The sequence below is a fragment of the Roseateles sp. P5_E4 genome, from assembly GCF_054049255.1.
The window spans coordinates 1-57,671 of the sequence record NZ_JBFUMS010000020.1 but is presented as its reverse complement, the minus strand read 5'-3'; the positions used below and the strand labels follow the sequence as shown (position 1 = coordinate 57,671).

The window sequence follows — 57,671 nt, the reverse complement described above, 5'->3', positions numbered from 1 at the left end:
ACGTCGCCAATGTCAGCACGCCTGGCTTCAAGCGCAGCAACCTGCGCTTTGGTGACCTTGTCAGCGCCGGCATGGACGGCCAGCGACCCAGCGAGGTGTCTGCGGTTTCGGCTGGCGTGAAGATCGGCGCCGTGCAGCGCTCCTTCGTGGCGGGCGAGTTGCGCCGCGTCGATGACACCATGTCTGTCGCCGTCCAGGGCGATGGATTCCTCGAGGTGCAACTGCCGGACGGCAGCCCTGCGTTCAGCCGCGGCGCGCGCCTGGAGGTCAACGCCGAGCGACTCCTGACGGTGTCCGATGGCTTCGTGCTGCGCCAGCACATTCACGTGCCCAATGACGTCCGCAGCCTGGGCATTGGCGAGGACGGGCAGGTCACCGGGCGTGACGATGCTGGCCGCACCACCACCCTGGGGCGCATCGATCTGGCCGTATTTGCCAATCCGGCCGCACTGACTTCGGCTGGCGAAGGTCTTTGGCGGGCCAGCACAGGCTCTGGGGAGGCCACGCTTGCGCCTCCCGGCGAGGCCGGCGCAGGACGTTTGAAGCAGGGCTATCAGGAGGCCTCCAACGTCCAGCTGGTCGAAGAGATGGTGCAGCTCATGGTGGCCCAGCGCGCCTACGAAATGAACGTCAAGGTCATGCAGGCTGCCGACGAGATTGCCGGCATGACCAACAACCTGCGCAAATGAAACGCGTCATCGTCTCAGCGTTCTGCGGCCTGACCGTCGCTGCCTGCGCCCAAGCCAACCCGCTGTGCGATGCGGCCGAGGCAGGGCTGGAGCGGCTTGCGCAGTCACGGGGGGTGACCGTCGAGGTGCGCTGCCGGGCTGCAGGCCCTTCATTGCCTGCTGGGGCCTCTTTGCTCGCCATGGAGGGGGCCAAGGGCCAGTTTCTGCGCAGCGGACCAATGACCTGGCCCGTACGCGTGCAGTTGGGCGGTGGGCGTGCGTATGTTCAGCAGGTACCGGTGACTGTGGCGTGGACGGCGCCGGCGTGGGTAAGCACGCATGACCTCGGGCCTGGGGCGGCGCTTCAGCCTGGCGATCTTGAGTTGCAGTCGCGCCGCTGGCCCGAGGGACTGGCCGTGCAGTCCGCGGATGCCCAGCCCCAACCTTCGGGACGGCTGCGCATGGCGTTGCGAGCCGGCGAGATCCTGAGCGCTGCCTCACTGTTGCCGTCGGGGGCATTGGTGCGCGGCGATCACGTCACCGCCGTCTTGGCGCAAGGGGCGATGGAGATTCGCATGCCCGCGCAACTGCTGGCGCCCACCCGTGTCGGCGAGATCGCTCGGGCGCAGGCGTCGGGGCGTGCGACGCCTCTTGAGGGGCGGATGGTCGACGCGCAAACACTGGTGGTGAACGAATGAGAGCCCTTGTCATCGCCCTGGCCATGAGCTCCGTTGGGGCATGGGCCGATGAGTTCGACAGCGTCGCACCAAAGGCCGAAGCCGTTGCGGCACCGCAGGCCGCTGCCTCCGCCAGCCCGGTTGCTCCGGCGGGCCCGGCGCCGCGCCCACGAGCACGGGGCAGCCTGTACTCCGATGCGCAGTTCCAGTCCCTGACCGCTGATCGTCGTCGTTTCGAGATCGGCGAAGTGCTGACGATCATGGTCTACGAGAGCACGACGGCCACGTCGTCGGCCGATACCGGCACGAACCGTGACTCCAGCGTTGGTTTGGGTATCAGCCTGCCCAACTGGAACAAGAGCGCGGGTGCCACGGCCAACAACGACTTCAACGGCACGGGTCGCACGCAACGCGCCGGCCGCGTGCTGGCGCAGATCACAGTCCTGGTTCGAGAAGTGCTGCCGAACGGTGATCTGCGCGTGGGTGGTGAGCAGCTGCTCGAGATCAACGGCGAGAAGCAGACCATCCGTGCTGAAGGGCGTGTGCGCCCGCGTGACATCAGCGAACAGAACGTCGTGCTGTCGAGCAGGCTGGCCGAAGCCAAGCTGGCTTTCGTGGGTGATGGCGTGCTTGGCGACATGCAGCGGCCGCGCTGGTGGCAGAAGCTGCTCAGCCTCTTCGGGATTTGATATGCGTGCGGCGATTCTTTTCTGCCTCGTCTTGAGCGCCTTGTTGCCGGCGCAGGCTCAGTCCGTGCGGCTCAAGGATCTGGCCCGCGTCGGCGCACAGCGCGAGAACGCTTTGGTGGGCTATGGGGTCGTGACGGGCTTGTCCGGCTCGGGCGACAGCTCGCGCAGCAAGGCAACCCGCGTCACGCTGTCCAACCTGCTGAATCGTTTCGATCTGAGCATCGCGTCGGATGACATTGCAAGCCGCAATGTTGCCGTGGTGATGGTCACTGCCAACCTGCCGGCCTATTCACGACCCGGCGACCATGTGGATGTCTCGGTGAGTTCGGTGGGCGACGCGCGCAGCCTTGAAGGTGGCACCTTGCTGATGGCGCCGCTCAAGGGGGCGGACGGTCGCGTCTACGTGTTGGCACAAGGAGCGTTGACTGTCGGCGGCTTCCGCCACGATGCGCAAGGCAACCAGGTGCAGAAGAACCATCCGACAGCGGGGCTCGTCAGCGGAGGCGGCACGGTCGAAGTGGCCTTGCAGGAGGAGCCCGACGCTCAGCCCTTGCTTTCGCTGGTGCTGAACCAGGCCGACTTCGGCACCGCCGGCCGCATGGCGGATCGCATCAATGAGAGCTTCGGTGCGGAACTCGCCGAGGTTCGCGATGCCGGCGCCGTCGAGGTGCAGGTGCCGCGTGCCTATCGCGCCAAGGTGCCCACCTTCGTGCGGCAAGTCGAAGCGTTGGCTGTCGAGCCGGACCACCATGCGCGCGTCGTCATCAACGAGCGCACCGGCACCCTCGTCGCTGGCGGCGATGTGCGCATTTCCCCGGTGGCCGTCGTCGTCGGCGAGACCAAGGTGACGGTCACTGCCGAGACTGCCGTGTCGCAGCCCATGTTCCTGCGCTCGCCGAGCTCCGGCGTCCGGACCGAAGTCTTCACGAACAGCCAGTTGCGTGTTCAGGAGCCGGCCACACCGAAGTTCGTGCCTGCGGGGCCGACGCGAGTGACCGATCTGGTGCAGTTACTGGCCAAGGCCAAGACGGCGCCGCGCGACATGATTTCCATTCTTCAAGCGATCAAGGCAGCGGGTGCTCTGCACGCCGAGCTGATCGTCCAGTAACTACGGGGAGCGCTCTTGAACTTCATTGACCCTGCCACTTTGCAATTGGTGAGTCGCGCCTTGGACGCAGGCGCGCTAAGGCATCAAGCCATTGCACAGAACATCGCCAACGCCAACGTTGCTGGCGCCAAAGCCTCACGAGTGCAGTTCGAGGAACTGCTCGGCAATATCCCGACGGACCTGGCGGCCGGTCGCGGCTTCAAGGCCGAGGACGTTCCCGCACCGCAGGTCGTGACGGCGGCCGGCCGCCCCATTGCGCTTGACGACGAGATGGCCGCGCTGTCCAGCAACAGCCTGCAGTACCAGGCACTGCTCAAGGCCATGAGCCGCCAGTTGAGCATCCTGTCCGTGGCCGTGCAGGAGGGCCGTCGCTGATGGACTACCGCGCCGTTTTTCAGATTGCCGCTGCCGGCATGGATTTCGAGAAGCGCCGTGTCGACGTCGCCGCGCTCAACCTCGCCAACATGCACAGCAGTGCGCCCGCCGGTCAGGTGCCGTATGCGGTTCAAAAGGTTGTTGCCCAGCCGTTGCAGGTGAATTTCAGTCGCGCGCTGGGGCTTGCGGAGCCTGCAATGTTGCCTCGCGAAGTCAAGCTCGTTGCGCCGGATCTCGCTCCTCGGCTCGTGCATGACCCGGGGCACCCGCATGCCAATGCCCAGGGTTTCGTGGCCTATGCCCCTGTGGACCAGGCCACGGAAATGATCAGCGTCAGCACGGCGCTGCGTGCCTACGAAGCGAACGTGGCCGTGGCGAGTACCGCCAGGGCCATGGCCGCCAAGGCCTTGGATCTCGGAGGTCAGGGATGAGTTGGCAAGCGATTGAAGCCATTGAGGCCATTCAACCTCAGACCTTGCAGGTGACACAGGCCAGCACGAATGCCGCAGCGCCCGGCTTTGCGAATTGGGTGGAGCACGAGCTGGGCAACCTGAACACGCAGCTGGTCGGTGCCGAGCAAGGCATCAACAAGCTGGCTTCGGGCACGGCCGAAAACCTGCATGAAGTGATGCTGCAACTGGAGCAGGCCCGATTGGCAATGCAGGTCGCCAGCCAGGTGCGATCCCGCGTATTGGAGGCGTATCAGGACGTGATGCGCATGCAGGTGTAATTGATGGCTACGGAATCTCGGACCGCTGTGTTGGGCGGTTTTTTAGACGGATGGTCGACGCGCAAGAAGCTCGGTTTCGGCCTGGGGCTTGCTGCCATCCTTGCTTTCGTTCTGGCGGTGGCATGGTGGGCCCAGCGCACGCCGAAGGCGGTGCTGTTTTCCGACCTAGCCGAGCGTGATGCAGCGGTGCTGACTGCTGAGCTGGACAAGCTCAAGCAACCCTACAGCCTCAGTGAGGATGGCCGCGCCATTCTGGTCGGCGCAGACAGCGTGCACCGCACGCGCCTGGCACTGATGGGCAAGCAATTGCCGCTGCACGGCGCGGTGGGTTTCGAGCTCTTCAACAACGCTGACTTCGGCGTCAGCGACTTCGTGCAGAAGGTCAACTACCAGCGTGCGCTGCAGGGCGAGTTGACGAGGACGATCCTCGCGATCGATCAGGTGCAGGATGCCCGCATCCACCTTGCGCTGCCAGACCAGACCCTGTTCCGCAAGGATGGCCCCAAGGCCAAGGCTTCCGTCAGCGTCTCGCTCAAAGGCGGCCAATCCCTGCGTGCTGACCAGGTCACGGGCATTCAGCGTCTGATCGCGGCTTCGGTGCCGGAAATCAAGCCGGACGACGTCACGGTGCTGGATCAGCACGGTGTTGTGCTGTCCCGAGCCGGTGGAGAGGACTCCGGGCTCGCCGCCGGTCAGCTTGACGCGCGTCAAGGCATGGAAACGCACCTGGCCAAGAAGGCCGCACGGCTGCTCGATCAGATGTTCCAGCCGGGCGAGTCGATGGTGGCCGTGGACGCGGTGCTCAACCATGAGCAGTCGCGTGTCACGACGGAAGAGGTCCTGGGCGCTGCGCAAGGCGAGCAGGGCGGCCACGCAGCGGGTGTCATCACGCGTGAACGGACGGTGACCAAGGAACCTGCAGGTGAGGCGAACGCGAACGGTGGAGGTGCGGCACAGGTGCAGACCCAGGAGACTGACTATCAGACCGGTAAGCGGGTGGCGCAGACGGTCTCGCAGGGCGGTCAGATCGCTCACTTGAACGTGGCAGTGGTCGTCAAGCGCAATCTGGGTGATTCCGAGCTCACGCGGGTGCGCCAGCTCGTTGCCACCGCGGTCGGGCTGCAACCGGCGCGCGGCGACGTGGTGACGGTGCATTCGATCTCGGACCTTGGCGTGGGCACGGTGCCTCCGGCACCGGCGGCCAGTCAAGCCTTGGCGCGTTCAGCCCAGCCTGAGGTCCTGCGGACGCAGCCCAGCGTCGTATCGGTCGAACGGGGTGCGAGCCCGGTCGCCACGGTGTTGACGGTCGTGCTTGCGATGACGCTGCTGATCGTCGGCGTGCTCTGGTGGACTCGGCGCCAGCCGCAGGCGCCGGAGCTTCCGGTGCTCAGTGACCGCGAACGTGAAGCCTTGCTCGGTTCGATCAAGCAATGGTTGGGGCCGCAGCAGTGAACCTGCAATCCGAAACCTCCGCCGGGCTGCGTCGCGCAGCCCTGGCCTTGCACTCGCTCAGGCCATCGGATCGTGACTGGCTGCTGCAGCAACTGCCGCGGGTGGAGCGGCAGGTGCTCGGTGAACTGCTGATCGAGCTGAATGGGCTGGGCATTCCACCGGATGCGGCGGTGATTCGCGCCGCGCTGAGCGAGGATTCCCACGGCGCGCTGATGTCTGCCGAGGAGGCGCGTGGGCTATGCCTCGTGCTGGCGAACGAGGCCCCGGCATTGCAGAGTCTGCTGCTTGCAGCGTTGCCGGAGTCGCAACGTGGCGCCGTGCTGCTGCATTGGCCTCATGAGCTGTTGGCTCGCCCCAGCGCCGTGGCTGGGCAGGCTTGGACGCCTGCCTTGCGCGACGCCGTGATGCAGAGCTGGCGCGAGCTTGCGCAGGCGCGCCAGGAGCAGCTGCCATGAGCGCGACGTCCGTGTTGAAGGCGGGCCAGGCCGCTGATGCGCCAGCTGCGCGAATTGTCTTGCGCAGCCAGGCTGAAGTCGCGACCGCTGCGGTGGCAGAGCCCGGCGTCTGGATCGGCCAGACCGACCTCGAAGCGCTGAAGGAACGCTGCATCAAGCAAGGCCGGGCCGAAGGCGAGGAGCAAGGCCGCCGGCTTGCGCAGCAGGCGGCCCAGCAGCAGGCCGATGAAGCAGCCAAGTCGCGACTCGAGCAGGAGCTCCAGGAGCGTCAGGACAGGTATGCCAAGGAGCAGGCCGAGAAATGGCGTGGCCTGGCCACCGCGCTGGCCAGTCAGGCCCAGGCGTTGCGCGAGCAACTGGAAACCGAGGTCACGGAGTGGACCTTCGTGGCCGTCGCGCGCTTGCTCGGACAGCAGCCTCCGGAGGCCGTCGCGACGGCGGTGCGCAAGGTGCTGGCAGAGGCGCGGCTTGACGGGCCTCTGACGGTGTTCCTGCATGCGCAGGATCTGGCAAGTCTTGTGGCTTGCGGTGCGACTGAAGCGAACACGTGGCCGGATGGCGTGAAGTTCGCGGCCGATGCGCGCGTCAGCATCGGCGGCTGCCTGATTCAGTCGGATGTTCAGACCCTGGATGCGCGGCTTGAGGTGCAACTCGCACTGCTGCGCGAGAGGCTGGACCAATTGCGGCGCGAACGCGCCGCTGTTGAGAGCTGAACCGTGTCTGCCTGGCCTCAAGCTCTTGCCCAGCTGCCTCTGTATCGGCGCGTGGGACGGGTCACGCGGGTGACCGATCTCGGGATCGAATCCTCTGGGCCCGCAGTTGCCCTGGGTGACATCTGTGAGCTGCGCACACCGGGCGGTGAGCACATCGAGGCCGAGGTGGTCGCCATCCACGACAAGCATGTCACGCTGATGCCCTACGGGCTGTGCAAGGGGCTGGTCGTTGGCACGGAAGTGGTGGCGCTGGATGCTCAGCCGAGCGTGCGGGTCGGGTCCAGCTTGCTGGGCAAGGTGGTTGACGCCTTTGCCAAGCCGATTGAAGGCGCCGTTGCCGGGCCTATGCGAGAGATGCCGCTGCACCCACTGCCTCTGAACCCGCTGTCTCGCGCGCCCATCAGCGAGTCGCTGGAGACGGGAGTCAGGGCCATCGACGCCATGCTGCCCCTGGGGCGAGGTCAGCGCATGGGCATCTTCGCGGGCAGCGGCGTCGGCAAGAGTTCGCTGTTGGGCATGTTGGCGCGCAATCTGACGGCGGACGTCGCGGTGATCGGTCTGATCGGGGAGCGTGGCCGCGAAGTCCAGGATTTCCTCGAAAAGCGCCTGACCCCGGAAGCCCGTTCGAGAACGGTGGTGGTGGTCGCGACGGCCGAGCAACCGGCCGTCGTGCGAGCTCGCGCCGCGTACACGGCCACCAGCATTGCCGAGTACTTTCGCGCCGAGGGGCGGCATGTGCTGCTGATGATGGATTCGATCACCCGTTTCGCGATGGCGCGTCGTGAGATCGATCTGGCGGCCGGCCAGCCGCCCACGGCGCGCGGCTACACGCCGTCGGTGTTCTCTGCGATCCCGGCGCTGTGCGAGCGGTGCGGCGGCCTGCAAGGTTCCGGCTCGATCACTGCGCTCTACACGGTCTTGGTCGATGGGGACGACCTGAACGAGCCCGTCTCGGACGCGCTGCGAGCCACCTTGGATGGGCACATCGTCCTGAGCCGCGAACTTGCCAACGGTGGCCACTATCCGGCCGTCGATGTGCTGAACAGCGTCAGCCGCCTCGACGGTGACTTGCTGAAGTCGGACGACCACGAGCTGGCCAAGGAGTTGCGCAGCCTGCTCGCCGTGCACAGGCGTCAGCATGACATGGTGGACATGGGCCTCTACAAGGCTGGAAGCAATCCCAAGATGGATCACGCGCTGCAGAACTGGGACCGCATCACTGAGTTCCTGCGGCAGTCGCCGGCCGAGCGTTCCAGCCTTGCACAGACACGCGCGGCACTGGCCAGCGCATTGGCCAGGCAGGCGGCATCATGAAGAAGCGCGGGACCTGGCTCCAAACCGCAGTTCGTGCTCGTCAAGCGCAGACCTTCGACCATATGCAACGCGCCCAGCAGGCACGGGACGAGTTGTACCAAGCCGAACAACTCGCGATCCGATCCGACCAGGCCCTCATCTCCCTGAGCGAATCATGGGCAGGCTGGCGTCGTGAAGTGGCCTCCAGCATGGAGCTTGATAGCGCCTATCGCCGCTTCCACGGGTTTCTCCATGACAAGGCCACGACGGCCGGCGAAGCCCAACAGGCCTGCCAAGGTCGCGTGGATGCCGTGGAGACAGACCTGCAACAGAGCCATGCCGTGCAGCGCACGCTGGAGAAGGTGTCTCGGCAAGCGGCCGAGCGGCGGTGGCGGGAGGCGAGAGACAAGGAAACGCAGGATGCCGCGGAGGCCTGGCTGTTGGGCCGGTTCGCGCGTCCGCTCGAGGTTGGGCATGCGCGAAGCAACGGCACGTTGACGGCAGGGCGAATTACACCGGCCTGGGCTGCGCCAAGGCCAGCGCTTCCCGTCGCGGCGCCAGGCTCGCCCATGGAGCGCCAAGTCGATATCGATGGCGACTCTGCGAAGACACATCCCCAGGGAGGAGGTTCCGATGACGTTGATACACGGCGGTAGTACGGCCCAGCGCGGGCGGCCTGAAGACAGCACAGCTTTGCAGAAGCGCTTGCTGCAGGACTTGGAGCGTCAGTGGCTGGACACGTGGGGTCGAGCAGATCAAGTCCAGGCGCAGGCTGCTCCCCCTGATGGCAAGGCGGCGCCTGCAGACGATCCGACCCTCTCGGCCGAGAAGGCAGGGATCGCCCAGGTCGAGCTCTCGTCGCTTCGCGCGAATTCAGTTGCGATGAGCGCGCCGCGGGAGCTCCCCGGCGTGGCCAACGCGCCGCAGGCGGCCAGCGCGAGAGCATCCGAGGTCGGCGGGGTGCTCGCGAATGGCGTTTCGGCCAACCTCGTTGGCGATCACCGCGTTGCAATGAGTGGTACCGCCCCTTCTCTGGGAACGGGCGACGCCCGCTTGGCATCGGACGTATCGGTCAGGAACGCTCCTGCCCCGTCCGGTGAGCGGCAGTGGCAGAGCGAAGGTTCCGGCAGCTCAGGCATCGGGCGATTTGTCGCGGTGCAGGCGCCGGACTTGCAACCCCCGCCGGCGCACGACAAAGGTGATCAGGAGCGCGCCGTGCACGCGGCGGCGGCCGGTTGGACTGCTTCCCCGGGCAACGCAGTCGACCATGAGGCCTCGACGGGAATTGCCGCGACCGCGCCTGTCTCCACGGCGATCAAACCGGCCACCACACCAGCCTTTACGGCCCGGCCATCGATGCCATCTGCGCAAGCCAAGGAGGACGACGCGGAAGCCGCCAAGGCTTCACCGCGGCGGATGTGGCCCACAGGCTCGGAGCAGAAGGCAACGCAGCAGCACCTGATGCTTCGCGAGATCAGCGAGCAAGAGGTGCTTGCCTCGATGCGAGACGCGCAATTGGGCTCGCATGAATCGCAATTGGCTGCGCAAGGGCTCGCCAGGGCCCTGATGCAGGCTGGATATGCGCGCGTGCAGGTTGTCGTCAACGGACACCAGCAGCTGCAAGACGCGCCGAAGGAGCAGGACGACATGGCGCAGGGCGCCACCCGCCGTTCAGAGTCCACGGCATCCGAAACATCAAACAGTCAATCCGTTCGCCATGGCAACCAGCACTGAAGCAATCTCCCAGATCGGCATCCAGGACTTCCTCAAGATCCTGGTGGCCCAGCTGGGCAACCAGGATCCGCTCAAGCCCATGGACAACACGGAATTCGTGACCCAGCTTGCGCAGTTCACGTCACTGCAGCAGACGCAGGAGATGAACGACAAGCTGGGCTCCCTGCTCACGGCTCAGGCGTCGATGCAATCGGTCGGCTTGCTCGGAAAGATCGTGGATGTCACAACGGAAAGCGGGACCACCGCGACCGGGACGGTGTCCGGGCTGTCATTCACTTCTGGCTCACCGCGTCTGACCATCAAGACGCCGACCAACACCACCGTGACCGACATCAACCTGGCCAATGTGACGGCCATTCGAACGGTTCCGTGATCGGTGCCACTGTGGCCGGCTCGACGGCCAATCACTAAACGACTTCAGGGGATCAACATGCTCGACTCCATCTTCATTGGTACCAGCGGCCTTCAAACTTTCTCTGCCGACCTCAAGGTCATCAGCAACAACGTCGCAAACCTGAACACGCCGGGCTTCAAGGCGAGCGATTCGCTGTTTTCCAGCCTCTATTACGCAAGCCCAAGCGACGGTTCCGGTCAAGCCCCGGACGGCTCGACGCGCTTTGGCAGCGGCGTCGCCTTTGACCAGACGGTCGTCAACTTCCGCAGCGGGGAGCTGCGCCAGACTGGCAATCCCCTGGATCTGAACGTGAACGGGGAGGGGCTCTTCATCACCCGCGACAAAGGCACGGGCAACGCGACCTACACGCGTGCCGGCCAGTTCGAATTCAATCGCGACGGCGTGCTTGTCGTTCGCGGCACAGAACGGCAGGTCATCGGCCTGACAGCCGCCAGCGCGCAGACTGCGATCACGCTGGACGGCTTGCGGATCTCCCCGCCCAAGGCGACGACGGCGGTGAAGATGAGCGGCAATCTTTCGAGCAGTGCCACCGATTTCAACCTGTCCAACCTCAAGGTCATTGATGCGGTTGGCGGCGAACACACGCTGAACGCGAACTTCAAACCGAAGACCGGCGCGGCTGGAACGTGGGTGGTCAAGATCACCGATGGCGCCACCGAAGTCATGACTGGCGAAATCCAGTTCAACAGCGGCGTGCCGTCGCCGATCGCCAACACGCTGAACTTCACCTTCACCCCTGCAGGCGTGGCTGGCACGAACGTCACGCTGGATTTCTCGGGCAACGTCACCAGCTTCGACACCGGCTCGGTTTCATCCCTGGCGATCGGCAGCAGCGATGGCTACGGCGTCGGCACGCTGAGCCAGATCGGCTTCGACGCCGATGGCACGATGAACCTGACCTACTCCAACGGACAGAAGGCCCAGGGCGCCAAGATTGCACTGGCCAAGTTCGACGCCAATTCCGAACTCAAGCCGCAAGGAGGAAGTGACTTCGCCTATGAGTCCCGCCAGGGCGTGCACATTGGCAAAGCCAACCAAAGCGGGTACGGCAGCATCGGATCCAATCAGATCGAAGGGTCCAACGTCGATCTGGCGAGTGAGTTTTCGGACCTCATCGTCGCCCAGCGCGGCTATCAAGCATCCTCCCGGATCGTCTCGACGGCCAACGAGCTGCTGCAGGATCTCTTCGATATGAAGGGTCACCGTTGAGCACCCTTCGAGTCCTCGCCTGGCTGCCTGCGTCGGTCTGCCCCCAGATCGCCAGCGAGGTGGACGGCTTGCTGTCGGGTTGGGCCGCGACGTGGGGCTTGCCAGCGCCGGGCCCAAGCAAGTGCGAGCCCATTGCCGCTGAGGCAGCCAAGCCCAATGACTTCATCGATCTGCTCAAGGCACCGCCTGCGGACATGAAGAAGTCGATTGCCCAGGCGCTCTTCAAGTTCGACTTGCTCGGATCGTCCATCGCCGCCGAAGTCATTCGCAGAGTGACAGAGCCCTTGACGGCCCGGCTCGTTGGGCATTTCGTGCCTGAGCGGATGGGCGGCGAGGAAAGCGGGCCGCTGGGCGATTGGGGCGCCCACGTCACAGTTGAACTGCTCGGGCATCGCTGTGGCTTTGTGCTGACATGCGCGCAGCTGCGGGCGAGCGGCAGGCTCGGGGTGCCTGCAAACCCGCCGTTGCCTGGCGTGCACTTGGAGCACGCACTTGCACAAGTTCAGGTACCGCTGGTTGCCCAGCTGGGCAGGGCAGACATCAACCTGGACGAGTTGATGCAGCTCGCGCCGGGTGACGTGCTGCTACTCAAAGAGACGCTGGACGAGCCGCTGCGCGTCATCGCGCCCGGCAGCTCGCTGGAGTTGTCTGCGCATCTCGGCACCTTCGCCAATCCGCCGCAGCGCGCCGTGCGCTGGCTGGCTTCCTGATCCATCTGAACAAACCATGACTATCCAATCTGTCGAGCTTCCCGCACTCGCCGAGCAGGCCGGTGAGAAATCGGCCGCCCCGAGCCAGCGCCTGGCCGCGTTGGCTGCCGTCAAGACCGAGCTGACCGTTGTCGCCGGGCATGCCAGCAGCAAGGTGGGAGACATCCTTTCACTCAAGGAGGGCGCGGTGCTGACGCTCGACCGTGCGCTCAATGCGCCCTTTGATGTGATGCTGGGCGACAACCTGATCGCCCGAGGCGAATTGGTTGCCGTGGGCGAGCAGTTCGGCATCCGCATCGTCCAGGTGGCGCCCCACGAATCGCAGCCATGAACCCGCCGGGCACTTCGGCCAGCGCGGCCATCCCTTATCGACCCGCCGACGAGGCGGCGCTGCCCAGCGGCTCGCAGTGGGGGCTGGCCATCGTCCTTTGCCTTGCGGCGCTTGCGGTGATGCTCTGGATGGCGCGCCGCCGCGGTGTCGTGCGAGGTGCCTGGCCGCCGCGAGGCCGGGAGCCTCTGGTGGACGTGCTGGAGACCAGAAGCCTGGGAGCCCAGACCCAGCTGGTCGTCACACGCTATGGTGGCCGACGGCTGCTGCTCAGCGTTGGCCCCGCGGGCACGCAATGTCTTCGAGACGACCCCGACGCTGAGGTGCCAACGGCATGAGGTTGACTCGCTTGCTTGCAGCCGCCGTGCTGCTCAGTGTTGGCACCGCCTGGGCTGCCGGCGCGCCGCCCTCGCCCTGGAGCCTCGCCGAGCAGGGAGCCCAGTCGCCCGAGATGGCCTCGGCCCTGCGCATCTTCCTGGGTCTCACCGCCCTCAGTTTTATTCCGGCCGCATTGGTCTGCATGACTTGCTTCGTGCGCATCGTTGTCGTGCTGTCCATGCTGCGCCACGCGATCGGTCTGATGGAGTCGCCGCCGAACGTCGTCATCATCACGCTGGCGCTGTTCCTGACACTGTTCTCGATGCAACCGGTACTGCAGCGACTCAATGACGACGCCGTTCAGCCCTACCTCGCTGGCAAGGTCAAGATGGCTGTCGCGGCCGATCGTGGCGTGGAGCCGCTGAAGGAGTTCATGGTCCGGCAGACGCGCGAGCAGGACCTGGGCTTGATGATCGAGCTCGCACACGCCGAGCGGCCGCAGAGCCTGGCTGACGTCAGCATGCTGCACCTGATCCCCGCCTTCATGCTGTCAGAGCTGCGTACGGCTTTTCAGATTGGCTTCATCATCTTTTTGCCCTTCCTGCTCATCGACCTCATCGTCGCCAGCGTGTTGATGGCCCTGGGCATGATGATGGTGCCGCCGAGTACCGTGTCCGTGCCGCTCAAGCTGCTGCTTTTCGTGTTGATCGATGGCTGGAACATCGTCACCCGATCACTCCTCGGCACCATCCACTGACATCGGCGTCAGCTGGGTCAGTCGACAGTCGCCTGCCGAACGCGCGAGACTGGTGGATGCCTACACCCCACTCGTGCGGCGTATCGCTGCTCGGGTTTACTCGCGCAGAGTCGGCAGCGAACTCGAATTTGCTGACCTGGTGCAACTCGGCACCGTCGGCTTGCTGGAAGCCATCGACCGGTATTCGCCAGCGCGTGGCGTGCGCTTTGGAACCTACGCCGAGTATCGGATTGAGGGGGCCATTCTCAATGGCCTGCCAAGCTATAGCGAGCTGCAGCGCCAGCTCGCCGTTCGCCGCCAGCTGACGCGCGAGCGGGCCGAGTCTGTACGGCGTGGAACGGGCGGGCAGGCCGGCTCAGCATTGGAGCGCCTGGCTGACCTGGCGGTTGGACTTGCCCTGGGCTTCGCGCTCGATGCTGGCGTTGATGAATCGGAAGGGCCGAGCACTCCGGACAATGCGTACGTACGTGTTGAACTGATGCAACTGCGCCGGCGAATTGCTGAACTGACAGAGCGCCTGCCCGAAAGTGAGAGGCGAGTGATTGTTAGGCACTACTTTCAGCAGTTGCCATTTGATGAGATCGCACTTGGCCTGGGTCTGACCAAGGGGCGCGTTTCACAACTCCACCACGCGGGTCTGCGGCGATTGCGCGAGCGACTGCGCGAGCTCAACGGTGCAGACGTTCTGGGCGCGGGCTGACGCGTTGGGATTCGCAAGCTCACCTACCGGGCTTGTTGCGCCAGGGCTGGGCCTGGCGGCGCCCCGAAGGGCTGTTTGACAGGCCGCGACGCAGCGCGGCTGTTGAGCATCGCCCCGAAGGGCTCAGCGTGGGGGCTGAGTCACCACGGCCCGGGGGGCACGGTGGTCAGGTTGCTGCTTGACGGCAGCTCGTTGTCTTTGCCAAGCCAGTTTGCCACAGCGGTGAACGGCTCGAAGGCCGGTCACGCTGCGGCAGCGGGCATTGGGGGAGAATTTGCAAGGGCGGTTGACCACAGGTGTGGTCGGAGACGTGCTCCACGCCTTGCAGTTGCTTCTATCGAGCCCGGGGCACCCCCGACCGACGATCCTCATGTGACTCGCCAAGAAGGATGAGATCGAAGGTCATGTAGAGCGCGGAGGCCATCTGTCCAACACGCGCGTTGTCTTTCGAGTATGGCGCCTCGTTCTCAAGAATCTTGGCTGTGAGATAGAGGTCGTTCACGATCTGTCGGGGCAGTTGATCTGCCCCTTTTAACAGTCGAGCCAGCTCTCTGGACGCCTGGTCAAGGCGTTCAAAGGCCTGCTGTTTAATTTCCCTCGTGGTCTGCAGTGCCGTAACCAACTCCGCCCCGCTGCTCCGCAGCTCTGCGGCTACATCTTCAATACTGCTCATCAGTTGCCATCTCCAAATCTAAACGTACCAACCCCGCCTGTCAGCAAGCTGCGAGCCACGATAGGGGACAGCTGCACTTGGCTCAATGGCGCAAGTGGGCTGTAGATGGCCTGCGCAGGAATCGACTGGTACACGGACACTTCCTGAGCCCAGATGGCGCGGTGGTAGGCCATTGACTCGCCGTACATATTCGACCGGGCCAAGCCTTGCCAAACCTCAACTTGGCTAGCTGCCGGTACGCGACTGAGATTCACCGCAACCAAGCCATTGCCGCTGTTATACCCCTCAGCTGCAACACTGAGGTCTCGCGTGGTCGAGATCCACGGGCTATTCATCTGCGCGCCTCCGCGACGCGGGCCTGCGTTCAGCACATGTTCGACGGCAGTCCAGTTGCCATTGGGCGCTTTCCCGGAGAGCCCCATACCGCCTTCCAGAGCTTGTGCATCGGCAACGTTCAGAGCGCGATACGAGGTGTTGCTTAGGACGCGATTTTCTGCCAAGCGCAGCCCTTGGCCTAACGAGGCAACGCCACCCAAGAACGGAATGCCTTGATCGACGCCCTGAGCAATCGCGCGCGAGCCCGTGAGGTCATATGTGCCCTGGTACGTCAACGTGGTGCCGTTCCCGCTACCAAAGATGCGGCGCAAGCCCGTCCCAATGTTGTCGCCACCATGGAAGGCCAGCGGCACGGCCACCGCGGTGCCCACACCTGTCGAGGTAAGCCCAACAGCCCCTACTACCTCCATCCCCCCGCCGACAACCTGCACCGTGCCTTGTGCCGTATCGGATCCACGGAAGGCGTACTTGGTCATTCCCCAACCCATGCTCAACTTGGCACCCACCGAGATGTCGCTCGTGAAGATGTTGCGCATATTGGCCAAATAACCCGGGTCCGCCCCAATCTTGCCAAGTGTCGATTGGCCTGTGATCACGACGGGTTCTTGCGGCATGGGGTGCCCGGAGCCGTCGCGTGCCAAGTAAGCGTCGGGAATGACTACGCCTGAGGATGGCGAATCGGCCGGTAGAGCACGCCGCCCAGATCGCGCAACCGCCGCGTCGTAATCATCGTCCAACTGATCAAGGGCTCGCTGCCCAAGTCTGGACGTGAACGACCCGATCCCCGAACCCGTCGCGTCGATAGAGCCGGCAGCCTGATCCGAGGTACCGCCGTTGGCACCCATACGCGCCCCAGCGAACCAGTTTCGCGAAGTTTCCGGCGCCGCCAGGCTCTCCCCAATTGCATTGCCAAACGCGTCAGCCGCAATGGACGCATAGTCCATCCGCCCCTGTCTCGTCACCAGCATCCGTACGCTTTGGCCCACAACGCCACGCACGATGCCGTCAGCCGCCTTTTGCAACAACGCACTGCCGTCGAAAGTGCTGTTGATGGTGCTGCCGAGCGCATTGCTGGCTGCTGCCGCAGCCGGCGCCGCAATGGCCGACGCGGCCACGCTCCGCCAGTTGAACTTGTCTTGCAAGCCAGTCGCGACCGCCACGCCTTGCGTGATGGCGTTGCCAGCAGCAGCGTTGATGGCCGCATTCAAGTAGAGCGAAGTCTTCGCTGAAACCTCGAACGCCTTGGTTGCGATGCCTCCGGTGCCGGCCGCAGAAGCCACGCCCGCAGTCACCATGGAACCCACTGCACTCAACCCCACTTGCTTCCAGCTGAACTTGTCTTGTGCACCGATGGCAATGCCAACGCCCTGGCTGACGATGGATCCCACCGCACCGCCGATACCTGCTGCGGCGACTGCCAGTCCCCCCGCCAGCGTGGATGTCCCCCCCATCACGGCCAGTCCGGCGCTGAATGCTCCCGCAAGACCAGTGCCCCCAGCCGCGCCCATCATCATGGCGGCAGCGCCTGCCGTCACGATGGTTGCCACCACGGCGACGACGACCATGATGATCATGCCCATGGCGCCACAACCGGCCTTGGCCGGCGGTGGCGGCACCACCGCCTCCGGGCTGGTGTTGCCAATGGTCTTGGCCGGCTCGTACACCGCGAAGCTGGTGGCGGTGTTGGTGTTGCGCACGACGCTCGGCACCTTCAGCGTGCTGCCCGGGCTGAGCGCGGCATCGGGCCCCTGTGCGAGGCCGTTGGTGTCAGCCAGCACGTACCACAGCGCGGAGTCTCCCCAGTTGCGCTGCGCGATAGCCTGTAGCGTGTCGCCGTCTTGCACCGTGTACAACTGAACCGAGTTGTCCTGGCTGGAGAAGCTCTGGCGCGCGCCCAGGTCGATGTTGCCGAAGGCGTAGATATTGTTCGGGTACGCGGTGTGGGTGTAGTTGCCCACACTCTGGTCGTTGATGAAGAAGTTGCTCTGGCGGTTCCAGGTGCCGGCATCCCGCTGGGCCGGCTGAGTGGGCAGCGCGTTGGTGCCGCCGATGATGCCGCCCACGGGCGCGGGCGGGTTCTGCGGCGCCGGGTTGGTGGTGTCGGCCGGTGCCCAGCGCTTGAGGATGAAGTCCTGGTTGGCCTGCGAGGAGGTCACCACGTTGCCGTTGTAGTAGCCGGTGCCGCTGTAGCCCCAGGTGACAGCCTGCGTGTCCTCGCGCCGCTGCACGATGTGGCCGGCGGTATCGGTGATGAGCCAGGTGCTTTGCTGGGTGCTGTTGGACAGCGTGCGCGTGATCTGCGCGAGCTGGCCGTTCGCGTCATAGCCCATGCGGGACTCGCTGGGCGTGAGGCTGGTCGCACCGGAGTTGATGCTGTTGCCTTCGGTCCAGGTGCTGCCGGTGAGCGCCTGGCCGCGCTCGCGGTAGCCGTCCATCAGGTAGTAGCTGGTGCGGTAGGTGCTCTGGCTGGACCAGCGCTGGCGCTTGCTCTGGTCGGGGTTGCCGAGGTTCGCATCGGCATTGATGGGGCTGTAGCCATCGACGGTGAGCTTGGCGACGTTGCCCGCACGGTCGTACTCGTAGACCTGCAACCCGGTGGTCTGCAGGGCGACGGCCGTGGTGGTGGCATTGCGCGGCACATCCTCCCAAAGGTTTTCGATCTTGACGCGGGCCATGTAGGTGTAGGAGGCGGCCAGACCTTCCTCCTGGGTCTTGACTTGCTGGGTCAGGCCATTGGCGAGGAAGTTGGTACCGGTGTACTGGATGCGAGTCACCGTCTGGCGGTCACGCGCGTAGAGGTAGCGGGTCTCCTTCTGGTTGGCATCGAGGTAGTCGATGTGCCGATCCAGGCGCTTGACATAGGTCGTCTTGGCGCCGGTGCTGGCGGTGTACTCGTTGACGATGCGGTTGGCGAAGTCGTACTCGTAGCTGGTGGTGTAGGTCAGCTCGACGTTGCTCTTGGCGCGCCCCGCCGCATCGAAGACGGTGTACTTGCTCTCCTGGATGGCGCCGCTGACAAGGCTGCCCTGGCCACGCCACCGGTTCATGGTGTCGTAGGTGTACCAGGCCAGGGTGTTGTTCCAGGCGGTTGCGCCATTGCTGCCCAGGCCGAGGCTGGAGGTGCTTACGCGGCGGCGGTTGCCGGCGGCGTCGTAGCCAACATCGATCTCCAGGATCTTGCCGTTGGCACCGGCCGGCATGATGCCCGGCGCGGTGTCTTCGGTGTGGGTGAGGCGTCCCTGCTTGTCGTACACGCTGGTGACATCGCGGAAGACGATGCCGCTTTGCGTGAAGGTCTCTCGCGTTCGGTTGCCGTCGATGTCGTAGTCGTACAGCGTGTTGGAGCCGCGGTAGTTGTCGCTGAGCTGCTTGAGCGTGCCGTCCTCGAAGTAGCTGTAGACGAGGTTCTGGCTGCGCGTGTTGGTCTGTTGCTTGAGCTGGCCGAGCTGGTTGTAGAGGTAGGTGTAGGTGGCGCCACCCATATCGGCATGGGCGTTCAATAGGCCTGTGGACTGGTTGTAGCCCCAGGTGGTGACGAGCCCGTTGGCATCCGTCTCCTTGACCTTGCGGCCGCCCAGGTCGTACTCGCTGAGGACGGTGTTGCTCAGCGCGTCGATGGAGCGCCACATCAGGCCACGGGCGTCGTAGTCGTAGCTGCGGGTCTTGCCCCAGCTGGCAGCGTCCTCGCCGGTGGTGTCGCTTTTCTTGCGGCCAAGTTCGTCGTAGGTACTGCTGCCCAGGCTGTGGCCGTTGACGTTGCTGCCTGCCTGCACTTCCTCTTTGGTCCTGACGCTGCGGCCGGTTTCGTGGTCAGCTTGGTCGTAGGTGTAGCGGTAGGTGCGCTCGAGTTCGTCGAACTTGGTGACCAGGCGCCCCAGCCCGTCGTAGGTGTAGGTGACGGTGCCACCGTCGGCGTGGTACTCGTACTGGAGCTGGCCGAGCTTGTTGTACTGGGCTGCGTTGGCGTTGCCCAGGGCGTCGACGTTGCCGATGTTGTGGCCCCAGGCGTCGTAGAAGATGCGCTTCTCGACGTCGGTGACGGTGGCCACGTCGCTGAGGTTGTAGACGGCGTTGGCGATCTGCGTCTCGCTGATGACACGGTTGCCGGCGTCGTAGCGGTAGCGCAGCCGTTCGCTGCCGTTCCTGGTAATCGACAGGGCATTGCCCCAGCGGTCCAGCGTCTGGCTGGAACTGGTCGTGACAACGGCGCCGCTGTGCGTCGAACCGCTGCCGGTCTGGCCGGTGGCGCGGCCGGCGCGGTCATAGGTGGTGGTGGTGCGGCTCACGCCCTGGGACAGGCCGTAGGAGGCGATATCCTGAGGCGCGCCAAAGGTCGCCAGGTCGCGGCCGGTAGTGTCTGCGGTGCTTGTGAAGGCAGCCGTGATGTGATCCTGCAGGTCATACCAGTAGAGCTTCGCGGTGCCCCCCGAAATGCTCTTCCACATGCGCCCGCCGGCGTCGTACCAATTCTTCTGTGTGGTGTAGACCGTGCCAAGAGCGCCGTTTGCATCCCGCTCCTGCAGCGTCTTGTCGGTGATCTCGCCGTAGGCGTTGTAGACAGCGCCCTCGATGCTGTACGTCAGTTTGTCGCTGCGCCTGCGCTGGGTGAGCGTTGTGGTGCTGGTCTGCTGGCCGGCCTTGTCGTAACTGAAGAAGCTGACCGCGTTGCGCTGGCCTTCACTGTCCTGGTAAGCCTGCCATTGCTTGGCCACGTGCCCTGCGGCGTCGTAGCTCATGTAGCGGTCGGCGGTGGTCTTGCCTTTGTTGAGTGGATCGCGCACCTGGATGGCACGGCCCAGTGCGTCATAACGTGTGGTTGTGATCTGGTCGTCGCTATGTGTCGCGGGCGGCGACGTGTAGTAGTCCAGGTAACGCATGCCAGCCTGCTGGCTGTAGTTGTATGCAACCACGGCGCTGGCGTTGGCGTGGCGAGTGGTTTGCACGACGTTGCCCAACGCGTCGTAGAAGATGCTGGTGCCGTAGTTGTCGGCATCGCGGGTGGCGACGAGGCGGCCAAGGCCGTCATAGAAATTGGTGCTGCCGCCGTTGGTAGCCAAGATCACGGGGGTACTTTTGATGCTGACCGTGAGCGGCGTATTGCAGGAGTAGAAGGCGCCGTTCTTGCCCACCACGAAGTCCAGCGTTTCCCCACTGGCCATCTGCAGTGGTGCGATCGCGAACACCGACGGGTCGGACGTGTGGGCGAAGAACTGCAGCGGCTGCTGGAAGTTGCCGTTGCGCACGATATAGCCGTTCGTGTCACCTGTGTCGCCTGCGAAGAACTGACCGCTCACGTTGTACAGCCCGTCGGCTGGTGCGGTGAAGCGCATGATCGCGTAGTCGCCGTCGGCCGCCGCGCCAGGATGCAGGGCCACCTGACCCGCGGCGACACCGGCTTGGGTGTAGGTCAGGGCGTTCTTCCACGCGGCGGGCACGCCCGAGGTTGTGTGGCCAGACTTGTTCCAGCCCCACCCCACGAAATCGTCGAAGAGCGTCATGGCATAGGCAGCCCCGCCCTGCAGCGAGTAGCCATAGCTCCACGCGCCCGCGGGGTTGCTCGATGTATTGAAGTCTGCAGTAGCGTCGTAAGTGACGATGTCGAGGCCACTGTTGGCGTCGAGGACCTCCTGGGAGGTACGAGCGAGGTTACCGGCGGCGTCGTATTCGTTGACCGTTCGCAGGTGGACGATGCGGTCGTCCAGCGCGCCGGTGGTGATGTCGCGCTTGCCGGTGACGGTGTTCAGCAGAGTGCTGGTGGCGACCTGACCGCGGCGGTCGTACGTGATCTGCGTGACGCGGTCGAAGCCGATTGCGCTGCTGACTCCGGCACGGGCACGCAGGCTGGTCACGGCTGCCGCGGGATTGTTGGGGTCGATCCTGGTGGCGTATTCAACGGATTCACTCACTTCGCCAAAGGCGTTGCGGCTGTAGCCGGTGACGCCACCTTCTGAGTCGACGCTGCGTTCCAGGGCGCCCTTGAGGTCGTAGAGATAGCTCTCGCGCGTGGGTCGAGTCTGGCCATTCCCGTCCAGCTGAACCGACTTCGCCGTGAGGTCGCCAAAGGCGTTGTAGGTGTAGACGCTCACCCGGTTCCAGACGCCTGACTGGCCGCTGGCTGCGTCATAGCTGAAGGCACCTTCCACGAGATCCTTGGTCTCGCTGACGCGGCCCAGCAGGTCCAGATAGGAATAGACGCTGCGCTGGCTGCCGGCGGTTTGTGCAGTCGTTGCGGCGGCCGCGAGGGCGCTGGCGCTGATGCTGAAGCTGTCGGTGAAGGTGGCTGCGGCGCCAATGCGTTGCAATGCGCTGAATTGCCCCACCAGATCAGAGTACAAGTGCTTGGAGACGTTGTGGTTCGCGTCGATCTCCAGCACGACGCGACCCAGCAAGTCGTAGGTTTTGTAGCTGTAGTTGCCCGAGACGTCGCGATTGGCCACCGCCTGGCCAAAGGCGTCGTAGATCGTCGTCGAGGTCAGTGCGCGGTTTGCTTCCGTGCGGCTGACTGCGCCGCCCACGCCATTGGCATCGACTGCGCCATTGGTGCTGAGGTTGTCCAGAGTGGCGTCGTATACGCCGACGGGGGCGAAGCGGGTCTGCGTCTGCCGCCCCAAGGCGTCATAGGCGTAGTAGGTTGTGCGCTGCTGGCTTGCAACATTTGCTGCCTCCGTCCGGCTGGCCATGTTGCCGAAGGCGTCATAGGTGAAGCGAGTGAGGATGCGTGAGGTGGTATTGCCGACGAGGTTGACGTTGAGGCCGCTGTCAACGCCGTACGCCGATACGCTCGGGCTCCATTCCTCAATGAGTTGTCCGCCAGCGTTGTAGACATAGTTGGTCGTGCCCAACTGGTTGGCGTATTCGGTCTTGCGGCCAAAGGCGTCGTACTTGAACGACTCCTTGTACCCTTCAGCATCCGTCGCTTCCTTCAGGTTGCCGACTTCGTCGTACACGTTGTAGGAACGCGTCCGGTCCTTTGCCGCATTGGCGCTGACCTTGCCGGCGACCAGCGCCGTGGTCGGGAGCCGGCCGCCTGCCAACAGGTCGCTGGTCAACAACTCATTGACATAGGCAGTCTGCTTTTGGAGCCGGCCCTGCGCGTTATAGCTGTGCCGAGTGACGCTGAAGAACTTGTCCGTGCCCACGACGCGGTGCGATTGCGCGGTGAACTCGAGACGGCCGAATCCGTCATAGGTAAAGAACGATTCGCGTGCATTCAGGGTGCTGACGGGCAAGAGCGTGCGAACGGATGCTTCGGTGGCCGTATCGGTCACGGCGGCGTACGCAATGGAGTCGGCGTACTGGATGGTGCGCGCAACCCTGCCTGCCCTGTCGAAAACGGTTTCGGTGACGACAGCCTGTGTCGTATCGGCCTGGGCGACCGTGTACCGGACACGGCCTGCGGCGTCGTAGACAAAGCGGGTACGGTGGTCCCCTGCGTTCGATCTGACGGCGGCGTCAAAGGCGGCAAGTGTTGCTGGCAGCCCGGTCGAGACGCGGTTGGCGTAGTCGATTCGTTCAATGACGTTGCCAGCCTTGTCAAAGCGGTTCTTCACCACGCCACCCAAGGCATCCTGGGTATAGGTCAGACGACCGGCGGCGTCGTAGACGTAGGTGGTCGCGCGGGCGCTCGGCGCGGTTTCTTCAAGGTTGTCGACGTAGGCCGTCGTCACGCCCGGCAGCGACGCGGATGTGTTGGTGGCGAATCCCAGCACGACCTTTGTCCAATCAAAGTCGCGTGTGCTGGTGTATGTCATGCCAGCGGAGCGATCACTACCCTTTTTGTATACGCAGACACTGGCACCTCGGGCATTGGTCAGAAACTCGACCGTGTACGTCGTGCCAGCCGTATATTTGCCGAGGAGGGTTGTTTTCCAGTTGTTCGCTGCTGGCTCGAAGATTTGCGCGTACGCATTTCCATCATTACTCCAGATCACAGCCAAGCGGTTCGAGCTTTCGCCGGTTGTGCTCACAACCATCGTATGAAGCGATTGTTGCAGTTGCGTTGGCGTCAGATCGAATTTGAACGCCGCACCAGGATTCTGGCTGCGCGGGCTGTACACGCTTACCCAACCGCCCGATTGGGGCTGGCTTATCAACTTGAGTTGCCCGCCCTCCCAGGTCGAATTACTACCTGTAAAACCCTCGGTTCCAGAATCAAAGCGGGCCACGGCGGGCGCCAACAACGCCACCATCTGGGCTTCGGTTGGCAGGCCGGCCACGCTTATCAAGCGTTCGTGCTGGAGCGTCTGCGTCACACGGCCGACGGCGTCATATCTTGATTCCGTGACGGCACCCAGCGGGTCGATTTCAAAACGCTTGCGGCCAGCCGCGTCATAAACGCTTCGGAACTCACGTACTGGAATCTGCTCCTCGATATTGTCGATGTACGCCGTCGTCACACCGGGCAGCGTTGATGCGGTATTGGTGGCGAATGCAAGTCTGACTTGCTGCCAGTCAATGACACCAGTGGAGGCATAGGTCATGCCTGTCACGCGAGAACTGCCTTTCTCGTAGGCATAAACCGTTGCACCGAAAGGAGTCGTCAGAAATTCGACGGTGTAAGAAGTGCCGGCACTGTAGGTGCCAATCTTCACTTCCTTCCAGCTGTTCGAAGGAACATCAAAAGTCTGGGCCCACGCGGTCCCGTCGTTTTTCCAAATCAACGCCAGGCGGTTGCTATTATTGGTATTGCTGACAACCATCGTATGCAGCGACTGCTGCATCTGGGTCGGCGTGACATCAAGCTTGAATGATGCACCCGTGTTGAAGAGTCGAGCGCTGTTGACTTGCGCCCACCCAACAGACTGCGGTTGGCTGATCAGCTTGAGTTGCCCGTTCTCCCACACGGAATTGCTGCCGCCAAAACCCTCTGCAGTCGTATCGAATCGAGTCGTGACCGGACTGAGAAGCGTGGCCATTTGCGCTTCTGTCGGATTGCCGGAAATGGCTGACGTGCGGTCGTACTGCAGCGTTTGTATCTGTTGGCCCGACGCGTCAAAACGATACTCGGTGACAGCATTCAATGCGTCAATTTCAAAACGCTTGTGACCCGCTGTGTCATACACATAGCGCGTCACTAGGTCCTTGGCCGCATCTGGCGTGATGGAGGTAAAGCTGTTTTTGTATTGGCCGCCGGCTACTTGCACGGAACTGAAGCCGGTTGCCTTGTTGGCATAAACCGTCTTCTTTATGCAATTTCCTTGCGCGTCATACTGGAATTCGGTGGCCGCGAAGGACGCATCGAGTTCATAGCGGAGCCGGCCATTTTGGTCATATATGTAATACGTCGGCTGTCCATTGGTCCACAAGGATGCTAAATTGCCTTGTGCGTCATACAGGTAGCTGAGATTTGCCCCGCCCGCAACATTCGCGGTTTGCTCAAGCTTGCGTCCAAGCGCGTCATATTTTGTGGACGTGGTTACGCCGCCGGAATCCATGCTGCTTATCAGCTTTCCTTGCGCGTCGTAAGTTGCACTTGTGCGGAGGTTCAGGCCGATGGCATCATGAATCGTGGCGGTGACTCGCCCTTTGGCGTCCAGTTGGCTGACACTGGTAATCCCATTCGGATCAGTCACATAAAGCTGATTATTCCCGTCGTCATAGGTGCTGGTGGTTATCAAATCCAGCCCTTCTGGATCAACGCGCTGCTTGAGCACACGATTGATCAAGTCATATTCGTAGGCCGTCTTCCCTTTGAGGCCACCCGCAGCGGCTCGAATGCTGGATAGCAGGCTCGTCGTGTTGAACCCAACCGCCTTGAGCCCATAGCTGAGCGTCTGGCTGACATTGCCGGCGGCGTCGTAAACGGTTTCGGTAAAACCACCTTCTCCATCGAGCTGCCCGACCAGCAGACCCCGGGCGTCGAAGAAGTTCAGCGTCTTGCGGTCGTTGCCGGAGTCACCCGGGCGGACTTGCGCCAGCGCCGTCGCGGCATTGGTGGCCAAGCTGACCTGGCTCGCAGTCGCGAACTGAGTGCGCTCAACCTTGGCGACAAGTCGGCCGGCGGCGTCATATTGGTGCTCGCTCAGGCTGCCCGTCGCATCAAGGGTTCCAACCAGCAGTCCGTCGTTGTCGTAGAAGCTGCGTTGAATTTGATCGCGGCCGGTCGCGACGGGCGCGATCGCGCTTGCAACCGGCGCGCTGGCAAGGCCAGCGGTGGCAATGGTGTTGGCGTAGCGCCGGGTCAGGAAAAGGCGCCCAGCAGCGTCGTAGATGAACTCGGTCACCTCGCCCAGGGGGCTGACAGTCTTGGCGAGTCGCCCCGTGCTGTCATAGGCACTCCAGCGCTTGGTGTCGTCGGCGCTGTCGGTGGGCTGGATGCTGGCCAACGTGACGTTCGTGGGGCGACCGTTGCTGTCGATTAGGCTCGTGAGGTTGACCAGGTTGGCATAGGCAATCGTCTGTGTCGCCTGACCGGCCTTGTTGTAGGCAGTCTTGGTGAGCTGGCCGAGCGCATTGACCTGGCCGATCAGCCGGTCGGCATCGTCGTAGAAGAACCATTGGCGCGAGCCGCCGGCATCTTGCGTCATGCGCAGCCGGCTGTCGGCGTCGTAGAAGCTCTTTACGCCTCCGAGAGCGACGCTGCCAGTGAAGACGAGGTCGGTGATCTGGCCGCCAGTGTGGAAGAAGGACGAGTCCGCATACAGCGGCTGTGTGATGGCGGTCGTCGTCGAATAGAAGACGACGCCGTTCTTCATGTACCTGACGGCGGTCCCGTCGTAACTGACGCTGAGTTCATCCCCGGCTTGGTAGTCCCATCCTCCTGGAGCAGCGCGGCCGCTTTCGTAGATGCTGAGACTTGAGGTCCCGACGTAAATGCCCCAGTGGACCGAATTGAAGTCACCACCAGCAGCGCCGTTGGTGGTCAGTCCGACGAGCATGTGCTTGTCTTTGCTGGTCGCCCGGAAGCTCACGCTCGCGCTGCCGGTGTAACCCACCTTCGAGCGGAAGCCAGAAGTCCAGGAGTCCGCCACACCGCCTGTCTTGGTCGCCGCCGTGCCGTCAATGGTCAAGCCGCCTGTGGTGACGAAAGCTCCATTGGTGAACGTATAGGGTTGGAAATGCAGATCGCTTACCTGGCCACCCACGTCGTAGAACGATGAATCGGCGTACAGCGGCTGACTGATGAGGGCGTCAATGGATTGCAGCAACTGACCATTTCGCGAGAAGCGAACGGCGCCGCCGTTGTAGCTGACCTCCAGCAGATCACCTGCGACATACGAGCCTATATCGCCGAGCTGGCTACCATCGCGATAAGCGTAGATTCGACCATTTGCCGCCGCATAGATCGACCAGTCCATGCTGGCATAGCCGTTGTCGCTGGCTGGGTCGGTGTTGAGCCCAATCATCAGCGCCTTGTTGTTCTGCGCCGGTCTGAAGCGCACACTCGCGCCGCCCGCGATGCCTTGCTTGCTGTTGGCGCCTCCGTCCCAGGCGTTGCTGCCGCTGGTCTTGGTCAAGGCGCTGCCTGTCAGCGTCATGTTGGCGGCCGTGACATAGGTCGGGCTGCCGGCTGTAGCGACCGGACTGCCGGCTGTAGCGACGGTGGCTGCGACGAGCACGGGCATGCCGGCCATGCCACCCGTCGAGCTGAACACGATGTTCGTCAGCGTTTGCGTCTGGAATTCGCTGGGCAGCACGAAATCCTGCATGTCGAGGTGGGCGCGGCCCGCGCCTTCGACGCCCCAAACCGTCGGCGTCACATAGCTGGCGGACAGGGTGTTGGTGTAACTGCCGTAATAGTGGTCGCGCACGTTCTCGCCTTCGATAAGCGAGACGGTGTGCCTGGCACCGGCGCTGCCGATGAAGGTGATGGAGCCAACGTTGGCGCCCGTCGTACCCCGGGACGTACTGATCAGTGTGTATACGTGGGTAGCTCCGAACGCATTCACGCCAATGTCGTAATCGCCGGAGGCGACAGAATTGTTGGTGGAGGGCGTGCCCTGGAACGCAAACTGCACTCCAGCCAGCGTCTTCGTGCTCGGGAACAGCGGTCCGTAGGTGCCGCCGTCTGACCAGCTGGCGATATTCGTGTTGAGCGACGGCAAGGTGACCGCGGTGTAGCTGACTGCCGGCGCCGCATTGGCGCTCTCAACAACACTGACGGTCCGTCCGAGCTTGTCGAAGGTGGTGGTAGTGACCAACCCATTGAAGGCCGTTGTTCGCACGACGCCGCCAACGTCGTCATAGCTATTGACGCTGATCTGGTTGAGCGCGTTGGTAACGGTGAGCACGCGCCCCAAACCGTCGTAAGTCAATTGCGTGACGCCGTTGCGAGCGTCGATCGTCTTGAGAAGCTGGCCAGCAGCGTCGTAGACGTACTGTGTGCTCGTCGCGCCCTGGCCGCTACCGGCCGCATCTACGCTGTCGTAGCTGGTGCTCTTGCTGAGCTGGCCGCGCCAGTCGTAGGCGTAGTCGGTGCGCTGGGTCTTCGTGCGATCTTGGGCGGCAACCCAGCTGGCCATGTCGGCTTCACTGGGGCAGTTGTCCCAGGGCCAGTTCGACGTGGCGTAGGTGGCTCCGGCGTATTGGTGGGCGCTGGTGCGCTGGCCTTGCGCGTTGTAGCGGTACTCGCTGACGCGGCCATCCGGACTGACGGTGAAACGCAGTCTTGTGCCGCTTGTGTCGTAGACGTATCGGGTAGAGGACGTCAGGGGGCCAGGCTCGCCAGCTGTCGCGATGGTTTCCGCCTTGAGCTGGTTTTGCGCGTTGTAGTTGCGACGCACGACGTTGCCGGCGTCGTCCGCCTGACGGATGAGGTTTCCCCAAGCGTCGTGGGCCATCGTCACGGCGCGGTTTTCGGCGTCGACGACGGCGATGACGTCACCCTTGCCGTTGTAGTCGTAGCGGGTGGTGCTGCTGACGCCGTTGACGGCGGCACTGGTGACGTGGGTCAGGCGGTTGGCGCTGTCGTAGCGATACGTGGTGGCCTGGCTAAGAGCATCGGTGACGGTGGTCGTGCGATCGACGGTGTTGTAGGCGAAGATAGTCACGCCGTTCAATGCGTCAGTGACGGTCTCGATGCGCAAGCCTGCGTCGTACGTGAAACTGAGCTTGGCACCGTCGCTTTGCGTGATGCTCGCAATCCGTTTGCTGCTGCCGTCGTAGGTGTAGGCGGTGGTGAAGACGCGGCCATCGGTGACGCTGTTGTCTTCGGGGCTCAGGTCGACGGTGACGGTTTTTAGCCGGTTGCTTTCGTCGTAGCTGTAGCGCACGCGGGTGAAGGTGCGGTCCAAGCTACCGCCTTCGATGCTCTTGGAGACGGTCCGCAGTTGAGTGAGCTGCGTACCGCTGTAGTCGTAATAGGTTATTTCGCCCGCGGCGGTGGTGACGCTGGAGAGGAGACCGGCACCGTCATAGGCGAAGCTGAGTGCCTGTCCGTTGGCATCCGTGACACTGAGCAGACGGCCGGTACTGCCGGCGTAGCCCTCCACCGTGCAGCTGGTGCCGTCGGTGAAGATCCAGTTGCCACTACCTGCGTCGAAGCTGAGAGTGTCATAGGCGCCAGCGCCGTCGTAGTTGACGTAGCAATTGAGACCGCTGTCCCAGTTGAATAGAGCCTCGGAGCCGTCTTCATCGCGGCGCAGGGCGGTCGAGTTGGAGGCGTTGGCGGTGCCGCTGCCGAGCCAGACCTTGCGGACCAGGCCAGGCAGCCAGTTGTCGCCGTTGTCGTCGACGAAGGAGCCCAAGCTGTTGTAAGTGCGCAGACCTGCGGCGTCCGGGCCGCGGCCGCCGAGCAGTTCGTCTCGGGACTGCACGATCAGGTTGCCGGTGGCGGCATTGACGTAAACCCGCTCACCCTGGCGGCCTAGGGTTGCCGAGCCGCCAAAGCCCGCGGCACCTAGCACCAAACCCGAGCCCAGGTTCAGACCCAAGCCGCCGCCCGTCACCACTGCCACCATGTCAAATCTCCCTCGAAGTTCATTCCGCCACCAGGGCGGCGATGGGCGGTAGCCCTCAGATAAGCTCTCTTATCCAGAGAAGGTGACTTCGGTTTAGATTTGGTTGCAATTTGTTGCAGTTGGCCCTTATGCCGATGCCGCGAACGTTCCGGCAGTTCGCCTCGCGGGTAGCTCTTTGTCGGTCTGGTCTACTTGGTAGACGGGCCGCGGGACCTCGCTCTGAGCGAAGTTTCAGGGGGAGTTGGGTGTATCCCGAGCAATGCAGGGAGGCGATTGCATACCTGTACTCTCTGGGCTTAGGCGCCCAGGCAAGCCTCTCTCATTGGCATCGCAGGCGCAGCGGGACGCCTCCTTGGTTGTGCTGGCCGGTGCGGTTCAGGTGCCGCAGAAGGTGCGGAATCGCGCGGTCACCTCGGTGGGCGCCGGCACCGCATAGCGTGTCAGGAGCGCCGCCTCATCCCAGGGGTTGAGCAGCGCGGCCAGTAGCGCGTTGAAGGGCTGCAGATCGCCCTCGGTCGCGGCGGCCAGGGCTTCTTCGACGAGGTGGTTGCGCGGAATGACTGCGGGGCTGGCGCGGCGCATGCGCGCGACGCGCGCCGTGCCGTCGACCGCGCCATCACGGGCGCAACGCTCGCGCCAGCGGGACAGCCACACGTCCAGCGTCGCGCGGTCGGCGAAGAGGTCGCGCAGCGGCTCGGGGCGGCCTTCGGCTGCCGAGGCCAGATGGCGCCAGGCGAGCGTGAAGTCGACCGCTTGCATGTGCAGCAACTTCAGCCAGTCGTTCGCCAGCGCGGCGTCGGCCTCGTCGTCCGCTGGCGTGGCAGCGAGCAAGCCCAGTTTTTGCCGCTGGCCACGCAGCAGTTCGCCGGCCAGCACCGCGGGAAATTCGTCGATGACGGCCGTCGCTTCGGCCACGGCGCGCTCAATGGCCGGCTCGTCGTCGGTGTCTGCCATCAACGGCAGCAAGGTTTCCGCGAAGCGCGCCAGGTTCCAGCGGGCGATGCCGGGCTGATTGCCATAGGCGTAGCGGCCGGCATGGTCAATGCTGCTGAAGACGGCTTGCGGGTCATAGGCCTCCATGAAGGCGCAAGGGCCGTAGTCGATGGTCTCGCCGGACAGCGCCATGTTGTCGGTGTTCATCACGCCGTGGATGAAGCCCACGTTCATCCACTGCGCCACCAGCCTGGCCTGGCGCTCCGCGACGGCGCGCAGCAGCCCGAGGTGGCGGTCGGGCGCTCCGGTGAGCGCCGGGTCATGGCGGGCGATGGTGTAGTCGGCCAGACGGCGCAAGGTGTCCAGATCGCCACGCGACGCGAAGAACTGAAAGGTGCCCACGCGCAGATGGCTGGCGGCCACGCGGGTCAGCACCGCGCCGGGCAACGGCGTCTCGCGGTACACCGGCTCGCCGGTCGCCACCACGGCAAGGGCCCGCGTGGTGGGGATCCCCAATGCATGCATGGCCTCGCCGATCAGCACCTCGCGCAGCATCGGGCCGACGGCCGCCTTGCCGTCGCCGCCGCGCGAAAACGGTGTGCGGCCCGAGCCTTTGAAGGCGATGTCGCGGCGCCGGCCCGACGTGTCGACCACCTCGCCGAGCAGCAAGGCGCGGCCGTCGCCCAACTGCGGCGAGAACCCGCCGAACTGATGGCCCGCATAGGCCTGCGCGATGGGCTCTGCATCGTCTGGCAGGAGGTTGCCGGAGAAGAGTGCTGCAGCGTCCGGGCCGCTCAGCACGTCGGCCGGCAGGCCGAGCTCTTCGGCCAACTCAGCGTTGGCGAACAGCAGGCGCGGCTCTGGCACCACGGCAGGCTTCCAGGCCACGGCGGCGCCAGGCAGTTCGCGGGCGTAGGTGTTGGTGAAACCGAAACGATGCATCTGGATTCCGATATGTCGGACGCCAGTGTGCCGGCAAACGGTGGGCCTTGCGGCGCAGGCTTGAGCAGGGGCGCACCACCCGGCTACCCCCGCATTCGATAAAGGCTTTGTCCTCCGGGAAATTCAGGACCGCCGCGGCCGGCCCTGGTCGCAGAGTCGTGCCGGATCTGCGCGCGTGAACTCGGCGGTCCAGTTGGTCTCCCAGGTCTTGTCGTCGTAGGAGAAAGCCTGCGCCCAGCGGGCATGGTCGCGGTCCAGGTTCTCCCAGATGAAGCGCACCTTGACCGGTTTGTCGCCGTCCTTGTCTTCGCCATAGAACTCACCGCGGCCGCCCTGAAAGCCGCCGACGACGGGGATGGGATCGAGCCGACCCGACGGGCTGCTGACCCAGTAGATGGACCACTGGCGCTTTTGCGTGTCAAAGGCCCGCAGCGTCAGGCCACGGCGGCCCAGCGTGGGCATGTGGAGTTCGTCGACGTTGGCGATGCCGTCCAGATAGTGCGTCAGGCACAGATTGGCCGGGAACTCCTCCCAGTCGCGGCTGCCGGTGTTGCGCGCCTTCAGGCGGCGCTGCACCGTGGTCCAGGCGCCGCCTAGGAAGTCGAAGTCGTGCATGTCGCCCTGGCGCGCCAGCGTGTAGCCGGGCGGTTCGGCGGCGGCTGCAGGAGTGCATGCCAGCGCGGTGAGCATCGCAAAGGCGGCGAGGTTTTGAGTCGATGATGTGGGCATGTGGCGGTCTCTTGCTGGTTGGAAACCCAGTCTAGGAATCTCTCCGGTGCCGCTCAAAACGATGAATCCTGCGCTTGATGTGAAGCCGCTCTTCAAATGGCCATGAACTCGCCCGCGCTGCCGCTTGAGTCGCTGCGCGTGCTTGCGGCCTGCGTGCGACATGGCAATTTCTCGCGCGCGGCCGACGAACTGGCGATCACGCCGACCGCGGTCAGCCAGCGCATGCGCGCGCTCGAAGCTCAGCTCGGCGTCAAGCTCTTCGGCCGCCACGGCCCCAGGCTCATCGTGACGGGGCGCGCCGCGGCGTTGGCGGCCGGTGTGGAGCAGGCGCTGGCGCTGATGCGCACGGCGGTCGACGCCTGCCGCCGCGCGCGGCCGCCGCTGCGCGTGACTTGCGCGCCCACCTTCGCTGCCTGCTGGCTGGTGCCGCGCCTGGCCAGCTACCAGGTGCTCGCCGGAGCAGACGCGATCGAGCTGGACGCCGGCCAGGGCCTGTCACCAGCCGGCAGCTTTGACGTCGCCATCCGCAGCGGCAGCGGACCCTGGCCCGGCTACCGTGCGACCCAGCTGCTGCCCGAGCAAGGCACGCCCATGCTCAGCCCGCGGCTGGCAGGGCAGAACAAGAGCTGGACGGTGGACGACATGCTCGGCCTGCCGCTGATCCCCGACCCGCGCTGGCCCGCCTGGTTCCAGGCGGCAGGCCGGCCTGGCGCGCGACCGAACTTTGTCGCGACGCGCTTTCCGAACTACGAGCTGGAGGCGCGAGCCGCCGTGCAGGGCCTGGGCGTGGCCCTGCTGTCGCCCGTGCTGTTCGGCGATCTGTGTGAGCGCGGCGAGCTGCTCGCGCCCTTTGCCACGGTGGTTCAGGGCCCCGACAGCTATTGGCTGCTGGCGCCCGCCGAGGCGCCGCCGTCGCATTTCGAGCAGTGGCTGGCGACCCAGCTCGCCGCCGCCGCGCCGCCGCCGGGCGCAAGCAAAACTATCGTTTGAAGATGCCGGACAGCAGGTTTGGTTTGGGTTCTGTTCGACCACACTGCCGGCCATGTTCAGCCCACCTTCCGCCGCCTCCTCGCGCGGCTTTCGCAGCAAGCTCTTTGTGCCCGGTGCGCGCCCGGAGCTGTTCGACAAGGCCTTGAGTGGCGCGGCCGATGCACTGTCCTTCGACCTGGAAGATGCCGTCCTGCCTGAGGCCAAGCAGCGGGCGCGCGCCGACGTTGCCGGGGCCCTGGCGCGCGCGGCGGCCCTGCGGCACCGGCCCCTCGTCATCGTGCGCGTCAATGCGCCGGGCACGCCCTGGTTCGAGGACGACCTGCGCGCGCTGATGCAACCGGGCCTGGACTGGATCAACCTGCCCAAGGCCGAGTCGGCGGCCGACGTGCTGCATGCCGCCAGGCTGCTGGGTGACCTGGAGGCCGCCGCTGGGCGCGCCACGCCGGTCGGCCTGCTCGTCAACATCGAAAGCGCCGCCGCGCTCGGCCGTGCCGCCGACATCGGCGCCGCCCATCCGCGCGTCATCGGGTTGCAACTTGGCCTGGCCGACCTCTACGAGCCCCTGGGCATCGCCCGTCACGACAGCGCCAATGTGCATGCAACGCTGCACGCGCTGCGCATGGCGGCGGCCGCTGCCGGCGTGCCGGCCTATGACGGTGCCTACCCGGACATCGCCAACCTCGACGGCTTTCGCGCCGAGGCGCAGATGGCGCGGCGCCTGGGCTTTGCCGGCAAGAGCTGCATCCACCCGCGCCAGGTCGAACCGGCCAACGAGGTTTTCGGCCCGAGTGCGGACGAGCTCGCCTGGGCCCGGCGCGTCGACGCCGCAGCCGGCCAGGCCGAGGCTCAAGGCAACGCCGTCGTCGTGCTGGACGGCCGCATGATCGACGCCCCTTTCGTCCAACGTGCGCGCCATCTGCTGCAAGCTTCCCGCGGAGTGACTTCTTGACCGAGCGAATCCTGGCCTGGGGCCGGCCGTTCTTCGTGCTGCTGCTGTTCGCCCTGCTGGCTTGCGGAGCGCGCGCTGACAGTCTCGTCAACCTGCGCCGTGCGGCGCTGCCGGCCCTGCCTGCGCCCGCCCTGGCGCTGGCCGCCGTCGATGGCCGTGCCGTGGCCTTCGGTACTGACGGAGCCTGGCTGCTCGACGCGGACGCGGCGCGCTGGCAGCGACAGGCCTGGACGCAAGCGGTGCTGGGGTCCGCGACGGCGGCCGGGCAGTCCGTGCTGTTGCTGGGGGCCGAGGGCGAGACCCGGGCCGTCGCCCGACTGACCCTGCAGCAAGGCCGCCTTGCCCTGCAAACTCTGCCAGCACTGCCTGCACCTTTGCGCGAGGCCCGCGCGGCGCTGTCAGGCGAGCAGCTCTGGATTGCCGGCCTGGACGGCCAGGGCCGCGCTGTGCTGCTGGAGCTGCCGCTGCAGACGGCGGACGCGAGTTGGCTCGTCCACGCCGGCCGGCCCGGTGCCACCAAGCCGCGTGCGGTGTTTGCGCAGACTCGCGCCGTCTTTATCGTGGAAGAGGGCGCACCTGATCAGCTGTGGCGCTGGACGCTTGAGGCCGGCTGGGAGGCGCGCGGCTTGCTGCCCGGGCGCCTGGCTGGCCCCTGGGTGCGCGCAACCGGCCAGGCGCACAGCCTCTTCGTCATCCAGCCCCTGGCCGGTGGCGCGCCGCGGCTGATGAGCTGGCAGACCATCACCCAGTCCTGGGCCGAACTGCCGGACAGCTCCTTGAGCGGCATCACCCAGGCGTTGCCCTGGCAAGACGGCTGGCTGTGGCTGGACGGCACCGGCAAGGCAGCGACGCTGGAGGTCGAGTCCGGCAAGCTGCTGCTCAAGCCGCTGGACTGGATCGTCATCGTCGTCTACCTCGCCGCCATGCTCGGCATGGGCCTGTACTTCTATCTGCGCGAGAAACGCCAGTCGACCACCGAGTTCTTCGTCGGTGGCCGCAAGATCCCGTTCTGGGCCGCGGGCGTCAGCCTCTACGCGGCCAACACGAGCTCCATCAGCTACATCGCCATCCCCGCCAAGGCCTTCGAGACCAACTGGCAGTACATGACGAACAACCTCATCGCCGTGCTCGGCCTGATGTTCGTCGCGGTGTGGATCGTGCCGCTGCTGCGCCGGCTGGACCTGATGAGCGTGTTTTCCTACCTGGAGACGCGCTTCCACCCCGCCATCCGCATGCTGGCCAGCGGCCTGTTCATGCTGACCCAGCTCGGCAGCCGCATGAGCGTCATCCTCTACCTGCCGTCGCTGGCCATCGCCACCATCACCGGCGTCCCGGTGACGTGGAGCATCCTGATGATGGGCCTGTTCACCATCTGCTACACGGCGCTGGGCGGCATGAAGGCGGTGGTGTGGACCGACGTCGTGCAGCTCGTCGTCAAGATGGGCGGCGCCCTGTTCGCCATCGCCTTCATCGTCTGGTCGCTGGACGGCGGCATGGCCGAGTTCATGCGCACGGCAGCGGCCGAGAACAAGACCCGCGTCTTCGACTTCAGCTTCGACCTCAGCAAGGCCACCGTCTGGGGCTTCCTCTTCTTGGTGCTGTTCGACGTCGTGCTGACCTTTCCCAAGGACCAGGTGCTGATGCAGCGCACGCTGTCCACGGCCAACGCCAAGGAAGCCGGCCGCTCGATCTGGGCCTTCGCGGCCATCATGATCCCCGGCGGCATCGTCTTCTACACCATCGGCACGGCGCTGTTCGTCTTCTACAAGGCCCACCCCGAGCGCATGAACCCGCTGCTCAGCATCGACGCGACCTTCCCCCTCTTCATCGCGGCTGAGCTGCCCACGGGCCTGACCGGCCTCATCATTGCCGGCATCTTTGCCGCGGCGATGGCGACGCTGTCCAGCATCATCAACAGCGTGTCGACGCTGGCCTCGGTGGACTTCTACGAGAAGCTCGTGAAGAACCCCGACCCGGCCCGCAGCGTGCGCTTCGCGGAGTGGATGACGGTGGCCGCCGGCCTGCTGGGCATCGCCTTCGCGCTGCTGCTGTCGCGCTATGACATCCACTCGCTGTTCGACGTTTCCATCGAGCTGGCCGGCCTGCTCGGTGGTGGCTTCGCGGGCGCCTACACGCTGGGCATGCTCACGCGCCGCGCCAACTCGCCCGGCGTGGCCATCGGCGTCGCTGCGGCCATCCTGCTGACGACGGTGGCCTGGTACTTCAAGCTGCTGCACCCCTACCTGTATCTCGGCATGTCCATCATGCTGTGCATCGTCGTGGGCTATCTGGCCAGCCTGTTCTTCCCGGTGCCGACGCGCTCGCTGCGCGGGCTGACGATCTACAGGCAGGACGCCGTGGAGTAACCTCGCCGGCCACAGCCCCTGAGCCAGGACACGCAGCTTGGAGACACAGTTCCTGCACACCTTTGTCGCGGTCGTCGATCATGGCTCGATGGCCGCCGCGGCGCGCGTGCTCAACATCACGCCGGCGGCGGTGGCCCAGCAGATCCGCACGCTGGAGCGCGAGATCGGCGCGCCGCTGATCGCCCGCGCCGGCCGCTCGGTGCATGTCACCGAGCCGGGTTCGCGCATCCTCGAGCGCACACGCGAGCTGCTGCGCGGCGTGGCCGACCTGAGCACCATCGCCACCGATGAGACGCCGGCCGGCGAGCTGCGCCTGGGCGCCGGCACCAATGCGCTGACCGGCCTGGTGCCCGACATCCTGGCCCGCCTCGTCGAGTTGCATCCCAGGCTCAAGGTCTTCATCCGGCCCGGCTATTCACCCGAGCTATACCGCGCCGTCGAGGCCGGCGACCTGGACGCCGCCGTCGTGCTGGAGGCGCCCTTCCCGCTGCCCAAGACCTGTGGCTGGGAGCTGCTGCGCGAGGAGCAGCTCGTTGTGCTGGCGCCCCGCAAGTGGGCCGGCCGCGACCCGCACGAGCTGCTGGCGAGCGAGCCCTTGGTGCGCTACGACCGCACGCAATGGGGCGGCCGCGTCGCCGACCAATACCTGCAGCGCGCCGGCATCGTGCCGCAGGAGCGCTTCGAGCTGAATGCGCTCAACGCCATCGCCGTTATGGTGGACCGGGGCCTGGGTGTGTCGCTGGTGCCGGACTGGTTGCGCCCCTGGCCGGAAGGGCTGGATGTCGTCTGCCTGCCCCTGCCCCTGCCCAGCGAGCCACGCCGCATCGGCGTCGTGTGGTCGCGCGCCACGGTGCGGCACCGCCTCGTGACGGCCTTTCTGCGCGAGGCACGTGCGGTGTCCGGCCTGGTCTGAGCCGGCTGCATCGGCACACAACAAATTCTTGGGCTTGAACATAGGTGGCGAGGGTGTGAGCTTGTCACGCACTGGCTGAGACTGCGGCCACAGCGCCCGCCACGCCACGCCCACCGGCGTCAGTGCAGAAGGCGCGCCCACAGATCGATGGAAAGCACAAAGATGACGAGACAAGCACCGGCCGGCCAGGGCCACACCACCCGTTTCCCCCGCCGCGCCATCGCGTTGGCCGCTGTTGCCGCGCTGGCTGCGGCTGGCGCCCAGGCCCAGCAGGCCGCGACCGATGCCGACACCAACGCGGACGGCAGCGAGCTCCAGCGCGTCATCGTCACCGGCACGCGCGTGCCCAAGGCCGTCGACAAGATCCCGGGTGCCGTCACGCTGATCACCAAGGAAGAGATCGCCCACACGCTGAACATGACCGACGACATGACGGCCGTGCTGTCGCGCACGGTGCCGGGCTATGCGGAGTCATCTCAGGCCATGAGCAACACCGGCGAGAACCTGCGCGGCCGCATCGCGCTGCGCCTGTTCGACGGCGTGCCCCAGGGCTCGCCGCTGCGCGAGGGCACGCGCAACGCCAGCTTCACCGACATGGGCCTGGTCGGCCGCATCGAGGTCATCAACGGCCCGTCGGCGTCCGAAGGCATCGGCGCGGCAGGCGGCATCATCAACTACCTGTCCAAGACGCCCACCAAGATGGGCAGCGAGGTCACGCTGACGGCGCGCTACACGACGGCCTTCGAGGATGACAGTGCCGGCTGGAAGCTCGGTGCCAACTACGCCTTCAAGGCCGACGACTGGGACTTCATCGGCGGCGTCTCGCGCATCGACCGCGGCATGACCTACGACGGCCACGGCCGCCGCATCGGCCTGAACACCAGCGGCTCGGTCGCCGACTCGACGGCCAACAATGTCTACGCCAAGGCCGGCTACAACTTCGGCGCCAACCGCGAGCAGCGCATCCAGGCCTCGCTGTCCAAGTTCAAGATCGAGGGCAAGGGCAACTACCACCTCGTCGACGGCGATCGCACGGCCGGCTCCACCAACACCTCCGAGCGGCCTGGCCTGTTCGGCACCCTCAGCGAGATCAACGACTTCTCGCAGAGCACGCTGTCCTACAAGCACAACGACCTGTGGGGCGGCTCGCTGTCGCTGGACGCCTACTACGCCGACCAGAAGATGCGCTACCCGGCCGAGAACGGCGCCGACCGCCAGGACCCGCTGATCGCGCCGCTGGGCACGCTGGTGGACCAGTCCGAGGTGCGCACACGCAAATACGGCCTGCGCAATGCCTACAGCCATGGCGACGTCTTCGGCGTCGAAGGGCTGGAGGTGCGCGGGGGCGTCGACCTGACGCACGATACCGCCAGGCAGTGGCTGGCGCTGACCGATCGCCTGTGGGTGCCGCCGATGAACTACAGCAGCGTCGCGCCGTGGTTCCAGGCCTCCTACGACATCGGGCCAGTGACGATCTCTGGCGGTTTCCGCCGCGAGGATGGCGAGCTGGAGGTGGCCGACTACAAGACGACCTATTTCCGCAACCGCGTGGACGTCAAGGGCGGCAAGCTGAACTACAAGGCCAACCTGCCCAATATCGGCGCGGTCTGGAAGATCGGCGGCGGCTGGTCGGCCTTCGTCTCCAGCGGCAAGGGCTTCACGCTGCCCAATGTCGGCATCCCGCTGCGCAACATCAGCTACCCAGGCCAGTCCGTCGCAGGCATCCTGGACCTGCAAGCCGTCATCGTGAAGAACAACGAGGTCGGCTTCAACTGGCGCGGCGCCATGGGTTCCTTCGGGGGCTCCTACTACAAGAGCAAGTCCGACTTCGGCCAGTCCCTGTCCATCGACCCGGTCACCAACGACTTCCTGCTGTCGCGTCAGCCCGTCAACATCAGCGGCTACGAGCTGACCGGCGAGCTGCGCGCCACGCGCGACCTCAAGTTCACGGCGCTGTACTCGCACACCTCCGGCAAGACCTGGTTCACCAGCGGCGGCCCGCTGACCAAGCAGATGGGCGTGCTCGACATCAACCCCGACAAGCTCGGCGCTTCGGCCACCTGGCGCTTCCTGCCCCAGGCCGACGTGACGTTGGGCGCGACCAAGCTGAGCTCGCGCGACCTCAACGTTGGCACCAGCGCCGAGGAACACACCAAGGGCTACACGCTGTTCGACTTCAGCGCCAACTGGGACTGGGGCCATGGCGGCAAGAGTTCGCTGGGCATCGAGAACCTGACCAACAAGTTCTATGTGCTGAGCTGGTCACAGGTGGTGGGCTTCCGCAACTACACCTCGGGCCGCGGCCGCGTCGTGTCGTTGACGCACACGGTGACCTTCTGACCCCTGCCTTTCGACCCGAACCGACACGGCGCCTGCTGCTGGCCGCTGCGGCCGTGGCCGCCTGGCCGGTGCGGGCCGAGCCGGCGCTGCCGGCCTGCACGCCGGCCTCGGCCGGCTTCTCGGCCGAGCGCCTGCAGCGCTTGAATGCTTTCCTTGAAGCCGACACGCGTGCCAGTGCACGCGGCCCCGGCCACCTCGGTGCCGTCGTGCTGCTGGCGCGTGACGGCTGCGTGCTGCACCACCAGGCCCACGGCCACCGCGACCTCGCACGCCGCGAGGCCATGCCGCTGGACGCGATCTTCCGCATCTACTCGATGACCAAGCCGATCGCGTCGGTGGCCGTGCTGATGCTGATGGAGGAGGGCGGGCTGACGCTGGACGACCCCGTCGAGCGCCACCTGCCCGAGTTCGCGGGCCAGCGCCTGCGCGAAGGCAGCAGGCCGCGCAAGCCGGTCACGCTGCGTCATCTGCTGACGCACACCTCGGGCTTGGACACCGACGGCGCGCCGGTCGACCCGCAGGCCGCGCCCGACCTGGCGACGTTCGCGCGCCGCGTCGCCGCCGTGCCGCTCGCGCTCGAGCCCGGCAGCCGCTTCCGCTACGACGGCACCAACACCGACGTGCTGTGCCGCGTTGTCGAAGTCGTGTCGGGTCGGCCCTTTGCGCAATTCCTGCGTGAACGCCTGTTCGAACCCCTGGGCATGGGCGATACCGGCTTTACGGTGCCCGCCGCGCAGCGCTACCGCGTCGCCGACATCACGAGCGTCACCGACGACGGCCGCCTCGTGCTCGCCAAGGCCCGCTCGGCCGACGCGCCGGGCGTGGCGCTGCGCGACTACGACGGCGGTGCCGGCGGCCTCTATTCAACGGCGAATGACTATCTGCGCTTCGCCCAGATGCTGCTCGACGAGGGCTGGTGGCGCGGCCGCCAGCTGCTGTCGCCCAGGACCGTGGCGCTGATGCGCATGAACCAGGTCGGCCACCTGGACGTCGGCAACGACCTCGGCCCCGGCGAGGGCTTTGGCCTGGGCGTGTCCATGGTGCTGGACGTCGCCCGCCGCGGCCGGCTGGGTTCCGAGGGCGCCTTCGGCTGGCCGGGTGCGGCCACCACCTATTTCACCGTCGACCCGCGCGAGCGCCTCGTTGCCCTCCTGCTGATGCAGCATGTGCCGCGCGGCGTCGCCACCGACCCGCCGCGGCCGACGGCCGCTTTCCACAACCTCGTCTACCAGGCCCTCGAGCGATGAAGCCTCCCGCCATCCTGGTCGCCGGCTCGGCCAATCTCGATTTCGTCGTGCGCGCGCCGCGCATCCCGGTGCCCGGCGAAACCATGCTGGGCCGCGGCTTCCAGACCTTTCCCGGCGGCAAGGGCGCCAACCAGGCCGTGGCCTGCGCGCGCGCTGGCGGCGTGGCGACGGACATGCTCGTCGCTCTCGGCCAGGACGCCTATGCCGCAGAGCTCGAAGCTTCGCTGCGCGCCGCTGGCGTGACGCCCCACATCGTCCGCCCCGAGGGCCTGGCCACGGGCACCGCCTTCATCTGCGTGTCCGACGACGCCGAGAACGCCATCACCGTCGCGCCCGGCGCCAATGCCGGCCTGGCGCCCGAACACCTGCCACCGCTGAGCCACTACAGCCACCTGCTGCTGCAACTGGAGACGCCACTGGCCACCGTCACGGCCTGCGCACGCGTCGCCCATGCCGCCGGGCTCAACGTGACGCTGAATGGCGCGCCTGCTCAACCCCTGCCGCGCGCGCTGCTGGGTGCGCTGGACCTGCTCGTCGTCAATGAGGGCGAGCTGGCCGCCATCAGCGGCATCCAGCATGACATCGACGCGGCCATCGCCTCGCTGGACGTGCCCTGCGTCGTCGTCACGCTGGGCGCACGCGGCGTGCGGGCACGCTGCGGCGCGGCCTGGTTCGAGCAACCCGGCTTTGCCGTCGAGGTTGTCGACACGACCGCGGCCGGTGACACTTTCTGCGGCGCCCTGGTGGCCGAGCTGGCGAATGGCGCCCGCTGGCCCGAGGCGCTGCGCTTGGCCTGCGCCGCTGCGGCCCTGGCCTGCACGCGGCCAGGCGCGCAGAGCAGCATCCCCGCGCGTGCCGAGGTCGAGTCCTTTCTGCAGTCCCGATAAATCCATGGCCGAGTACAAGTTCTCCCACGTCACGACACAGCGCTACCTGCCCACGCCGGGCAAGGCACCGGGCTGGCCGTTCGCCGAGATCGGCCACTGGCAGATGGACGTCAACGGCACCGCCGACGACTGGCTGCGCGACCTGCGCGACTGGCGGCGCGAGCACCTGGTGCGCATCGGCTATGACGACGCCAACTACCGCCGCCCCGAGCTGCAATGGGCGCAGCGCAATTTCGTGCACGCGCAGATGATGGTCGAGGACCGCTTCTTCTTCGACGCGGCCACCGGCGAGTACACGGTGGACCGCTACCTCGACGACCTCGAGCAGCGCTTCGGCGGCCTGGACAGCGTGCTGATCTGGTACGTCTATCCCAACATCGGCATCGACGACCGCAACCAGACCGACCTGGCCCACGACCTGCCCGGCGGCCTGAATGGGCTCAAGCGCGCAGTGGACGCCTTCCACCGCCGCGGCGTGCGCGTCTTCCTGCCCACCAAGCCCTGGGACCACGGCACTCGCGAGCACGCCGAGAGCGACTGGGAGGCCATCGCCGGCATCGTGCAGGCCGTCGGTGCCGACGGCATCAACGGCGACACCTACAACGGCGTGCCGCGGGCCTTCTTCGATGCCTGCGAGCGGCGCGGGCGCTATGTCGTGCTGCAGCCGGAGTCGACGATCTCCTGCGAGGAGCAGCTGATCTGGAATGTGCAGAGCTGGGGCAAGAAGGTGCCGCAGGACGTCGTGCCCGTCGTCGCCAAGTTCAAGTGGCTGGAACCCCGCCACATGATCAACCTCGAGAACCGCTGGAGCCGCGACCGCAACAACGATTTCCAGTACTGCTTCTTCAACGGCGTGGGCTACAACGCCTGGGAAAACGTCTGGGGCATCTGGAACGGCTTCACCGGCCGGGATGCCGCCACGCTCAAGCGCATCGCGACGCTGTACCGCGCGCTGGCACCGCTGCTGGTCAGCCGCGACTGGCGGCCCTATGCGCCGACGCTGCAGGCGGGTGTGTTCGCCAGCAGCTTTCCGCTCGATGGGCGGCGGCTGTGGACGATCGTGAACCGCAACGAGTATGTGGTCGATGGCGAGCAGCTCGCCGTTGAACACGAGACCGGCACGCGCTACTTTGATGTGTGGAACGGCGCGGAGGTGCAGCCGCGCGTGGACGGTGCCCAGGCGATCTTCTCGGTGGCGCTGGAGGCGCGGGGCTTTGGCGCGCTGCTGGCCGTTGCGGCTGGTGAGTCGGTGGACGGGTCTTTGCTGGCTCGCATGGCCGAGCTGGCGCGCACGCCGCTGCAGTCGCTGGACAAGACCTGGCGGCCGCTGACGCAGCAGCTCGTCGCCATTGCACCCACACCGCGCGTCGAAAAGGCACCTGAGGGCATGGTCGAGATCCCTGCCGGTGAGTTCGACTTCGCCGTCGGCGGCGTCGAGGTCGAGGGCCAGACCTGGGCGGGCCTGGACGTGCAATACCCATGGGAAGACAGCCCGCGCCGCCAGCATCGCCGTCGCATGGACATGCCGCGCTTCTTCATGGACCGCACGCCGGTGACCAACGCGCAGTTCCATGCCTTCGTGCTGGCCACGCGCTATCAACCGGCGGACGCGCACAACTTCCTGCGCCATTGGGTGAACGCTGAACCGCCCGCAGGCTGGGCCAACAAGCCGGTCACCTGGGTCGGCATCGAGGACGCGCGCGCCTATGCCGCCTGGGCGGGCAAGCGCCTGCCGCATGAATGGGAGTGGCAATACGCCGCCCAAGGCGGCGACGGCCGCGCCTATCCCTGGGGCGAGGCCTGGGACGCGAGCGCCGTGCCGCCGCCCAACACCGGTCGCACGCTGACCCCGCCCGCCGACGTCGAAACCCACCCGCGCGGCGCCAGCCCGTTTGGCGTGCTGGACCTGGTCGGCAATGTCTGGCAGTGGACCGACGAATACGCCGACAACCACACCCGCGCGGCCGTGCTGCGCGGCGGCAGCAGCTACCAGCCGCAGACTTCGCACTGGTACTTCCCGCAGGCCTACCGGCTCGACCAGCACGGCAAATACCTGCTGATGGCGCCGTGCAAGGACCGTTCCGGCATGCTGGGTTTCCGCTGTGTCGTCGATGCGCGCTGAGGTCCAGCTCGGCGGCGTGCTCGGCGAGGCCGTCGAAGCCAGCCGCCGCGGCCGGCTGCACCGCTTCATCGCCGGGCCCGAGAGCCCGGCCATTGCGCTGTTCCTGCGCGCCGTGGCGGACAAGAACCTGGAGGGCGACTGGTACGGCGAGCACGCCGGCAAATGGCTGGTCGCTGCCTCGCGCGCCGCGGCCCGCAGCGGCGACGCCGAGCTCGCAGAGAACGTGCGCGTCGTCGCCGACTTCCTCTGCGCCCAGCAGGAAGCCGACGGCTATCTCGGCACCTATGCCGCGCCGCGCCGCTTCATGGTCAAGCAGGCACCCAAGCCGCTGACCTGGGACGGCGCGCCGAGCCTGCGCACCTGGGACATCTGGACGCACAGCTATCTGATCCTGGGGCTGCTCGAAGCGCACCGCCATTTCGCGGAGCCGGCCTGGCTGGCAGCGGCCCGCCGCATCGGCGACCTCTGCGCGAGCGCGCTGGCGGAGATCGACATCACCGACCTCGGCAACCACCACGGCATGTCGGCCACGGTGCTGATGGACCCGGCCTGCGAGCTCTACTTCGCAACCGGCGAGCGCCGCTACCTGGACCTGGCCGAGCGCATCCTGGCGCAGGCCGACCGCCACGCGCCGCTGGCCCTGCTGAGCCGCGCGCTGGCCGGCGCCGACGCGGCCGACATCGCCACCGGCAAGGCCTACCAGTTGCTGTGGAACCTCGTCGGCCTGGCCAAGCTGCACCGTGCCACCGGCCGGCCCGAGCTGCTGGCTGCCGTGCATGCGCTGTGGGCCGGCATTCGCGACAAGCACCTGAGCCTGGGTGGCGGCCCCTGGGGTGGCGTGGCCCACCGCTCGCGCGAGGTCTTCAATGCGCCGGGCAGCTTTGTGCCCGAGGCCTATGTCGAGACCTGCTCGACGCTGGCCTGGGTCCAGCTCAATCGCGAGTTGCTGCTGCTCAGCGGTGATGCGCGCTATGCCGAGGAGATCGAGCGCACGGCCTACAACGACCTCTTGGGCGCCATCGCGCCCAATGGCGAGGACTGGTGCTACTACAGCTTCCCCAACGGCCGGCGTGTGCACACGACGTATTGGCGCTGCTGCAAGAGCAGCGGCGCGATGGCGCTGGAGGAGCTGCCGGCGCTGGCCGTCAGCGGTGGCGAGGGCGAGCTGACGGTGCATCTGCATGGCCCGCTGACGGCGCGCGTCGGCGGCGTGGGCCTGCGCATCGAGACGGGCTATCCGTACGAAAGCGACGTGGCGCTGACTCTTGACCCTGATGCGCCGGCTCGCTTCACGCTGAAGCTGCGCTGCCCGTCCTGGGCCGAGGGTGCCCATGCGGAGGTCGGCGGTGAGCGCTTCGCCGGCATGCCGGGCGGGTATCTGGCCATCGACCGCGTCTGGCAGCCCGGCGATACCGTCAGGCTGTGCCTGCCGATGAAGGCCGAGCTGCACCAGCGCCGCAACCGCAATGTGCAGGAGTCGCGCGCGCCCGACGGCAGCGCCGTACACCAGACGGTGCTTGACCTGGGTTATGTGGCGTTGACGCGTGGGCCGCTGGTCTTCGCGACGCCGCTGATCGACGGCTTCAAGACGGCGGAGACCGTGAAGCTGCCCGAGGCGCCGCTCGAACACTGGGTCAGCGAAGTGGCCGGCGCCGAAGTGCCGACGCTGCGCATGAGCCTGGGCTACCGCACGCCGCTGGACTTCCAGCCCTACTTCCTCGCCGGTGGCCGCGAGGACGGCGCCTGGCGGCTGACCTGGCTGTCGACCGCGCCGGCGACCACGACAACCAAGTTTCCGTGATGCCTGAGCGAACGCCAGCGCCCTTGGTTGCGCCGGGCTTCTGGCCCAGACTGGCCGCCATCCTGACGAGCCCCCCGCCGTGAACGCCGCTGCCTTCCCTCCCTCCACCCGACCCGGCCCGCCGGGGCCACTGAGCGGCGTGCGCGTGCTCGACCTGAGTGCCTACATCGCCGGGCCCTATGGCTGCACGCTGCTGGCCGACCAGGGCGCCGACGTGCTCAAGGTCGAGCCGCCGGCCGGCGACAACCTGCGCAACTACCCGTCCACGCTGGCTGCCGAGAGCCGTGCCTTCATCGGCGTGAACCGGAGCAAGCGTGGCGTCGTGCTGGACCTGAAGCAGCCCGCCGATCTCGCCGCCCTGCTGCGCCTGGTGCGCGAGGCCGACGTGCTGGTGCACAACTTCCGCCCCGGCGTTCCCAGGCGCCTGGGCATTGCGCACGAGCAGCTGGAGCTGCTGAACCCGCGCCTCATCTACTGCGCCGTGACCGGCTACGGCGAGACCGGGCCGCTGAAGGACAAGGCCGGCTACGACCAGGTGCTGCAGACGCTGACCGGCATGTGCGCCCTGCAGGGCAAGCGCGGCGGGCCGCCGGAGATCCTCTACGGCTCGGTGGTCGACTACTACGCGGCGGCCCTGGTCGCTTCAGGTGTCGCGTCGGCGCTGTTCGAGCGCGAGCGCAGCGGGCGCGGCCAGTACGTCGGTGTGTCGCTGCTGCGCAGCGCGTTGACGATGCAGTCGGCCCGCCTGGTCTGGGCCGGCGATGAGCCGCTGGACATCGGCCGCGACATGCGCTCGGGCGGCGTCACCGGCATCCACCCGGCGCGTGAGGGTCATATCTACATCTCGGCCAACACAGCGCATTTCTGGGCGGCGCTGTGCCGCATCACCGGCCTGGATGATCTCGCCGCCGACGAGCGCTTCGACACCGTCAAGAAGCGCGCCGCCAACGCCGCCGGGCTGCTGACGAGGCTGCATGCGGCCCTGGCCACGCGCACGGCGCTGGAGTGGGAGGCCTTGTTCGGCGACGAGGTGCCTTGCGCGGCGGCCCGCCAGGTCGAGGACATGTTCCAGCATCCGCAGGTGCTGGCCGAGGGCATCGTCGGCGACCTCGAGCACGCGACCGTCGGCAGCTATCGCGGCGTCACGCGGCCCATCGTCTTCGGCAGGACGCCCGGGCCGGAGCCGTTCGCCGCGCCGACCCTCGGCCAGCACGACGACGAGCTCAAGCCTTAGGTCGCGTTCGTCAGCACCTCGATGCGGTGGCCATCGAGGTCGTGGAACATCGCGCCGAAATAGGTGTCGCTGATGTCGGGCCGGGGGCGCGGCGTGAAGATGTCGCGGGCCGCTGCCGCCAGCGCGGCCTCGTGAGTCGCCGCGACAGCGTCACGCCCGGGGGCGCCGAGGGCGATGTGGGCGCCGCGAGCCGTCACGGCCTCGTCTTCCGGCACGGGGTAGAGGAAGAAGCACCAGCGCTCGGGCGTGCCGAAGGCCGCCTCGCTGCCGGTATCGCGCAGCAGTGCCAGGCCCAGCGGCGCCAGCACGCGGCTGTAGAAGGCCACCGACTCGGCGTAGCGGCGGGTGCCCAGGGACACGTGATCGATCATCGGGAAAGACTCCTGTGGGGACGCCCGTCATCCTAGAAACGGCGCCGCGACGAAATCCGGCAAGATGCGCGGCTCCCTTGCCGTTTGGCCGCAATTTCCGACGATGACCGAGCTGGACCGCTTTGACCGCCAGTTGCTGACCCTGGTGCAGCAGGACGCCGCGCTGACTGCCGAGCAGCTGGCCGAGCATGTCAGCCTGTCGGCCTCGGCCATCCAGCGGCGGCTGAAGCGGCTGCGCGAGCAGGGCGTCATCCAGCGCCAGGTCGCCGTGCTGGACGCCGCCCAGATCGGCCGGCCGACCACCTTCATCGCCGCCCTGCAGGTCGACAGCGAGCGCCCCGAGCCGATGTCACGCCTGCGCGCCTGGCTGGACGCCGAGGCCGCCGTGCAGCAGGCCTTCTATGTGACCGGCGAGAACGACTTCGTGCTTGTCGTCACCGCCCTCGACACGACCGCCTATGAAGCGCTGATGGCCCGGCTGCTGGCCGACAACCCGAACGTGCGCCGCTACACCACCCAGGTCGCCATGGGCGTGCTCAAGCGCGGCCTCAGCTTGCCGGTGCCCGAATGACGCGGCCTGCGGTTTTCTGGCGCCGATGTCGGCACGTCGTAAAACACGTCATGCATTGACAGGTATGGCGGCGCAGACTGCACGGACCTTGAACTCCGTGGACTCTGAACCATGCCTCTGCCTCTCGAAACCACACCGCCCGTCGCGCCGGACTGTCAGGTCGTCGAACTGCGCCAGTACACCCTGCACCCGGGCAAACGCGACACGCTGATCGAGCTCTTCGACCGCGAGTTCGTCGCCGCGCAGGAGGCCGTCGGCATCCGCGTGCTGGGCCAGTTCCGCGACCTGGACGGGCCTGACCGCTTTGTCTGGCTGCGAGGCTTCGCCGACATGGCCGCGCGCGGCGACAGCCTGCCTGCCTTCTATGGCGGGCCGGTCTGGACACAGCACCGCAACACGGCCAACGCGACCATGATCGATTCCGACAACGTGTTGCTGCTGCGCCCGGCCTGGCATGGCGCCGCGCTGCCTGAGCCGGCCCGGCCCCGCGCCGAACGTGGCGCGACGGCGCTGCCCTCGGGGTTGTTGCTGGCGACCGTCTTCCACCTGAAAGCGCCGGCCGGCCCTGAACTGCTGGGCCTTGCCCGCGGCCCGCTCAGCGATGCGCTGCGCGCCGCTGGTGCCCGACAGCTGGCCTGGTATGTCACCGAGGCCACGCCCAACAACTTCCCGCGCCTGCCGGTGCGCGAAGGCGAACACGTGCTGGTCTCTCTGGCTTTGTTCGATGACGCCAGGGCAGCCCTGTCGCGGGACTTCGCCGCATCACTTCAGCCCTGGCTGGCCAAGCCCACTCAGACCCTGCGCCTGGTGCCCACGGCCCGTTCCGCCCTTCACACCTGAACATCATGATCACGACTTCGACCCCGCATGACTTCGACTTCTTCATTGGCCATTGGAAGGTCAGCCACCGCCGCCTCAAGGAGCGCCTGCTCGGTTGCGAGGACTGGGAAAACTTCGACGGCCGCTGTCGCATGTGGCCCCTGCTCGACGGCCTTGGCAACATCGACGACAACGTGCTGGAGCTGCCCACCGGCCCCTACCGCGCGCTGTCCATGCGCACCTTTGACCCGGCCACGAGCCAATGGGCCATCTGGTGGGTGGACGGCCGCAATCCGCATCGCCTGGATCCGCCGGTGGTGGGCGGCTTTGCCGAGGGTGTCGGCGAGTTCCAGTGCGACGACGAGCTGCGTGGCCAGCCTATCCGCGTGCGCTATCGCTGGACGAACACCACCACGGGCCGGCCGCACTGGCAGCAGGCCTTCTCGGCTGATGGAGGCCAGACCTGGGAGGTCAACTGGGAGATGGACTTCGAGCGCGTGCCCGATCCCTCCTAACCTTGCTGCGCGCGGGCCGGCGGCGCCACCCAGGCCAGCAGCGTGCGCACCAGCTGGCGCGGATCGATGGGCTTGCTGACGTGGGCGTTCATGCCGGCGGCCAGGCAGTCCTGCACGTCGTGCTCCATGGCGCCGGCCGTCATCGCGATGACGGGCAGGCGGGCGTGCTGTGGCATGGCGCGGATCAGCCGCGTCGCCGTCGCGCCATCCATCTCAGGCATCTGCATGTCCATCAGCACGGCGTCGAAGGTCTCGTGCTTGAGGCGTTCCACCGCCTCCTGGCCGTTCTCGGCCACCTCGACGTCGAGCTTGACCATGGACAGGAAGGCGCAGGCCACCTGCTGGTTGACCGGGTTGTCCTCGACGAGCAGCACGCGAGCGCCGTGCAGGGGGCGCATGGTCTCGGCCAGGTCGGCCATGCTGCCGCCTGTCGGCGCCTCTGCGGCCGGCGGCTCGCCGCGCTGCAGTTGCATGAGGGCGTCGAACAGGCGCGACGGTGTGACGGGCTTGACGAGGACCTGGGTGCCAGCGCGGCCCTGCAGCTCTTCGGCGACGCGCTCGCTCGCATGCAGGCTGCCCAGCGCGATGATGGCCGGTGGCGGTGCGCCGCGCTCGGCCGCGATGCGGCGGGCCGTGTCGACGAAGTCCGCGCCGGCCGTCTTCCAATCCAGCAGCAGCAATTCGTAGGGGTGGGCCGGGTCGGCTTGGCGCAGGCGGTAGAGCGCCTCGTCGCCGAACGAGGCCACGCCGACCTGGAAGCGCCAGCTTTGCAGCATCTGCTGCAGGATAAGGCGCTCGGTGGGCTGGGCGTCGACGACCAGGGTGCGCATGCCGCGGATGCGGTGCAGGTCGATGCGCTCGGCGCCCGGTCTGGCCCTGCCGAAGTCGCAGGTGAAGGAGAAGGTGCTGCCCTGATCCGGCAGGCTGCTGACCTCGAAGCTACCGTCCATCAGCTCGACGAGGCGCTTGCAGATGGCCAGGCCCAGGCCGGTGCCGCCGTAGCGGCGCGCGATGGAGGCGTCGGTCTGGCCGAAGACCTGGAAGAGGCGATCCACCTGCTCGGGCGTCATGCCGATGCCGGTGTCGCGCACGCTGATGCGCAACCGCATGCGGCCGTCGTGCTCGCCCACCAGGTCTGCCCGCACGACGATCTCGCCGCGTGGTGTGAACTTGATGGCATTGCCGACGAGGTTGTTCAGCACCTGGGTCAGCCTCAGGCTGTCGCCAACCAGGCGGTGCGGCAGGTGCTCGTCGAACTCGAACAGCAGGTCCAGCCCGGCCTCTTCCAGCCGCGCCGAGAACAGATGGCCGACGTTCTCGATCAGCTCCTCGGGGCCGAACTCCTCGGCCTCCAGCGTGATCTTGCCGGCCTCGATCTTGGAGTAGTCGAGGATGTCGTTGAGCAGGGTCAGCAGGGCCTTGGACGAGGTCTGCACCTTGCCGAGGTAGTCGCGCTGGCGCGGGTCCAGCCGTGTCTCCAGCACGAGGTTGGTCAGGCCGATGATGGCGTTCATCGGCGTGCGGATCTCGTGGCTCATGCTGGCCAGGAAGAGGCTCTTGGCGGCGTTGGCGGCCTCGGCCTGGTCGCGTGCGGCAGCCAGCGCCTCGCCTTGGGCGTGGTCGGCCTCGTAGGCCTTGAACAGACGCGCGTACAGCGCGCTGTTTTCCAGCAGCAATTCCATCAGCACGACCGAGCTGGCCAGCAGGCCGTAGATGCGGCCCGCATAGAAGCCGAGGTCGAAGCGCGCCGCGTTGAGCATGGCCGACAGTGCGATGTCGAACAGCCAGGCCAGGCTGACCACCATCAGCCACAGGTCCAGCACGGTCCGCGGCTGCTGGCGCCACAGCGCGGCCAGGGCGACGAGGCTGAAGGCCCAGACGCAGCCGACGGTGACCTGGAAGGCCAGCGAGTAGCGGCCGCCCACCAGCAGCTCGGGCAACCAGTCATGGCCCAGCGTGGTCATCGCGATGCAGCCGGCGCCGGCCAGCAGCGTGAGTGCGGGCCAGGTCAACGTCGGCACGGTGAACTGCGGCCTGCTCTTCAGCGCGACATAGCCGAGCACGAAGAGCGGAAAGCAACCATGCCACAGCATGTAGAGCCAGACGGTGGTTTGCGTCGTCGCACCGAGCAGGCCGTTGGCGCTGAACAGGCCCGGGAAGCTCAGCGCATGGGCCGTCGCCATCGCGGCGGTGAACAGATAGCCGCAGCCCAGCACCAGCAGGGCCTGGGAGCGCAGGATGCGGTACTGGCCGAACAGCAGCACGGCCGTGATGAGGTCGGTCAGCACCAGGGCCGACTCGTAGATGGGGATGAAGGCCGGCACCGCCGCCAGCTTGAGCTTGGCAAAGGGCAGCAGGGCCGCGAACACGGCCACCGACAGCAGCGCGACGATCAGCGCGTGACGGCGCTCGCGCGGGCCGGCCGGCTGGTCCAGCAGAAAGGCCGGCCGAGCGTGCGCCGGCGCGGTTTCAGTGGGAACACCGCCCTCCCGGGGCAGGCTGCTTGATTCCAAGTCGGCTCCCTGAGGCGCCCGAGGCTGCCGGGCTTGCTAACAGGATAGTCGAACTGCGTGGCGGCTCGCGCGACGGGTGACGCCCGTTTACACCTTGAGCTGAAGCGCCGCCCTCACGGGATGGCGGCGTCGGCGTCTCGTGACGGGCAGGGTCATGGGGTCACCCCGTCAACGCGTCCAGCACCTTGGCGTCCAGCACGACGTTGCGGCTGCGATCCAGCAGCGAGCCCGTGTCCCAGTAGAACGGCACCAGGCCGAAGGCGCGGGCCCTCTGCGCCACGGTCTTGCAAAAGTAGGCGCGGCTGGCCTCGTGCAGCCGCAGCGCCTCGCCGGTCAGCGTGGTGCGGTGCTGGGCGCCGAACTCGCCGACGATGACGGGAATGCCCTTGTCGACGAAGCGCGTCTTCATCGAGCCGAGCAGGCTGTCCACCGCGTCCTCCTCGCCCCAGGTGGGGTTGTGGGCGGTATCGGTGGTGGAGTGGTTGCCCTGGCCCCAGTAGAAGAACTGGTTGCCCCAGGTTTCGTCCTTGGTCATGCCGGCGAAGTTCCACGGTGTGTAGTAGTGGATCTCCGCCATCAGCCGGCCGCTGGTCGTGTCCATCGGCCAGCCCGTCATCAGCTGTTTGGTGAGCTCCACATCGGTCGACGGCCCTTGCACGACCAGGTTGCGCCAGGCATTGCGGCCGCCGGTGGCGCGCACGGTGTCGATGAAGGTCTGGTGGTAGCTCATCAGCACGGCCATCTGCTCGGCCGTCTTGACGTTGGGCTCGTTGGCGCTGGCAAACAGCAGCCGCCCGTCGAAGTCGCGCAGTTGGGTCGCGATCTGCTGCCAGAAGGCCCGCTGCTTGTGGTTGTTGGCGACCTGCCTGTCGGGCGTGCAGTGCTCCTCCAGCCAGCCGCCGTCCCAGTGGATGTTGACGATGACGTGGAGGTCGGCGTCGATGCAGTACTGGACGACCTCCTTGACGCGGGACAGCCAAGCAGGGTCGATCCTGGCGGTCGTCGCATCGGCGTACTGATCCCAGGAGGTCGGCAGCCGGACGGCGTTGAAGCCGCTGGTCTTGATGAACTGCACGAAGTCGCGTGTGATCTTCGGGTTGCCCCAATAGGTCTCGCTCTTGCCGCCCATCGCTTCCAGCGTGTTGCCGATGTTCAGGCCGGTGCGCATCTTCTGCGCGGCCTGCACGGCCGAGTCGGCCATGCCGGTGGTGTCGGCCGCCGCGGGCGCGATGTTGTAGTCGGGATAGGGCGAGCCGCCCGGGGCCGGCGCGGGCGCAGGTGCCGGCGCAGGTGCAGGTGCAGGTGCAGGTGCGGGTGCGGGTGCGGGTGCAGGTGCAGGTGCGGGTGCGGGTGCGGGTGCGGGTGCGGGTGCGGGTGCCGCGCTCATTCCCGCGCCGCCACCGCCACCGCCGCCGCAGCCCACCAAGCCGGCCGCAAGGCCCAGGGCTGCCTCGCGCCGTCTCATGGTGCCAACTTGTTCAGGCTCAGCAGCACGACGTCATGGCTACGCAGCTTGATCGTCACCGTGGCCGAGCCGTTGGTGCCGATGCGCAGTTCGCGCTGCACTTCGGGCTTGTCCGTCGTCAGCGCTTGCAGCGTGGCGAGTTGCTTCGCGTCGAGGTTCTTCGGTGAGCCCATCTTCAGGTAGGCGGTGTGGGCGTCGTTGACCTCGAAACCGGTACGGCGCTGCGTGAGCTGGTAGCGGCCAGGCGACAGATGGCGCAGTTCGACGGTGGCGCTGCCTGCGTCCCGGGCCGGCTGCGGCTTGCCGAAGAAGCTGCGGTTGCTGGCCGTCTGGTCGGGCTGGCGCCAGTCCCAGACGATGGCCTGCACCTGGTCGCCGTCAATGCTTGCCCACGTGGAGGCATCGCTCGTCGGCACCTCCTTGCCCTTCAGCGCCGCCAGGTACTTGTACGAAAACCACACCGGCTTGCGGATGCCCTCACGCGTCATCAAGCCGAAGCCGCCATGGAAGGGCGCGTCCGGCGGGCCGGGTTCCTCGAACAGGTCGCTGTAGACCCAGTAGCTCATGTGCTGGGCGAGTCCTTGCGTCTGCTTCAATTTGCTCAGCACATAGGGCGCGCTCATGTACGAGTCGTGCACCAGGTCGCGTGGGTTGTAGCTGGTGCTCCACTCGGTGAAGAACAGCGGCAGGCCTGGCAGGTGCGAGGCTTCGATCTCCTTGCGCACACGCCGCACGTCACCCACGATGGCGTCGGGCGACTTGGACAGCTTCCGATCTTCCTTGCCGAACTCGTCGAGAAAGCCTTCATCGACGCCATAGGTATGCGTCGTGATGAAGTCCACCGGCGTGTTGGTGGCTTTGGCGTGGGCCAGGAACTCGGGCACCCAGGCTGCGCCGGCGGTGGACGGGCCGCCCACGCGCAGCAGCGGGCTGACGGCCTTGATCGCCTTGGCGGTGCGGGTGTAGAGGTCGAAGTAGGCCTTTTGATCGGCCTTCTCCCAGAAGCCGTCGAGGTTGGGTTCGTTCCAGACCTCGAAGTACCAGTCATGCACTTCAGCCGCGCCATAGCGCTCCAGCAGGTGGCGGATGAAGGCGTCGATGAGCGCCACCCAGCCGGCGGGCTCGGGGTGGGAGGTGTTGCCCTCCCAGTAGAAGATCTTGTTGTCCGAGGTCTTCAGCGCCAGCGGTGTGAAGCCCAGCTCGACGAAGGGCTTGATGCGCCGGGCCAGCATCGCGTCGTAGAGCTTGTCGATGCCGGTGAAATCGAACACCAGCTTGCCCGCGGCGTCGCGTGTCACCGTCTTGAACACGTCGTGAAAGATGGCGTGAAAGCGCAGGTAGCGGAATCCCAGTTCATCGACCGCGGTCTTCAGCTGCGCGAGCGCATCGGGGCGGTAGGTCGTGCCGGGGTAGTCGGCGCCGACGCAGTGGTCGAAGAAGCGGTCCAGCGGCTCCTTGGCCTGGGCCACGTCGAGCACGATGCGGCGTTGTTGCGGGGCGGCAAGTGTCATGGGGGCGACCAGGGGCAGGGCGGTGGCGGCCAGCAACTGGCGGCGGCGCAGAGAGCGGAGTGAAGTCATGTCGGGAGTCCTCTGTAGACGAAGTTGCGGGCGCGGACTTCGCCGGCGCCGGCGCTGAACAGCGCAGGCCGCAGGCTGACGAAGCCGCCGAACACGTTGTGATGCAGGCCGGAGACCTCCATCTGCCAGGAATGCTGTTTCCAGCTCTTGCCAGCGTCGTGCGAGGTGTGCCAGGTGATGACGTTCTCTCGGTTGACGAGGCGGATGTGCACACGGCGGGTGGCCATGTTCTCGCGCATCCACGAGTGCTCCTGGCCGTAGCCATAGGTCAGCATCTGCGTGCTGCTGAAGCCAAGGCCCACGTGGCCGCGCTCCTCGTAGAACAGCGCCAGGCCGCCATGGCCGTCGCCGATGATCTCCAGCTCAACACTGACCTCGTAGCTGCGGTCGCCGCAGGCACAGGTCAACGGCGAGGAGTCGGGCAGGGCCTTGCCTTTGCCGCGGATGACCAGGGCCTTATCCGCACCGCTCTCGAAGCGCAGGCGCTTGGCTTCATCGGGACCTGGCGCATGGAAGGCCCATTGCAAGCCGAGCTTGCCACTGGAGAAATCGTCGGACAGCGCAAAGCCCGCGGGGCTGCGTTTGCCACCGCGCGGCTTGGGCAGGGGCTTGTCCAGCGTGCCGCCCTTGGCGTGCGGCCAGCCGTCCTGGGTCCACTCGACGGGCTCCAGCAGCGCCTGGCGGCCCAGCGTGCGCATGCCGTTCTCATAGCCGTGATAGACCATCCACCAGTCCCCCGCCGGCCCTTCGACGAGGCTGGCGTGGCCGCGCGACCACCAGGGCTCGCTGGCGCTCTTCGTGCGCACGATGGGGTTGTGCGGGCAGTCCTCCCAGGGCCCATGGACCGAGCGCGAGCGCGCCACGGTGACCATATGGCTGGTGGGTGGCCCTGCCGTGCCGCCCACGGCAGAGATCAGGTAGAACCACTCGCCGCGCCTGAGCAGCTTGGGGCCCTCGGGCGCGAACATCTCGACGACCCAGTCCTTGGGATATTGCCAGGGTGTCCAGGCGTTGTTCTCCAACGCGCCGTCGGTGGCAAGCCCGTCGTCCTTGAGCCGCACGCGGCGGCCGCCGTTGACGAAAAGGTAGCGCCGGCCGTCCTCGCCGACGACGTGGCCCGGGTCGATGCAGCCTGGGATCTTCAGATCGATGGGCGCACTCCATGGCCCGCGGATGTCGTCGGCGTGAATGACATAGACGCCCATGCCAGCGTCGTGCAGCACCGGGATGTAGATGAAATAGCGGCCCGCGTGCTTGATCAGGTCCATCGCCCAGACGGTGCCGATGGGCTGATGCAGCGCCGCGGTGACGGGCGCCCAGTTCACCAGGTCCTGCGAGTGCCAGATGACGGCGCCCGGGTAGGACTGGAAGGACGAGAACGTCATGTAGTAATCGGCACCGTCCTTCAGGATGGTCGGGTCGGCGTGGTCGCCTGGCACGATGGGATTCAGATAGGTCCCATTGCCCAGGTCGGCCTTGCGCTGGCCTTCGATGCCAAAGGCGAAATTACGCGATCCCGTCGAGGCCTGCGTCGTCGACGCGCGGGCCGGCGCGCTTGAGCCGGCCGCGGTGCCGGCAAGGATGGCGGGAAACGCACGTCGAGTCCACATCGATGTCTCCAGGGTCATGTTCCGGGGATAGGCGCACGCCGCGCGGCGTCGTTCATTTCTTGCACATCGCGCTGATGGCGTCGGGGGCCGCGGCGGTGATCAGCCCCAGCCGATAGGGCAGTTCGATGTAGTCGTACTTCTTGCCCTTTTCCATGTCCAAGCCCTGGAAGAGGAATTTCATCGGCTTGCAGGGGTCGATGGTCAGCGTCTGGTCGGCGCCGTCGCGGATCATTTCGCCATGGGAGACGCCTTCGGACCAGATCCGGCCGTTGAACTTGACGTTGTCTGCGCCGGCGAACCGGTTCATCTCGGCGCCAGCAATGGGCTGCCATTTGCCGTCGAGGCGATCAGCAGTCCAGGCCCGGAAATACCGCCCGCCTGGCCGCATGGCCTCGATCAGCGTCAGGTACTGGTTGGTGCCGGCGATCTTGTAGGTGTTGCTCGCCTCGAACATGTCGTCGCGCTTTTCCTTCATGGCGACGACCGGCTCGGAGAAGCCCTGAGGGAAGCGCTCGATCGTCGTCTCACCGCGGTAGAAGCTGCCGTTGTCGCCGGTGAAGAAAAGGTGGCACTTCTTGTCGTCGCAGATGTTCCAGAAGTCCAGCCAGGCCGCCTGGCCCTTGTCGTCCTTCACGCTCTCCGGGATGGTCTTGTAGAAGGGCTGCGGTGCCGTCCATGAGCGGGGATCGCTGATGTCCTTGGTCGTGGAATACAGCGGATCGCCGCCCTGATAGATCAGGTACCAGAGCTTCTGCGGCGCGAAGTAGAAGACCTGGGGTGCAGCGCGGTAGCCGGGACCGATGGGGGACTTGTCGAGCATGAAGAGAGGAGCCTTGGGCGCCTCTTCCCAGGTGGCAAAGCTCGTGTAGGCCATGCCCCAGCCATTCGTCCCTGCCGTGGTCATGAAGACGTGGTAGCGGCCGTCGTGATAGACGATGGAGGGGTCCTTGACGCCAAAGATGTGCTTCGCGTCGGCCGGCGGCCTGATCAGCGGCTCACTGGATTTCCATTCGAAATCCTGGATCCGATTCGCGGGCTCCGCCGCCTGAGCGAAGGTGCTCAATGCCAGGCAGGACGCAAACCAGAGTGCGTTGAAACCGCTCAGGGAAGATTTGTTGCTGCGCATGACGTCTGCGATGAATGTTTTCAGGGAATCGGTGCGTGCGGGCGTCATACGCGGCCCCGCGTGGCTTCAAGCTGCACCCGGATCTCGGCCATGCGCTTCTCGGTCAGCTCGAAGCGCAGCAGCGACACCAGCGCCAGCACCAGGCCGATGACGGGGATGGTGGACAGCAGGATGCGCATCATGAAGATGGCGTGCGGCGTCTGCAGGGCCTCCAGCTTGGCGTCAAAGCCGGTGAACTGCAGGATCCAGCCCGAGGCGCCCGTGCCCAGCGCGATGCCGACCTTGGAGATCCACGACTGGCAGGCCGAGAACGAGCCCTCGCGGCGCTGGCCGGTCTGCATCTCGTCGTAGTCCACCACGTCGCCCAGCGTGGCGTTGTACAGCGTCCAGAACCCTGCACCTGTGAAAGC

General features: G+C 66.1%; 44 protein-coding genes (1 of these 44 running past the window's edge). 33 read left to right on the top strand and 11 right to left on the bottom strand.

The genetic code is table 11. The features are described from left to right. The 20 genes from ACXJLH_RS27900 to ACXJLH_RS27805 all read left to right on the top strand — a co-directional run. Positions 1-689, top strand: partial view of a flagellar hook-basal body protein gene (locus ACXJLH_RS27900; protein WP_457447654.1) — the 3' portion only. The gene continues 73 nt to the left of window position 1, outside the view; 689 of the gene's 762 nt are visible here — the last part of the coding sequence; its start codon lies beyond the left edge, outside the window; its stop codon occupies positions 687-689. Next, the gene (locus ACXJLH_RS27895; protein WP_457447652.1) at positions 686-1,366 is read left to right on the top strand and encodes a flagella basal body P-ring formation protein FlgA; all 681 of its coding nucleotides are present in this window, start codon (positions 686-688) and stop codon (positions 1,364-1,366) included. The genes ACXJLH_RS27900 and ACXJLH_RS27895 overlap by 4 nt, the downstream gene beginning before the upstream one ends. After that, a complete protein-coding gene (locus tag ACXJLH_RS27890; RefSeq protein WP_457447650.1) occupies positions 1,363-2,034 on the top strand; it encodes a flagellar basal body L-ring protein FlgH in 672 nt (223 codons plus the stop codon). Before ACXJLH_RS27895 ends, ACXJLH_RS27890 begins: the two co-directional genes overlap by 4 nt. A gap of 31 nt (positions 2,035-2,065) precedes the next feature. Beyond that, complete coding sequence (locus tag ACXJLH_RS27885; protein ID WP_457447649.1) at positions 2,066-3,142, top strand: flagellar basal body P-ring protein FlgI; 1,077 nt, start codon at positions 2,066-2,068, stop codon at positions 3,140-3,142. Between the two features lie 141 nt (positions 3,143-3,283). Further along, on the top strand, positions 3,284-3,517 hold the full coding sequence (locus ACXJLH_RS27880; RefSeq protein WP_457447647.1) for a hypothetical protein: 234 nt from the start codon (positions 3,284-3,286) through the stop codon (positions 3,515-3,517). Beyond that, positions 3,517-3,948 carry a flagellar basal body rod protein FlgC gene (locus tag ACXJLH_RS27875; protein WP_457447646.1) on the top strand — a complete coding sequence of 144 codons (432 nt, stop codon included), beginning with the start codon at positions 3,517-3,519 and terminating at the stop codon, positions 3,946-3,948. The genes ACXJLH_RS27880 and ACXJLH_RS27875 overlap by 1 nt, the downstream gene beginning before the upstream one ends. Further along, positions 3,945-4,247: a flagellar hook-basal body complex protein FliE gene (gene fliE / locus ACXJLH_RS27870; protein WP_457447644.1), complete on the top strand. Its 303-nt coding sequence runs from the start codon at positions 3,945-3,947 to the stop codon at positions 4,245-4,247. The genes ACXJLH_RS27875 and fliE overlap by 4 nt, the downstream gene beginning before the upstream one ends. Positions 4,248-4,250: 3 nt before the next feature. After that, positions 4,251-5,699: a flagellar basal-body MS-ring/collar protein FliF gene (gene fliF, locus ACXJLH_RS27865; protein ID WP_457447642.1), complete on the top strand. Its 1,449-nt coding sequence runs from the start codon at positions 4,251-4,253 to the stop codon at positions 5,697-5,699. Continuing rightward, on the top strand, positions 5,696-6,154 hold the full coding sequence (locus tag ACXJLH_RS27860) for a hypothetical protein (RefSeq protein ID WP_457447640.1): 459 nt from the start codon (positions 5,696-5,698) through the stop codon (positions 6,152-6,154). Before fliF ends, ACXJLH_RS27860 begins: the two co-directional genes overlap by 4 nt. Before the next feature lie 14 nt (positions 6,155-6,168). Further along, positions 6,169-6,867, top strand: coding sequence for a FliH/SctL family protein (locus tag ACXJLH_RS27855; RefSeq protein ID WP_457447638.1), 699 nt, complete (start codon positions 6,169-6,171; stop codon positions 6,865-6,867). 3 nt (positions 6,868-6,870) lie between these two features. Beyond that, positions 6,871-8,181 carry a FliI/YscN family ATPase gene (locus ACXJLH_RS27850; RefSeq protein ID WP_457447637.1) on the top strand — a complete coding sequence of 437 codons (1,311 nt, stop codon included), beginning with the start codon at positions 6,871-6,873 and terminating at the stop codon, positions 8,179-8,181. Next, entirely contained in the window at positions 8,178-8,816 is a 639-nt protein-coding gene (locus ACXJLH_RS27845) for a hypothetical protein (protein ID WP_457447635.1), read from the top strand. The genes ACXJLH_RS27850 and ACXJLH_RS27845 overlap by 4 nt, the downstream gene beginning before the upstream one ends. Continuing rightward, a complete protein-coding gene (locus ACXJLH_RS27840; protein WP_457447633.1) occupies positions 8,794-9,894 on the top strand; it encodes a hypothetical protein in 1,101 nt (366 codons plus the stop codon). The genes ACXJLH_RS27845 and ACXJLH_RS27840 overlap by 23 nt, the downstream gene beginning before the upstream one ends. Then, the gene (locus ACXJLH_RS27835; protein WP_457447631.1) at positions 9,878-10,267 is read left to right on the top strand and encodes a flagellar hook assembly protein FlgD; all 390 of its coding nucleotides are present in this window, start codon (positions 9,878-9,880) and stop codon (positions 10,265-10,267) included. Before ACXJLH_RS27840 ends, ACXJLH_RS27835 begins: the two co-directional genes overlap by 17 nt. 57 nt (positions 10,268-10,324) lie before the next feature. Further along, positions 10,325-11,518, top strand: coding sequence for a flagellar hook protein FlgE (locus ACXJLH_RS27830; protein ID WP_457447629.1), 1,194 nt, complete (start codon positions 10,325-10,327; stop codon positions 11,516-11,518). 194 nt (positions 11,519-11,712) lie between these two features. After that, the gene (locus tag ACXJLH_RS27825) at positions 11,713-12,228 is read left to right on the top strand and encodes a FliM/FliN family flagellar motor switch protein (RefSeq protein ID WP_457447627.1); all 516 of its coding nucleotides are present in this window, start codon (positions 11,713-11,715) and stop codon (positions 12,226-12,228) included. A gap of 16 nt (positions 12,229-12,244) precedes the next feature. After that, a complete protein-coding gene (locus ACXJLH_RS27820) occupies positions 12,245-12,559 on the top strand; it encodes a FliM/FliN family flagellar motor switch protein (RefSeq protein ID WP_457447625.1) in 315 nt (104 codons plus the stop codon). Next, positions 12,556-12,894, top strand: a complete 339-nt coding sequence (locus tag ACXJLH_RS27815; RefSeq protein ID WP_457447623.1) for a FliO/MopB family protein — start codon at positions 12,556-12,558, stop codon at positions 12,892-12,894. The genes ACXJLH_RS27820 and ACXJLH_RS27815 overlap by 4 nt, the downstream gene beginning before the upstream one ends. Further along, positions 12,891-13,631, top strand: coding sequence for a flagellar type III secretion system pore protein FliP (fliP, locus tag ACXJLH_RS27810; protein WP_457447622.1), 741 nt, complete (start codon positions 12,891-12,893; stop codon positions 13,629-13,631). Before ACXJLH_RS27815 ends, fliP begins: the two co-directional genes overlap by 4 nt. Beyond that, positions 13,585-14,331: a sigma-70 family RNA polymerase sigma factor gene (locus tag ACXJLH_RS27805; RefSeq protein WP_457447620.1), complete on the top strand. Its 747-nt coding sequence runs from the start codon at positions 13,585-13,587 to the stop codon at positions 14,329-14,331. Before fliP ends, ACXJLH_RS27805 begins: the two co-directional genes overlap by 47 nt. Positions 14,332-14,665: 334 nt before the next feature. On the opposite strand, the gene ACXJLH_RS27800 is transcribed toward ACXJLH_RS27805, so the two are convergent. The 4 genes from ACXJLH_RS27800 to ACXJLH_RS27785 form a co-directional block, all read right to left on the bottom strand. Beyond that, positions 14,666-15,004, bottom strand: coding sequence for a hypothetical protein (locus tag ACXJLH_RS27800; RefSeq protein WP_457447618.1), 339 nt, complete (start codon positions 15,002-15,004; stop codon positions 14,666-14,668). Then, positions 15,004-29,238: a hypothetical protein gene (locus ACXJLH_RS27795; RefSeq protein WP_457447616.1), complete on the bottom strand. Its 14,235-nt coding sequence runs from the start codon at positions 29,236-29,238 to the stop codon at positions 15,004-15,006. The genes ACXJLH_RS27800 and ACXJLH_RS27795 overlap by 1 nt, the downstream gene beginning before the upstream one ends. Positions 29,239-29,613: 375 nt before the next feature. Further along, the gene (locus ACXJLH_RS27790) at positions 29,614-31,113 is read right to left on the bottom strand and encodes a protein adenylyltransferase SelO (RefSeq protein ID WP_457447614.1); all 1,500 of its coding nucleotides are present in this window, start codon (positions 31,111-31,113) and stop codon (positions 29,614-29,616) included. Between the two features lie 123 nt (positions 31,114-31,236). Further along, positions 31,237-31,842: a hypothetical protein gene (locus ACXJLH_RS27785; protein WP_457447612.1), complete on the bottom strand. Its 606-nt coding sequence runs from the start codon at positions 31,840-31,842 to the stop codon at positions 31,237-31,239. Between the two features lie 102 nt (positions 31,843-31,944). Between ACXJLH_RS27785 and ACXJLH_RS27780 the strand changes: the two genes are divergently transcribed. From ACXJLH_RS27780 to ACXJLH_RS27735, 10 genes are all read left to right on the top strand, one after another. Next, complete coding sequence (locus ACXJLH_RS27780) at positions 31,945-32,832, top strand: LysR substrate-binding domain-containing protein (protein WP_457447610.1); 888 nt, start codon at positions 31,945-31,947, stop codon at positions 32,830-32,832. Between the two features lie 52 nt (positions 32,833-32,884). Continuing rightward, the gene (locus ACXJLH_RS27775; protein ID WP_457447608.1) at positions 32,885-33,781 is read left to right on the top strand and encodes an HpcH/HpaI aldolase/citrate lyase family protein; all 897 of its coding nucleotides are present in this window, start codon (positions 32,885-32,887) and stop codon (positions 33,779-33,781) included. Continuing rightward, complete coding sequence (locus ACXJLH_RS27770; RefSeq protein WP_457447606.1) at positions 33,778-36,147, top strand: sodium:solute symporter family transporter; 2,370 nt, start codon at positions 33,778-33,780, stop codon at positions 36,145-36,147. Before ACXJLH_RS27775 ends, ACXJLH_RS27770 begins: the two co-directional genes overlap by 4 nt. A 37-nt stretch (positions 36,148-36,184) precedes the next feature. After that, on the top strand, positions 36,185-37,060 hold the full coding sequence (locus ACXJLH_RS27765) for a LysR family transcriptional regulator (RefSeq protein ID WP_457447605.1): 876 nt from the start codon (positions 36,185-36,187) through the stop codon (positions 37,058-37,060). A 162-nt stretch (positions 37,061-37,222) separates the two neighbouring features. Beyond that, complete coding sequence (locus ACXJLH_RS27760; RefSeq protein WP_457447603.1) at positions 37,223-39,400, top strand: TonB-dependent receptor; 2,178 nt, start codon at positions 37,223-37,225, stop codon at positions 39,398-39,400. A 53-nt stretch (positions 39,401-39,453) separates the two neighbouring features. Next, complete coding sequence (locus ACXJLH_RS27755; RefSeq protein ID WP_457447601.1) at positions 39,454-40,647, top strand: serine hydrolase domain-containing protein; 1,194 nt, start codon at positions 39,454-39,456, stop codon at positions 40,645-40,647. Beyond that, a complete protein-coding gene (locus tag ACXJLH_RS27750) occupies positions 40,644-41,534 on the top strand; it encodes a ribokinase (RefSeq protein ID WP_457447599.1) in 891 nt (296 codons plus the stop codon). Before ACXJLH_RS27755 ends, ACXJLH_RS27750 begins: the two co-directional genes overlap by 4 nt. A gap of 4 nt (positions 41,535-41,538) precedes the next feature. Beyond that, complete coding sequence (locus ACXJLH_RS27745) at positions 41,539-43,656, top strand: formylglycine-generating enzyme family protein (protein ID WP_457447597.1); 2,118 nt, start codon at positions 41,539-41,541, stop codon at positions 43,654-43,656. Then, entirely contained in the window at positions 43,646-45,457 is a 1,812-nt protein-coding gene (locus ACXJLH_RS27740) for a glycoside hydrolase family 127 protein (RefSeq protein WP_457447595.1), read from the top strand. Before ACXJLH_RS27745 ends, ACXJLH_RS27740 begins: the two co-directional genes overlap by 11 nt. A 79-nt stretch (positions 45,458-45,536) precedes the next feature. Then, complete coding sequence (locus ACXJLH_RS27735) at positions 45,537-46,691, top strand: CaiB/BaiF CoA transferase family protein (RefSeq protein ID WP_457391276.1); 1,155 nt, start codon at positions 45,537-45,539, stop codon at positions 46,689-46,691. Here ACXJLH_RS27735 and ACXJLH_RS27730 read toward each other — a convergent pair. Next, on the bottom strand, positions 46,688-47,062 hold the full coding sequence (locus ACXJLH_RS27730) for a VOC family protein (protein WP_457447593.1): 375 nt from the start codon (positions 47,060-47,062) through the stop codon (positions 46,688-46,690). The two genes, ACXJLH_RS27735 and ACXJLH_RS27730, sit on opposite strands and share 4 nt — an antisense overlap. Positions 47,063-47,165: 103 nt before the next feature. Here ACXJLH_RS27730 and ACXJLH_RS27725 point away from each other — a divergent pair, with 103 nt between their 5' ends. The 3 genes from ACXJLH_RS27725 (at position 47,166) to ACXJLH_RS27715 (ending at position 48,967) form a co-directional block, all read left to right on the top strand. Beyond that, positions 47,166-47,633 (top strand): Lrp/AsnC family transcriptional regulator, encoded by a 468-nt coding sequence (locus ACXJLH_RS27725; RefSeq protein ID WP_457447592.1) that lies wholly within the window; start codon positions 47,166-47,168, stop codon positions 47,631-47,633. A 111-nt stretch (positions 47,634-47,744) separates the two neighbouring features. Beyond that, positions 47,745-48,473: an NIPSNAP family protein gene (locus ACXJLH_RS27720; RefSeq protein ID WP_457447590.1), complete on the top strand. Its 729-nt coding sequence runs from the start codon at positions 47,745-47,747 to the stop codon at positions 48,471-48,473. A 5-nt stretch (positions 48,474-48,478) separates the two neighbouring features. After that, entirely contained in the window at positions 48,479-48,967 is a 489-nt protein-coding gene (locus ACXJLH_RS27715; protein ID WP_457447588.1) for a DUF1579 domain-containing protein, read from the top strand. On the opposite strand, the gene ACXJLH_RS27710 is transcribed toward ACXJLH_RS27715, so the two are convergent. The 6 genes from ACXJLH_RS27710 to ACXJLH_RS27685 all read right to left on the bottom strand — a co-directional run. Beyond that, on the bottom strand, positions 48,964-51,480 hold the full coding sequence (locus ACXJLH_RS27710; protein WP_457447586.1) for a response regulator: 2,517 nt from the start codon (positions 51,478-51,480) through the stop codon (positions 48,964-48,966). The genes ACXJLH_RS27715 and ACXJLH_RS27710 overlap by 4 nt on opposite strands. Before the next feature lie 160 nt (positions 51,481-51,640). Then, positions 51,641-52,945, bottom strand: coding sequence for a glycoside hydrolase family 5 protein (locus ACXJLH_RS27705; RefSeq protein ID WP_457447584.1), 1,305 nt, complete (start codon positions 52,943-52,945; stop codon positions 51,641-51,643). Next, complete coding sequence (locus ACXJLH_RS27700) at positions 52,942-54,525, bottom strand: GH39 family glycosyl hydrolase (protein ID WP_457447582.1); 1,584 nt, start codon at positions 54,523-54,525, stop codon at positions 52,942-52,944. Before ACXJLH_RS27700 ends, ACXJLH_RS27705 begins: the two co-directional genes overlap by 4 nt. Continuing rightward, the gene (locus ACXJLH_RS27695) at positions 54,522-56,135 is read right to left on the bottom strand and encodes a family 43 glycosylhydrolase (RefSeq protein WP_457447580.1); all 1,614 of its coding nucleotides are present in this window, start codon (positions 56,133-56,135) and stop codon (positions 54,522-54,524) included. Before ACXJLH_RS27695 ends, ACXJLH_RS27700 begins: the two co-directional genes overlap by 4 nt. Before the next feature lie 52 nt (positions 56,136-56,187). Further along, positions 56,188-57,261 (bottom strand): non-reducing end alpha-L-arabinofuranosidase family hydrolase, encoded by a 1,074-nt coding sequence (locus tag ACXJLH_RS27690; RefSeq protein WP_457447578.1) that lies wholly within the window; start codon positions 57,259-57,261, stop codon positions 56,188-56,190. Between the two features lie 44 nt (positions 57,262-57,305). Next, positions 57,306-57,671: MFS transporter (locus tag ACXJLH_RS27685; RefSeq protein ID WP_457447576.1), on the bottom strand; the 366-nt coding region annotated here is incomplete at its 5' end.

Excerpts from the sequence above, each read along its gene's own strand:
- ACXJLH_RS27740 (WP_457447595.1), top strand. The coding sequence starts at position 43,646 with ATGCGCGCTGAGGTCCAGCTCGGCGGCGTGCTCGGCGAGGCCGTCGAA.
- ACXJLH_RS27775 (WP_457447608.1), top strand. The coding sequence starts at position 32,885 with ATGTTCAGCCCACCTTCCGCCGCCTCCTCGCGCGGCTTTCGCAGCAAG.
- ACXJLH_RS27730 (WP_457447593.1), bottom strand. The coding sequence starts at position 47,062 with ATGATCGATCACGTGTCCCTGGGCACCCGCCGCTACGCCGAGTCGGTG.
- ACXJLH_RS27815 (WP_457447623.1), top strand. The coding sequence starts at position 12,556 with ATGAACCCGCCGGGCACTTCGGCCAGCGCGGCCATCCCTTATCGACCC.
- ACXJLH_RS27705 (WP_457447584.1), bottom strand. The coding sequence starts at position 52,945 with ATGAGACGGCGCGAGGCAGCCCTGGGCCTTGCGGCCGGCTTGGTGGGC.
- ACXJLH_RS27820 (WP_457447625.1), top strand. The coding sequence starts at position 12,245 with ATGACTATCCAATCTGTCGAGCTTCCCGCACTCGCCGAGCAGGCCGGT.
- ACXJLH_RS27780 (WP_457447610.1), top strand. The coding sequence starts at position 31,945 with ATGAACTCGCCCGCGCTGCCGCTTGAGTCGCTGCGCGTGCTTGCGGCC.
- ACXJLH_RS27835 (WP_457447631.1), top strand. The coding sequence starts at position 9,878 with ATGGCAACCAGCACTGAAGCAATCTCCCAGATCGGCATCCAGGACTTC.
- ACXJLH_RS27800 (WP_457447618.1), bottom strand. The coding sequence starts at position 15,004 with ATGAGCAGTATTGAAGATGTAGCCGCAGAGCTGCGGAGCAGCGGGGCG.
- ACXJLH_RS27760 (WP_457447603.1), top strand. The coding sequence starts at position 37,223 with ATGACGAGACAAGCACCGGCCGGCCAGGGCCACACCACCCGTTTCCCC.
- ACXJLH_RS27840 (WP_457447633.1), top strand. The coding sequence starts at position 8,794 with ATGACGTTGATACACGGCGGTAGTACGGCCCAGCGCGGGCGGCCTGAA.
- ACXJLH_RS27790 (WP_457447614.1), bottom strand. The coding sequence starts at position 31,113 with ATGCATCGTTTCGGTTTCACCAACACCTACGCCCGCGAACTGCCTGGC.
- ACXJLH_RS27805 (WP_457447620.1), top strand. The coding sequence starts at position 13,585 with ATGGCTGGAACATCGTCACCCGATCACTCCTCGGCACCATCCACTGAC.
- ACXJLH_RS27895 (WP_457447652.1), top strand. The coding sequence starts at position 686 with ATGAAACGCGTCATCGTCTCAGCGTTCTGCGGCCTGACCGTCGCTGCC.
- ACXJLH_RS27875 (WP_457447646.1), top strand. The coding sequence starts at position 3,517 with ATGGACTACCGCGCCGTTTTTCAGATTGCCGCTGCCGGCATGGATTTC.
- ACXJLH_RS27795 (WP_457447616.1), bottom strand. The coding sequence starts at position 29,238 with ATGGTGGCAGTGGTGACGGGCGGCGGCTTGGGTCTGAACCTGGGCTCG.
- ACXJLH_RS27715 (WP_457447588.1), top strand. The coding sequence starts at position 48,479 with ATGATCACGACTTCGACCCCGCATGACTTCGACTTCTTCATTGGCCAT.
- ACXJLH_RS27830 (WP_457447629.1), top strand. The coding sequence starts at position 10,325 with ATGCTCGACTCCATCTTCATTGGTACCAGCGGCCTTCAAACTTTCTCT.
- ACXJLH_RS27690 (WP_457447578.1), bottom strand. The coding sequence starts at position 57,261 with ATGCGCAGCAACAAATCTTCCCTGAGCGGTTTCAACGCACTCTGGTTT.
- fliE (WP_457447644.1), top strand. The coding sequence starts at position 3,945 with ATGAGTTGGCAAGCGATTGAAGCCATTGAGGCCATTCAACCTCAGACC.
- ACXJLH_RS27750 (WP_457447599.1), top strand. The coding sequence starts at position 40,644 with ATGAAGCCTCCCGCCATCCTGGTCGCCGGCTCGGCCAATCTCGATTTC.
- ACXJLH_RS27700 (WP_457447582.1), bottom strand. The coding sequence starts at position 54,525 with ATGACTTCACTCCGCTCTCTGCGCCGCCGCCAGTTGCTGGCCGCCACC.
- ACXJLH_RS27785 (WP_457447612.1), bottom strand. The coding sequence starts at position 31,842 with ATGCCCACATCATCGACTCAAAACCTCGCCGCCTTTGCGATGCTCACC.
- ACXJLH_RS27845 (WP_457447635.1), top strand. The coding sequence starts at position 8,178 with ATGAAGAAGCGCGGGACCTGGCTCCAAACCGCAGTTCGTGCTCGTCAA.
- ACXJLH_RS27825 (WP_457447627.1), top strand. The coding sequence starts at position 11,713 with ATGAAGAAGTCGATTGCCCAGGCGCTCTTCAAGTTCGACTTGCTCGGA.
- fliF (WP_457447642.1), top strand. The coding sequence starts at position 4,251 with ATGGCTACGGAATCTCGGACCGCTGTGTTGGGCGGTTTTTTAGACGGA.
- ACXJLH_RS27720 (WP_457447590.1), top strand. The coding sequence starts at position 47,745 with ATGCCTCTGCCTCTCGAAACCACACCGCCCGTCGCGCCGGACTGTCAG.
- fliP (WP_457447622.1), top strand. The coding sequence starts at position 12,891 with ATGAGGTTGACTCGCTTGCTTGCAGCCGCCGTGCTGCTCAGTGTTGGC.
- ACXJLH_RS27745 (WP_457447597.1), top strand. The coding sequence starts at position 41,539 with ATGGCCGAGTACAAGTTCTCCCACGTCACGACACAGCGCTACCTGCCC.
- ACXJLH_RS27725 (WP_457447592.1), top strand. The coding sequence starts at position 47,166 with ATGACCGAGCTGGACCGCTTTGACCGCCAGTTGCTGACCCTGGTGCAG.
- ACXJLH_RS27695 (WP_457447580.1), bottom strand. The coding sequence starts at position 56,135 with ATGTGGACTCGACGTGCGTTTCCCGCCATCCTTGCCGGCACCGCGGCC.
- ACXJLH_RS27890 (WP_457447650.1), top strand. The coding sequence starts at position 1,363 with ATGAGAGCCCTTGTCATCGCCCTGGCCATGAGCTCCGTTGGGGCATGG.